The 57,671-nt window shown below is 67.5% G+C and carries 40 protein-coding genes (1 of these 40 running past the window's edge); 20 read left to right on the top strand and 20 right to left on the bottom strand.

Going from position 1 to position 57,671, the window contains the following annotated elements:
- Window positions 1-932: 932 nt before the first annotated feature.
- From AVAK2825_RS07895 to AVAK2825_RS07905, 3 genes are all read left to right on the top strand, one after another.
- A complete protein-coding gene (locus AVAK2825_RS07895; protein ID WP_284396322.1) occupies window positions 933-8,288 on the top strand; it encodes a non-ribosomal peptide synthetase in 7,356 nt (2,451 codons plus the stop codon).
- A gap of 65 nt (window positions 8,289-8,353) precedes the next feature.
- Window positions 8,354-9,625, top strand: coding sequence for a nucleotide disphospho-sugar-binding domain-containing protein (locus AVAK2825_RS07900; RefSeq protein ID WP_349817164.1), 1,272 nt, complete (start codon window positions 8,354-8,356; stop codon window positions 9,623-9,625).
- A 15-nt stretch (window positions 9,626-9,640) separates the two neighbouring features.
- Window positions 9,641-9,850, top strand: a complete 210-nt coding sequence (locus AVAK2825_RS07905; protein ID WP_284396325.1) for an MbtH family protein — start codon at window positions 9,641-9,643, stop codon at window positions 9,848-9,850.
- 75 nt (window positions 9,851-9,925) lie between these two features.
- On the opposite strand, the gene AVAK2825_RS07910 is transcribed toward AVAK2825_RS07905, so the two are convergent.
- A complete protein-coding gene (locus tag AVAK2825_RS07910; RefSeq protein WP_284396327.1) occupies window positions 9,926-10,606 on the bottom strand; it encodes an MOSC domain-containing protein in 681 nt (226 codons plus the stop codon).
- Window positions 10,607-10,904: 298 nt separating this feature from the next.
- Between AVAK2825_RS07910 and AVAK2825_RS07915 the strand changes: the two genes are divergently transcribed.
- Genes AVAK2825_RS07915 through AVAK2825_RS07925 form a run of 3 tightly spaced genes read left to right on the top strand, consistent with a single transcriptional unit; the run spans window position 10,905 to window position 14,946 of the window.
- Window positions 10,905-11,507 carry a (2Fe-2S)-binding protein gene (locus tag AVAK2825_RS07915; protein ID WP_284396329.1) on the top strand — a complete coding sequence of 201 codons (603 nt, stop codon included), beginning with the start codon at window positions 10,905-10,907 and terminating at the stop codon, window positions 11,505-11,507.
- A complete protein-coding gene (locus AVAK2825_RS07920) occupies window positions 11,504-12,586 on the top strand; it encodes an FAD binding domain-containing protein (protein ID WP_502870366.1) in 1,083 nt (360 codons plus the stop codon). The genes AVAK2825_RS07915 and AVAK2825_RS07920 overlap by 4 nt, the downstream gene beginning before the upstream one ends.
- A complete protein-coding gene (locus AVAK2825_RS07925) occupies window positions 12,583-14,946 on the top strand; it encodes a xanthine dehydrogenase family protein molybdopterin-binding subunit (RefSeq protein ID WP_284396332.1) in 2,364 nt (787 codons plus the stop codon). Before AVAK2825_RS07920 ends, AVAK2825_RS07925 begins: the two co-directional genes overlap by 4 nt.
- Window positions 14,947-15,001: 55 nt before the next feature.
- Here the strand turns inward: AVAK2825_RS07925 and AVAK2825_RS07930 are convergent, their stop codons facing one another.
- Window positions 15,002-17,815 (bottom strand): hybrid sensor histidine kinase/response regulator, encoded by a 2,814-nt coding sequence (locus tag AVAK2825_RS07930; RefSeq protein WP_284396334.1) that lies wholly within the window; start codon window positions 17,813-17,815, stop codon window positions 15,002-15,004.
- A gap of 245 nt (window positions 17,816-18,060) precedes the next feature.
- On the opposite strand from AVAK2825_RS07930, the gene AVAK2825_RS07935 reads away from it, so the two are divergent.
- On the top strand, window positions 18,061-18,939 hold the full coding sequence (locus AVAK2825_RS07935; protein ID WP_284396337.1) for a restriction endonuclease: 879 nt from the start codon (window positions 18,061-18,063) through the stop codon (window positions 18,937-18,939).
- A 103-nt stretch (window positions 18,940-19,042) separates the two neighbouring features.
- On the opposite strand, the gene AVAK2825_RS07940 is transcribed toward AVAK2825_RS07935, so the two are convergent.
- From AVAK2825_RS07940 to AVAK2825_RS07955, 4 genes are all read right to left on the bottom strand, one after another.
- Entirely contained in the window at window positions 19,043-20,863 is a 1,821-nt protein-coding gene (locus AVAK2825_RS07940; RefSeq protein ID WP_502870509.1) for a RecQ family ATP-dependent DNA helicase, read from the bottom strand.
- Between the two features lie 101 nt (window positions 20,864-20,964).
- Window positions 20,965-23,109, bottom strand: coding sequence for a TonB-dependent siderophore receptor (locus AVAK2825_RS07945; protein WP_284396343.1), 2,145 nt, complete (start codon window positions 23,107-23,109; stop codon window positions 20,965-20,967).
- 137 nt (window positions 23,110-23,246) lie between these two features.
- On the bottom strand, window positions 23,247-23,612 hold the full coding sequence (locus AVAK2825_RS07950) for a hypothetical protein (RefSeq protein ID WP_284396346.1): 366 nt from the start codon (window positions 23,610-23,612) through the stop codon (window positions 23,247-23,249).
- A gap of 59 nt (window positions 23,613-23,671) precedes the next feature.
- A complete protein-coding gene (locus tag AVAK2825_RS07955; protein ID WP_284396349.1) occupies window positions 23,672-25,372 on the bottom strand; it encodes a sensor domain-containing diguanylate cyclase in 1,701 nt (566 codons plus the stop codon).
- A gap of 73 nt (window positions 25,373-25,445) precedes the next feature.
- On the opposite strand from AVAK2825_RS07955, the gene AVAK2825_RS07960 reads away from it, so the two are divergent.
- From AVAK2825_RS07960 to AVAK2825_RS07980, 5 genes are all read left to right on the top strand, one after another.
- A complete protein-coding gene (locus AVAK2825_RS07960) occupies window positions 25,446-26,288 on the top strand; it encodes a plasmid replication/partition related protein (RefSeq protein WP_284396352.1) in 843 nt (280 codons plus the stop codon).
- Window positions 26,289-26,412: 124 nt separating this feature from the next.
- Window positions 26,413-29,898 carry a response regulator gene (locus AVAK2825_RS07965; protein WP_284396355.1) on the top strand — a complete coding sequence of 1,162 codons (3,486 nt, stop codon included), beginning with the start codon at window positions 26,413-26,415 and terminating at the stop codon, window positions 29,896-29,898.
- Window positions 29,895-30,749 carry a CheR family methyltransferase gene (locus tag AVAK2825_RS07970; protein ID WP_272567401.1) on the top strand — a complete coding sequence of 285 codons (855 nt, stop codon included), beginning with the start codon at window positions 29,895-29,897 and terminating at the stop codon, window positions 30,747-30,749. The genes AVAK2825_RS07965 and AVAK2825_RS07970 overlap by 4 nt, the downstream gene beginning before the upstream one ends.
- Complete coding sequence (locus AVAK2825_RS07975) at window positions 30,746-31,333, top strand: chemotaxis protein CheB (RefSeq protein ID WP_284396363.1); 588 nt, start codon at window positions 30,746-30,748, stop codon at window positions 31,331-31,333. The genes AVAK2825_RS07970 and AVAK2825_RS07975 overlap by 4 nt, the downstream gene beginning before the upstream one ends.
- 26 nt (window positions 31,334-31,359) lie before the next feature.
- Window positions 31,360-32,484 carry a hybrid sensor histidine kinase/response regulator gene (locus AVAK2825_RS07980; protein ID WP_284396366.1) on the top strand — a complete coding sequence of 375 codons (1,125 nt, stop codon included), beginning with the start codon at window positions 31,360-31,362 and terminating at the stop codon, window positions 32,482-32,484.
- Between the two features lie 125 nt (window positions 32,485-32,609).
- Here the strand turns inward: AVAK2825_RS07980 and AVAK2825_RS07985 are convergent, their stop codons facing one another.
- Window positions 32,610-33,002, bottom strand: coding sequence for a response regulator (locus tag AVAK2825_RS07985; RefSeq protein ID WP_502868910.1), 393 nt, complete (start codon window positions 33,000-33,002; stop codon window positions 32,610-32,612).
- A gap of 95 nt (window positions 33,003-33,097) precedes the next feature.
- The gene (locus AVAK2825_RS07990; protein ID WP_284396370.1) at window positions 33,098-35,218 is read right to left on the bottom strand and encodes a catalase; all 2,121 of its coding nucleotides are present in this window, start codon (window positions 35,216-35,218) and stop codon (window positions 33,098-33,100) included.
- A gap of 266 nt (window positions 35,219-35,484) precedes the next feature.
- Here AVAK2825_RS07990 and AVAK2825_RS07995 point away from each other — a divergent pair, with 266 nt between their 5' ends.
- Together AVAK2825_RS07995 and AVAK2825_RS08000 are read left to right on the top strand one after the other, a co-directional pair.
- Window positions 35,485-36,429, top strand: a complete 945-nt coding sequence (locus AVAK2825_RS07995) for a transglutaminase-like domain-containing protein (protein ID WP_272567408.1) — start codon at window positions 35,485-35,487, stop codon at window positions 36,427-36,429.
- Window positions 36,430-36,860: 431 nt separating this feature from the next.
- Entirely contained in the window at window positions 36,861-37,844 is a 984-nt protein-coding gene (locus AVAK2825_RS08000) for a hypothetical protein (protein ID WP_284396373.1), read from the top strand.
- Between the two features lie 17 nt (window positions 37,845-37,861).
- On the opposite strand, the gene alkB is transcribed toward AVAK2825_RS08000, so the two are convergent.
- The 3 genes from alkB to ada are packed head-to-tail and all read right to left on the bottom strand — an operon-like array spanning window position 37,862 to window position 40,374.
- On the bottom strand, window positions 37,862-38,512 hold the full coding sequence (gene alkB / locus AVAK2825_RS08005) for a DNA oxidative demethylase AlkB (protein WP_284396375.1): 651 nt from the start codon (window positions 38,510-38,512) through the stop codon (window positions 37,862-37,864).
- Window positions 38,513-38,563: 51 nt separating this feature from the next.
- Window positions 38,564-39,268: a 2OG-Fe(II) oxygenase gene (locus AVAK2825_RS08010; RefSeq protein ID WP_284396377.1), complete on the bottom strand. Its 705-nt coding sequence runs from the start codon at window positions 39,266-39,268 to the stop codon at window positions 38,564-38,566.
- Complete coding sequence (ada, locus tag AVAK2825_RS08015) at window positions 39,265-40,374, bottom strand: bifunctional DNA-binding transcriptional regulator/O6-methylguanine-DNA methyltransferase Ada (protein WP_284396378.1); 1,110 nt, start codon at window positions 40,372-40,374, stop codon at window positions 39,265-39,267. The genes AVAK2825_RS08010 and ada overlap by 4 nt, the downstream gene beginning before the upstream one ends.
- Window positions 40,375-40,550: 176 nt before the next feature.
- Between ada and AVAK2825_RS08020 the strand changes: the two genes are divergently transcribed.
- Window positions 40,551-41,231, top strand: a complete 681-nt coding sequence (locus AVAK2825_RS08020; protein ID WP_284396380.1) for a DsbA family oxidoreductase — start codon at window positions 40,551-40,553, stop codon at window positions 41,229-41,231.
- A 102-nt stretch (window positions 41,232-41,333) separates the two neighbouring features.
- Here AVAK2825_RS08020 and AVAK2825_RS08025 read toward each other — a convergent pair whose 3' ends face one another.
- The 3 genes from AVAK2825_RS08025 to AVAK2825_RS08035 all read right to left on the bottom strand — a co-directional run bounded on the left by AVAK2825_RS08025 (window position 41,334) and on the right by AVAK2825_RS08035 (window position 46,683).
- A complete protein-coding gene (locus AVAK2825_RS08025; RefSeq protein WP_272567418.1) occupies window positions 41,334-41,837 on the bottom strand; it encodes a CreA family protein in 504 nt (167 codons plus the stop codon).
- Window positions 41,834-44,407, bottom strand: a complete 2,574-nt coding sequence (cphA, locus tag AVAK2825_RS08030; protein ID WP_284396383.1) for a cyanophycin synthetase — start codon at window positions 44,405-44,407, stop codon at window positions 41,834-41,836. The genes AVAK2825_RS08025 and cphA overlap by 4 nt, the downstream gene beginning before the upstream one ends.
- 71 nt (window positions 44,408-44,478) lie before the next feature.
- The gene (locus AVAK2825_RS08035; RefSeq protein WP_284396385.1) at window positions 44,479-46,683 is read right to left on the bottom strand and encodes a cyanophycin synthetase; all 2,205 of its coding nucleotides are present in this window, start codon (window positions 46,681-46,683) and stop codon (window positions 44,479-44,481) included.
- Between the two features lie 222 nt (window positions 46,684-46,905).
- Between AVAK2825_RS08035 and AVAK2825_RS08040 the strand changes: the two genes are divergently transcribed.
- The 3 genes from AVAK2825_RS08040 (at window position 46,906) to AVAK2825_RS08050 (ending at window position 50,432) form a co-directional block, all read left to right on the top strand.
- Window positions 46,906-49,224: a cyanophycin metabolism-associated ABC transporter gene (locus AVAK2825_RS08040; RefSeq protein WP_284396387.1), complete on the top strand. Its 2,319-nt coding sequence runs from the start codon at window positions 46,906-46,908 to the stop codon at window positions 49,222-49,224.
- Window positions 49,225-49,247: 23 nt separating this feature from the next.
- Window positions 49,248-49,787, top strand: a complete 540-nt coding sequence (locus AVAK2825_RS08045) for a cyanophycin metabolism-associated DUF1854 family protein (protein WP_284396389.1) — start codon at window positions 49,248-49,250, stop codon at window positions 49,785-49,787.
- A 213-nt stretch (window positions 49,788-50,000) separates the two neighbouring features.
- Entirely contained in the window at window positions 50,001-50,432 is a 432-nt protein-coding gene (locus AVAK2825_RS08050; protein WP_284396393.1) for a hypothetical protein, read from the top strand.
- Between the two features lie 109 nt (window positions 50,433-50,541).
- On the opposite strand, the gene AVAK2825_RS08055 is transcribed toward AVAK2825_RS08050, so the two are convergent.
- The 4 genes from AVAK2825_RS08055 to AVAK2825_RS08070 form a co-directional block, all read right to left on the bottom strand.
- The gene (locus tag AVAK2825_RS08055; protein ID WP_284396395.1) at window positions 50,542-50,979 is read right to left on the bottom strand and encodes an EF-hand domain-containing protein; all 438 of its coding nucleotides are present in this window, start codon (window positions 50,977-50,979) and stop codon (window positions 50,542-50,544) included.
- Window positions 50,980-51,108: 129 nt separating this feature from the next.
- Entirely contained in the window at window positions 51,109-52,014 is a 906-nt protein-coding gene (locus AVAK2825_RS08060) for a 5'-nucleotidase (protein WP_272551189.1), read from the bottom strand.
- Window positions 52,015-52,052: 38 nt separating this feature from the next.
- Complete coding sequence (gene gspF, locus AVAK2825_RS08065) at window positions 52,053-53,288, bottom strand: type II secretion system inner membrane protein GspF (protein WP_284396404.1); 1,236 nt, start codon at window positions 53,286-53,288, stop codon at window positions 52,053-52,055.
- Between the two features lie 154 nt (window positions 53,289-53,442).
- On the bottom strand, window positions 53,443-54,462 hold the full coding sequence (locus tag AVAK2825_RS08070) for an LLM class flavin-dependent oxidoreductase (protein ID WP_284396407.1): 1,020 nt from the start codon (window positions 54,460-54,462) through the stop codon (window positions 53,443-53,445).
- 185 nt (window positions 54,463-54,647) lie between these two features.
- Between AVAK2825_RS08070 and AVAK2825_RS08075 the strand changes: the two genes are divergently transcribed.
- Both AVAK2825_RS08075 and AVAK2825_RS08080 read left to right on the top strand, forming a co-directional pair.
- Window positions 54,648-55,244 carry a peptidoglycan recognition protein family protein gene (locus AVAK2825_RS08075; protein WP_272567430.1) on the top strand — a complete coding sequence of 199 codons (597 nt, stop codon included), beginning with the start codon at window positions 54,648-54,650 and terminating at the stop codon, window positions 55,242-55,244.
- 9 nt (window positions 55,245-55,253) lie between these two features.
- Window positions 55,254-55,646 (top strand): hypothetical protein, encoded by a 393-nt coding sequence (locus AVAK2825_RS08080; protein WP_284396413.1) that lies wholly within the window; start codon window positions 55,254-55,256, stop codon window positions 55,644-55,646.
- A 9-nt stretch (window positions 55,647-55,655) separates the two neighbouring features.
- On the opposite strand, the gene AVAK2825_RS08085 is transcribed toward AVAK2825_RS08080, so the two are convergent.
- Both AVAK2825_RS08085 and gspD read right to left on the bottom strand, forming a co-directional pair.
- Window positions 55,656-57,017 (bottom strand): GspE/PulE family protein, encoded by a 1,362-nt coding sequence (locus AVAK2825_RS08085; RefSeq protein WP_272567432.1) that lies wholly within the window; start codon window positions 57,015-57,017, stop codon window positions 55,656-55,658.
- A gap of 4 nt (window positions 57,018-57,021) precedes the next feature.
- Window positions 57,022-57,671 carry the end of a type II secretion system secretin GspD gene (gspD, locus tag AVAK2825_RS08090; protein WP_284396417.1) on the bottom strand. Its footprint extends 1,744 nt past the window's final position, so 650 of the gene's 2,394 nt are visible here — the last part of the coding sequence; its start codon lies off the right edge, out of view — the gene reads right to left on this strand; the stop codon is at window positions 57,022-57,024.

The raw sequence follows: 57,671 nt of genomic DNA on the forward strand, positions 1-57,671 counted from the left end.
CCCGCCGCCGCGTTCGCTTCGCCGTCATTCCCAAGCCCAGGCTGTGCTGCTTCATGTGACGTATCGTCTCAGGGCTTCATCTCCATGCCAAGCATGTCGTGGGGCGATTTATGCAGACCTTCCCTAATAGACTTTTTGAAAATAAATGTGTCGGCTCAGAATAAACAGCCGTAATGGTTAGGGAAGAGAGGGATTCATGTCATTGAATCAATGGGGAGGGCGCACGCCGCGCACGGGTGTGATTCGGAAGGCGTGTCATTGCATGCGCCTCCAAGTTGCTGAGGGGCTCGGCCTGCGCCTGCGGGCGTGTGCCGAAGCAAGCGACGCCGAGCACCGAAGGGTATTCCCACCAGCGGGCCCGGGCAGGGCTTGTCCTTGTACCGCCTACCAGCGCCTCCATGCGCGCAAACGCTTTCGTTCCTTCGGTGCATTTGCTGCGCGGATGCCTTCTGCGCCACGCCTCTGCAATGCGCCACTGCTCCGTCATGCGGCAGGGCACAGGCCGGATGGCCTGGGCATTCATCCGGTTTCAGAAGCAACGGTGAAGATCTTTTTCCCCGTGATCTCTACCGTCGACTGAGTGCGCAGGCGCGGCCTCCAAGGCCGTGCGATGCCTGCACTTCCACACCCTGCCATTCCTGGCCGGGCAGATCTGTCCCAGGCTCGTCCGAGCCTGCCAGTACCGATTTCAAGAGCGACATACGTCCGTGCCCGTACAGGTGCGGATGTTGAATTTCGTCCATACGACAGGGAGAATTGCATGAGCACGGTCGATCAATCCGGTGGTTCCATTCAACTCATGGCAGGCCAGATGGCCATGTGGCTGGGGGCTCAGTTCGCTTCGGCAGACACCAACTTCAACTTGGCTGAGGCCATCGACATCGAGGGAGACATCGATCCCGCACTGTTCGCCGAGGCTGTTCGCCGAGGCTGTGCGCCGAGTCACCCACGAAGCCGAGGCCACGCGGCTCCACTTCGTCGATGCGGGGCACGGCCCGACGCAGGTGCTTGCACCGACCTTCACTGGGGACCTTACTTTCCTCGATTTCAGTGGCGAGGCCGACCCGATGGCTGCGGCGCAGGCTTGGATGCAGGCCGATTTCAGCCATCGGGCGGAACTGGCATCAGGGCAGCTGTGGCTCTGTGCGCTCATCCGGCTCGCACCAGGAAAGCATGTTTGCTATCAGCGCAGCCACCATATCTTGCTGGATGGTTTCGGTGGTGGCCTGGTGGCACGGCGCATTGCGGATCTCTATACGGCGCTGGCGCAGGGGAGCGTCGTTCCTGAAGCTTCGCGACTTGCGCCGATGGCACAGTTGGCCGAAGAGGAGCGCGCCTACCGTGAATCCGGTCGGTTTCCGAGAGACCGCCAATACTGGATGGAGCGCTTTGCTGACGTGCCGGAACCTTTGACCCTGGCGTCGCGCCAGTCGGTGAACATCGGCGGCCTCCTGCGCCAGACCGTGCACCTGCCGGCTGCCAGCGTTCAAGCGCTGCAGGCCATCGGTCAGGCCTGGGGAAGCACGCTGCCTCAGATCCTGATCGCCACGACAGCCGCTTACCTCTACCGCGCGACGGGGGTGGAAGACATGGTGATCGGCATCCCGGTCACTGCGCGGCACAACGAGCGCATGCGGCGGGTGCCTGCCATGGTGGCGAATGCATTGCCACTGCGCCTGTCGATGTGCCCTGACCTGTCCTTCCCTGAGCTCGTTCGCGAAGTGGGGCGCCAGATGCGCCAGATTCTGCGACACCAGTGCTACCGATACGAAACCCTGCGCGGTGATTTGAATCTTCTGCTGAATCATCGACAACTCTTCACGACGGTCGTCAATGTGGAGCCTTTCGACTACGACTTCCGTTTTGCGGGGCACGTGGCCAAACCACGCAATCTTTCCAACGGAACGGCAGAGGATCTGGGCATCTTTCTATACGAGCGCGGCAACGGCCAAGATCTGCAGATCGATTTCGATGCGAATCCTGCGCTGTACACCGCACAGACGTTGGCCGAGCACCAGCGGCGGCTGCTGACGCTCATGGCGGCAGTGATCGAGCGGCCGGATCAGGCCATTGGTTGCATCGAACTGCTGGGCGTCCAGGAGCGCCAACAGGTGCTGGTGGGCTGGAACGATACAGAGCACGCGGTGCCCGACACTCACCTTTCCACCTGCATCGAAGCCGGCTTGCTGGCCGATCCCCAATCCATTGCCTTGCGGTTCGAGGACCAGGCGCTGAGCCGTGGTGAACTGAATCAAAGGGCAAATCGGCTGGCGCATCTGCTGCGTGCGCGTGGTGCGGGGCCGGAGCGCGTTGTGGCGATCGCCGTGCCGCGGTCGCTGGATCTCATGGTGGCTTTGCTGGCCATTCTGAAAACCGGGGCGGCCTATTTGCCGGTCGATCCGGATTTTCCAGCAGATCGCATTGCCTACATGCTCGGCGATGCCCGGCCGGTATGCCTCGTCACCACGCAGGCGCTGGCGCAGACCTTGCCCGCGTCGGTGTCGTTCGTGCTGCTCGATGGCCCGGAAACCATCCATGAACTGGGCAGCCATCCCGAAACCCGCCCCGAGCCGCTGAGAACGCTCGATACCGCGCAGCCGGCCTATGTGATCTACACGTCTGGATCGACCGGAAATCCGAAAGGGGTCGCCGTCTCGCACCGCGCTATTGTCAACCGGCTCCGGTGGATGCAGGACCAGTATGGCCTGCAAGCCGATGACCGCGTGTTGCAGAAGACCCCCTCCAGCTTCGATGTTTCGGTGTGGGAGTTCTTCTGGCCCCTGATCGACGGCGCCACGCTGGTGCTTGCCAAGCCGGGTGGGCATAAGGATGCAGCGTACCTGGCGGAGCTCATCGTTCGCGAAGACATCACCACCTTGCATTTCGTGCCCTCGATGCTGGAGGTCTTCTTGCTGGAGCCGGCCGCCTCCGCCTGCTCCAGCCTTCGGCGAGTGATTTGCAGCGGCGAGGCTTTGTCGTCTGCGCTGGCGCGAAAATTTCACCAGCAGTTGGGGTGCGAACTGCACAACTTGTACGGCCCTACGGAGGCGGCCGTCGATGTGACTGCATGGGCCTGCCCAAGCACGCCGCTGATGGAACCGAGGTCGGAAGGCGTGCCCATTGGCCGCCCCATCTGGAACACACAAATGGTGGTGCTGGACAGTGGCCTGCAGCCCTTGCCCGTGGGGATGACGGGCGAGTTGTACATCGCGGGAACGGGCCTGGCGCGAGGCTACCTGGGTCGCCCTGTGCTGAGCGCAGAGCGCTTCGTGGCCAATCCTCATGGCGGGCCGGGAAGCCGCATGTACCGCACGGGTGATCTGGCGCGCTGGCGTGCCGATGGCAGCCTGGACTTTCTGGGCCGAGCTGACCATCAGGTGAAGATCCGCGGCCTGCGCATCGAGCCGGGAGAGATCGAGTCGGCATTGCTGCAGCACCCTTGGGTCGCGCGGGCGGCGGTGATTGCTCGCGAGGATGTGGCAGGCGAAAAGCGCCTGGTGGCCTATGTAGTGTCCGCCGGTGAAGGCGAGCTTGCGCCCGGTGAGCTGCGCAGCCATCTGGCGCTGTCTTTGCCTGAGTACATGTTGCCTTCGGCCTTCGTTCAATTGGCGGCCTTGCCGCTCGGTCCGAGTGGCAAGCTCGACCGAAAGGCCCTGCCTGCACCCGAAGTGCAGAGCGCCGTTGCCTATGCGGCACCGCGCACACCGACGGAAAAGGCACTTGCGGACCTGTGGGCCGAGACACTGCATTTGCCCCGCGTCGGCATTCACGACAACTTCTTCGAGTTGGGTGGGCATTCTCTGATGATCGTGCAGTTGATCTCGATGATCCGGCAGCAGTTCATGATCGATCTTCCCTTGGACACCCTGTTCCAGGTCTCCACCATTGCGGGGCTTGCGGAGCGGCTGGACCAGGAGGCGGTATCGCGGCCGCGCCTGGCACCGATGCCCCGCCCGGTGCGGATTCCGCTGTCGTCCGCACAACGTCGCCTATGGCTCATGAACCAGCTGGACGGCGCCAATCCGGCCTACAACATGCCCCTGGCGTTGCGCCTGTCCGGCCTGCTTGATCGCGTGGCGCTGCACGTCGCCCTGGGCGATCTGGTGCAGCGCCATGAGAGTTTGCGCACGATCTACCCGCATGAGGCGGGACTGCCATACCAGCAGATCCTCGATGGTGCCGACGCCAACCCACCCGTGATCGAGGCGGAGGCCTGCGAAGACGATTTGACTGCGCAGTTGCACGCGGCGGCCCGCCACGCCTTCGACCTGTGCCATTCGATGCCTTTGCGGGTCTCGCTGTTCCGGCTGGCCGAGGACGAGCATGTGCTGTTGCTGCTCACCCACCACATCGCAGGCGATGGTGCTTCGCTGCTGCCATTGGCGCGGGACCTGAGCGTGGCCTACGCCGCGCGTTGCAGCGGCCAGACTCCGGATTGGGAGCCGCTGCCGCTCCAGTACGCCGACTATGCGCTGTGGCAGCAGGCAATGCTGGGCAGCGAAGACGATCCCGACAGCCTGGCCGGCCGGCAGCGCGGGTTCTGGCATGACGCGCTGCGCGACCTGCCCGAGCAAATGGCATTGCCTGTGGACCGTCCGCGCCCCCTGGTGCCCAGCCACCGTGGCGACGTGGTTCCGCTGCACATACCGGCTGCGGTCCATGAACGCATGCTGCATTTGGCCCGAGACGGGCAAGCCAGCCTATTCATGGTGCTGCAGGCTGCCCTGGCCGCGTTGCTGAGTCGCCTGGGGGCGGGCGAAGACATCGTGATCGGCAGCCCGGTCGCGGGGCGCAGCGATCATGCCCTCGATGGGCTGATCGGCTGTTTCGTGAACACGCTCGTTTTGCGTACCGATACGTCGGGCCAGCCCGGGTTTCGCGAACTGATTGAGCGCGTGCGTGCCACCAATCTGGCGGCCTACGCGAACCAGGATTTTCCTTACGACCGCTTGGTGGAACTGCTGCGGCCGGGGCGCTCGCGGTCCAATCTGCCGCTGTTTCAGGTCATGCTGGGATTTCAGAACAGCAGCCGGCTGTCATTCAGCCTTCCGGGGCTGTCGATCACGCCGCAGCCTGTGGCCGTCGACACCGCGAAATTCGACCTGTCTTTCATCCTGACAGAGCAACGCCATCACGATGGCCTGCCCGGCGGGATCTCCGGCGGCATTCAATACAGCACCGATCTGTTCGACAGGACCACGGTGGAGTCTCTGGCGGCCCGGCTGGCGCACTGGCTGGAGCAGGCGTGCGACACACCGGACGAGGCGCTGGGCCGCATCGACATCCTGCATCCCGAGGAGCGCCGCCGATTGCTGCGGAAGTGGAGCGACTCCGAACGAGCTTTGGCCACCAAGACCATTGCCTCCATGGTGGAGGGCCACGTCAGCCGGCGTCCGCACGCACCTGCGGTGGTTCTGGATGACACCACGGTCAGCTATGGCGAGCTCGACACACGGGCCAACCGCCTGGCCCACCTGCTGCAGGCACGGGGCGTGGCTGCGGGGGCCATCGTCGCGACGGTGCTGCCGCGCTCGCTCGATCTGGTCGTGGCGCACTTGGCCATCGTCAAGGCCGGGGCGGCTTACCTGCCCCTCGATCCGAACCATCTGGCAGGACGCAGTGCGTTGGTGTTCCAAGAGGCCGCTCCCACCGCCGTCCTTACGCATGAAGCGCTGCTGCCGAGGCTGAGCGAGGTGGCCCATTGCATGGCGCTTGACAGCGACCTGACGGTTGCGGCCCTGGCGATCCAGTCGGACAACCGTCCAGGTGGTTCGGGCGGAGCGCGACCTCAGGATGGCCCCCACGCGCAGGAGGCGGCATACCTCATCTATACGTCGGGCTCCACCGGGACACCGAAGGGCGTCGTGGTGCCGCATGCAGGCCTTCACAGCCTGGCCGCTTCCATGGCGGAGCGGATGGAGATCGGCCCGGATTCCCGCGTGCTGCAGTTTTCCTCCAGTGGTTTCGATGCTTCGGTGATGGACCTGCTGATGGCCTTTCACGTCGGTGCGGCGCTGGTGGTGCCCGGGCCTGCGCCATGGCTGGGGCAGGATCTGGCGAAGGGGCTGGTTCGCCAATCGATCAGCCATGCCCTGATTCCACCTGCCGCGCTGGCCTCGGTGCCGCTCGGCGAATTCCCAGCGCTTCGAACGCTGGTGGTCGGCGGCGATGTGTGTCCTCCCGCGCTCGCAGCGCAGTGGGCGCCGGGTCGCCGCATGATCAATGCCTACGGCCCGACGGAGACCACGATCTGCGCGAGCCTGAGCGAGCCCATGAAGGCCGGGACCGTGCCATCGATCGGACAACCGATCTGCAACACGCATATGTACGTGCTGGACGGAAACCTCCAGCCGGTGCCCGCGGGCGTGGCCGGCGAGTTGTACGTCGCAGGGGCAGGCCTGGCGCGGGGCTACCTGGGGCGCCCAGTGCTGAGCGCAGAGCGCTTCGTGGCCAATCCGCATGGCGGGCCGGGCAGCCGCATGTACCGCACGGGCGATCTGGCGCGCTGGCGTGCCGATGGCAGCCTGGACTTCCTGGGCCGTGCCGACCAGCAGGTGAAGATCCGCGGCCTGCGCATCGAGCCGGGAGAGATCGAGTCTGCATTGCTCCAGCATCCTTGGGTCGCGCAGGCAGCGGTGGTTGCCCGCGAAGACGTGGCAGGCGAAAAGCGATTGGTGGCCTATTTGGTGGCCGCTGGTGAGGGCGAGCTTTCCCCCGGCGACCTGCGCAGCCATCTGGCGCTGTCGCTGCCCGAGTACATGGTGCCTGCGGCCTTCGTTCAACTGGCGGTATTGCCGCTCAACTCGAGTGGCAAGCTCGACCGGAAGGCACTGCCTGTGCCGCAGGCGCCAGGCGACCAGCCCTACGCCGCGCCACGCACCGACACGGAAGTCGCTTTGGCCGCGCTGTGGGCTGAGATCCTGCATTTGCCGCGGGTGGGTATTCATGACAACTTCTTCGAAATCGGTGGTCATTCGCTGATGGCGATCCAACTGGGTATGCGGATCCGGGACCAGATCCACCCCGATTTCCCGCATGCCGAGGTTTACAACTGCCCGTCGATCGCGCAATTGGCCCAGTGGATCGACCAGGCCGGCGATGACGGCGCAGCCCTGGATCTGGCGCGCGAGATCCATTTGCCGGAGCACATCCAGGGCCAGGCCGTCGCGCCCACCCTGGTGCCGGCGCGCGTCTTTCTCACCGGGGCCAGCGGATTCGTCGGAAGCCATCTGCTGGCAGCGCTGTTGCGTGACACCTCGGCTTGCGTGGTCTGCCATGTGCGGGCTGCCGACGAGGCGCAGGGGCGGCAGCGCTTGCAGCGCACCATGGCCGAGCGGCAACTGGGCACCCTCTGGGACGATGCGCGAATCCAGGTGGTCACCGGCGATCTGGGTGCACCGCGGCTGGGGTTGGATGACGCCGCCGTGCAACAGGTCCGCGATGGCTGCGACGTCATTTACCACTGTGCCGCACAAGTGGACTTTCTGCATCCTTATGCCAGCCTGAAGGGCCCCAATGTGGACAGCGTGGTCACGTTGCTCGAATGGACTTCGCAAGGGCGACCCAAGACCCTGCATTACGTCTCGACGCTGGCCGTGATTGGCCAGAACGAAGACGGTGGCACGGTCACGGAGCGTTCGGCGCTGCCTTCCTGGAACGGCCTGGTGGACGGCTACAGCCAGAGCAAGTGGGTCGCCGACGCGTTGGCCCGGGAAGCGCAGGCGCGGGGAATGCCGGTGGCCATCTACCGGCTCGGTGCCGTGACCGGTGACCACGATCACGCGATTTGCAATGCCGCTGACCTGATCTGGCGGGTGGCACACCTGTATGCGGACCTGCAATCCATCCCCGACATGGACTTGCCTCTGAACATGACCCCGGTGGACGATGTGGCGCGGGCCATCCTGGGTCTGGCTGCCCGGGCGTCTTCCTGGGGGCAGGTGTATCACCTGATGAGTCCGGCGCCGCTGCGGGTGCGGGACATTCCTCCGGTGTTCGAGCGTCTCGGCCTGCACCTGGAACCGTTGGCGCTGGAGTCCTGGCTGCGGCGTGCCCATGTGCGGCTGGCCGAGGGCCAGGACCGCGATTTGGCTGCCGTGCTGGCGATCCTGGACCGCTACGACGCATCGGCCACGCCACCGAAGGTGTGCGGCGCGGCGACGCACGCGCAGCTCGAATCCATCGGCGCGGCGATCCGCCCGGTGAATCGCGATCTGCTGCACCGCTATTTCGTCGATCTGGGTATCGATGCCAAGGCGCACCGTGCCCTGGAAACCAGCATTTCATGAACGAAGGGGAAACCATGGCACGTTATCTCATAGCAGCGACCGCCTTGCCGGGACATGTGTTGCCCATGCTGGCCATCGCCCAGCATCTGGTGCGCCAGGGACACGAGGTGCAGGTGCACACTGCCAGCCACTTCAGGGAACAAGCCTTGGCCACGGGTGCGTCTTTCACCGCATTCGATCCGTCGATTGATTTCGAGCACCAGGAGCTGGACCGGCGGTTTCCGCAACGTTTGCAACAGCCCTCTGCCCATGCGCAGCTGTGCTTTGGACTGAAGCACTTCTTTGCCGACGCGATGGCACCGCAGCTGGCGGGGTTGCGGCGCATCCTGGCGCATTTCGATGCCGATGCCATTTTGGTGGACACGATGTTTTGCGGCACGTTTCCGCTGCTGCTGGGACCGAGGGAGGAGCGGCCCGCCATCGTCGCCATCGGCATTTCGGCGCTGGCGCTGTCCAGCCGGGACACTGCCTTTTTTGGCACGGCGCTACCGCCTTCGTCCACGGCCGAAGGTCGCATTCGCAACCAAGCCATGAACCGCAATCTTCAGCAGGCCATGTTCGGCGACGTGCAACGCCATTTCAATGGCGAACTGGCACGCTTGGGGGCGCCGGCACTGCCCCGCTTTTTCATCGATGCGATGGTGACGCTGCCGGATCTGTACCTCCAACTGACGTCGGCATCTTTCGAGTATCCGCGCAGCGACCTGCCTGGCTCCGTCCGGTTCGTGGGGCCGCTGCTGGCACCGTCACGTGCCGACTTCAACCCACCCGACTGGTGGCCCGAACTGGATGACGGCCGGTCCGTCGTGTTGGTCACGCAGGGCACGCTGGCCAATCAGAACCCTGCGCAGTTGATCGGGCCCACCGTGCAGGCGCTGGCCAGGTTCGATGACATCCAGGTGATTGCCACCACGGGCGGACCGGTGCCCCCGGGCCTCAGCGCAGCGATGCTTCCCGCCAACGCCCGTGTGGTGCCATTTCTGCCCTATGACCGTCTGTTGCCCAAGGTGCATGCCATGGTCACCAATGGTGGATATGGATCGGTCAACCACGCGCTCAGCCTGGGCGTGCCGCTGGCCGTGGCGGGTGCGACCGAAGAGAAGCCGGAAATTGCCGCGCGCGTCGCCTGGTCAGGCGCCGGCATCAACCTGGCCACCGGGCAGCCCAGCGCGCGACAGATCGGCGATGCAGTGCGCAAGCTGCTGGACAACCCTTCCTACCGGCAGCGCGCCCGAGCGCTGCGACTGGATTTCGCGCGCCACCACGCGCTGACCGAGATCGCATCGGCCCTGGCGGCACTGCGTGAAACATCCTCCGCCATCGCGGAATTTGCATGACCAAGGAGATCTGACATGAGCAACCCATTCGACGACGAAAACGGCCACTTTCTGGTGCTGACCAATCCTGAAGGCCAACACTCGCTATGGCCCGCGTTTCTCGATGTGCCCGCTGGCTGGGAGGTGGCCTTGCCTGCGTCCGAAAGAACCGCTTGCCGTGCGTACATCGAGGCCCACTGGATGGATATGCGGCCCCGTTCACTGGTTGCCGCCATGGGCGGCTGATCGCCAGGGAAGGGTGGATCGTCCCCTCGGCGTCAGGCGCATGCCGGCACGCCGCAGTACGGTCTGTACGGGGATTCAACGAATTTTTTCTGCAAGCTTTGAAACGGCCCATGTAACGGGCTGCCCACCCGTCGCATGGTGCGTGGCCTGCGCAGCCAAGTATGCGTGTACATCGAAGAGTTCAGTGCCCTCCCAGCGCTGCTCTGCATGCATCGCCACGCTGCCTGCTTGAGCACGCTCTGCCACATCAGGACACAACTGGCCCAGCACCCGCGGGAATGCTCGGCAGTATCCCTTGGCGACGCCAGCGAGTTCAGCCAACTGCCGATACCCGATGCGCTTTCCAGCCGGTATGCGTCGCACGATGTGGACGATGCGGTCCTTCCAATCGTTGCTCATGGGGGGAATCGGTGCAGGTCCCTGGCAGATCGCATCGCCTACCCGCAGCACGCCGCCTTGCAACACCCGCGCCAACGCGCCGCGGCGGCCCTTCAAGGCCTTGACGACGCCTGGCTTGCGCTGCTCCAGGCGGGCGCAGGGCTCGCACTCAAAGGTGATCCACAGCACCACTTCCGGGCCGATCTTCAACAGGGAGCCGGAGGGAAGGCCTGCCGTAGGCCAATCGATGAGCAGGTTTTCGCGCAGTGTGAACGATGGCATTTGGAGATCGCGATACACGTCGGTCCCAGCCAGCAGGACTTGGCGTGGCGAAAGCCGTTGGGCATGCCGGTCGCCAAGCAATCCCTGATCGGCCATGGCAGTGGCTTCAGCGACGGACTGGGGTTCCAAAGCGGCTGGACTGTGCAGATACAGTCTTTGCAAGGTGCCCACGGTCCGCCAGGGCAGGAATGGGGGAAACAGCACGGGGAGAGCACCCGTGGGATCAGGGACTGGCATCTGGGACGAATGGCAATGGGATGGAGCGATGTTCGGGGAGGTTTTCCCGGAGCTTGGCAGAAATTTCACGCCGGGGTGGATGCAGGCGCAATTCCTACAACCTGGCTGCAGCCCGCCCAGCAAACTGGCCCGCCCACCCGGCCGTGAAAGAAGCGCCATGCACTCCAGCCCACCCCCGTCAGAAGCTCGTACAGAGAGCCCCGGCGACGGCCTCGCCTCTGTCCATTACGTGCGTCTGCGCGTGAACGGGCAAGACCATGAAGTCGAAATTCCCAGTCGGGTCACGCTGTTGGACCTGCTGCGCGAGCGGTTGGGACTCATGGGAACCAAGAAAGGCTGCGACCACGGCCAGTACGGCGCTTGTACCGTGCTGGCCGATGGGCAGCGCATCAACGCTTGCCTCACGCTCGCGGTCATGCAGGAGGGGGCCGACATCACCACGGTGGAGGGCCTGCCTGCACTGGCCGGAGAGGGCCGCACGAGTGCCGGACTGCATCCTTTGCAGCAGGCTTTCATCGACCATGACGCATTCCAGTGCGGCTATTGCACGCCAGGGCAGCTGTGCTCCGCCGTGGGTCTGATGAACGAAGGCGGTGCGAAGACGGCGGACGATGTCCGCGAACGCATGAGCGGTAACCTCTGCCGTTGCGGCGCCTATCCGCAGATCGTGCAGGCGGTCGCTCAGGTGGCTGGCATTCGGGTCGATGCCATGCGTTTGTCGTCGCCTGCCCCCTTCGCAGTGCAAGAGAGCCAGGCATGAGGGCATTCGTGTACGAAGCCGTCGCCACTGCCGACGCTGCGCTGGCGGCGATGCCCGGCCAAGCGCCCGACATTGGCGAGACCGCACCGCAGGCCAAGTTTCTTGCGGGGGGAACCAACCTGATCGACCTGATGAAGGAAAACGTCATGCGCCCACGGCGGCTGATCGATGTCAGCCGCCTGCCGCTGGCCGCCATCGAGGCCCGGCCCGAGGGCGGCTTGCGCCTCGGAGCCATGGCACGGAATGCTGCCACCGCGCGCCATCCCCTGGTGCGGGAGCGCTATCCCTTGCTGTCGGCTGCCATCCTGGCGGGCGCATCGCCGCAGATTCGCAACGTGGCGACCAATGGGGGCAATCTGTTGCAGCGCACACGGTGCCACTACTTCTACGACACAGGAACTCCCTGCAACAAGCGTGAACCGGGCACAGGTTGTCCCGCGCGGGCAGGGCTGGCCCGGCAGCTAGCCATCCTCGGGACCAGCGACCATTGCGTGGCCACGCATCCGTCGGACATGTGCGTGGCGCTTGCCGCGCTCGATGCGGTGGTACATGTGCAATCGCCGAGCGGGCAGCGGACCATCGCGTTCGCCGATTTCCATCGTTTGCCAGGCAACGCGCCGCAGCGCGACAACACGCTGGCAGGCGATGAACTCATCGTGCACATCGAGTTGCCGGCCAACGGGCTGCAGCGGCACAGCACCTATCTGAAGCTGCGTGACAGGGCCTCCTATGCCTTCGCCCTGGTGTCGGTGGCTGCGGCGTTCGAGCTGGACGCTTCCGGGCTGATGCGAAACGCCCGCATTGCGTTGGGTGGCGTGGCCCACAAACCCTGGCGCGACGCCGAGGCAGAACAGCTTCTGGAGGGACAGCGTCCGGAGGCCGCGGCTTTCCACGCGGCTGCGCATTTGCTTCTGCGGGACGCCCGTGGCCATGGTGCCCCGGGTGGACCCGGCGACAACCGTTTCAAGATCGTTCTGGCCCGGCGTGCCATCGTGCGTGCGCTCGAGATGGCGCGCGATGGCGAACTGACCAACACCGGAGAGCTGGGTACCGAACCTGTGCAGGAATTTCAGCCATGAGCACCCACGATGATTTCCGGACAGACACCGGCGCCGGGCAGGCCCTCTCCCAGCAGCCGATGGCGGAGCCCGGCACCGGGCTGGTGAAGACGGGCGCGCCCGTCTCCCGCATCGATGGCCGCCTCAAGGTCATGGGCCAGGCGCGCTACGCAGCGGAGCATGCCAGCGATGACCTGGTGTATGGAGTGGTCGTCAACAGCACCGTGGCAAAAGGGCGGATCCTGAATCTGCGGACAGACCGAGCGCTTGCAGTGCAGGGCGTGCTCGATGTCATCACACACACGAACCGCCCCGCGGTTCGGTCGCTCGATCTTTTCTACAAGGACATGACCGCCCCTGGGGGCTCGCCGTTCAAGCCGCTGCACGACGCGCGCATCCACTACAGCGGCCAGCCGGTCGCGCTGGTGGTGGCCACGTCCTTCGAGGCGGCGCGCTGTGCGGCCGCCTTGGTGGAACTGGACTACGAGGTCGAAAAACACGAGACCCACCTGCTGCACAACTTGCGCCGCGCGCGGGAGCCGAGCAGGCTCAAGGCGGGCTATTCACCGCCACCCAAGCCCCGGGGTGACGCACCGCGAGCGTTCGGCGCGGCGCCTGTCAAGATCGACGCCCAGTACTACAGCGGTGTAGAGCACCACAATCCCATGGAGATGCATGCCTCCACCGTATTGCGCGGTGCCGATGGCCATCTCACCATCTACGACAAGACCCAGAGCCCGCAGAACAGCCGATGGGTGGTGTCGCGCGTGTTCGGTCTTTCGCAGGAAGAGGTGACCGTTCGCAACCCCTTCGTTGGCGGGGCATTCGGGTCGGGCCTGCGGCCGCAGTACCCGCTCATCCTGGCGGTGATGGCCGCATTGCACCTGCAGCGTTCGGTGCGGGTGGTGCTCACGCGGCAGCAGATGTTCACGTTCGGGCACCGGCCAGAGACATGGCAGCGCGTCAGGCTCGCCGCTGATCGCGACGGTACCCTGAAGGCCGTCATGCACGAGGCAGTGGCTGAGACCTCGCGCCTGGAAGACTATGTGGAAGTGGTGGTGAACTGGTCCGGTCAGCTATACCAGTGCGACAACGTCAGCCTCGGGTACCGACTGGTGCCGCTCGACCAGTACAGCCCCTTGGACATGCGCGCACCGGGGGCGGCCCATGGTGTGCACGCGCTGGAAGTGGCCATGGACGAATTGGCCTATCAGCTGCGCATGGATCCGCTGATCTTGCGGCTCAAGAACTATGCGGAGCGCGATGCCTCGAAGGGTTTGCCTTTCTCTACCAAGGAGCTGCATGCGTGCTACCAGCAAGGTGCGGAGCGTTTCGGTTGGGCGCAGCGCCCCCTGGAGCCGCGTTCCATGCAGCAGGGGCGAGAGCTGATTGGTTGGGGCATGGCCACGGGTACCTGGGATGCCATGCAGATGTTCGCGCGTGTCCGCGCGGTGATGCATGCGGATGGGCGGTTGGTCGTGAGCAGTGCGGCCTCCGACATCGGTACCGGCACGTACACGGTCATGGCCATGATCGCCGCCGAAGCGATGGGCTTGCCACTGGAACAGGTGACCTTCGCCCTGGGCGACTCCAACCTGCCGTTGGCCCCTGTGGAAGGCGGATCGTCGCATGTAGCGACGGTCGGTGCCGCGGTGGAGGGCGCATGCGAGAAGTTGCAGCGGTTGCTCTGGGCGCTGGCAAGGCGCAGCCGAAGCATGGGCTTCGGCAAGGTGCTGCTCAAGGAGGTGGAATTCAGGGCGGGTCGCATGCGTCGCCGGGACGCCCCACCGCAGGACCTGGGCGTCGCATTCGCCGACATCCTGGCGTCGCAAGGGCGCTCGTTGATCGAGGTGCGTCACCTCATGCTTCCGAACCTGCTCCGGCAAAAAAAGTTCGTGCGGGCCACGCATTCCGCCGTGTTCTGCGAGGTGCGGGTAGACGAGACCCTGGGGACGGTTCGTGTCACGCGGGTGGTCAGTGCCATCGCCGCAGGGCGCATTCTGAATGCCAAAACGGCCCACAGCCAGATCACCGGAGGCGTGGTCTGGGGCATCAGCCAGGCATTGCATGAAGAGACGCAGACCGACCATGCCCTGGGCCGGTTCATGAATCACAACTATGCGGAATACCACGTTGCCACCAACGCCGACATTCCGCCGATCGATGTGATTTTTGTGCAGGAGGATGACTGCATCGTCAGCCGCCTGGGCGCCAAAGGGGTGGGCGAGATCGGCATCGTGGGTGTGGCGGCGGCCGTGTGCAATGCCATCTTCCATGCCACTGGCCGGCGCGTGCGCTCCACCCCCATGACGCCTGACAAGGTGATGCTCCCTGCACCACCCGCCGTGCCGTCTTCCACAGAGGACGCTTTGTCCCTGTAAGCGGCCAGGGCTGCTGCGGCGCGCGACCGGAGCGTGACGGGCCGTCAGTCCGGGTTCATGGGCGGGGATGCAGTGCTGCATCCTTTTCGTGGCGGTCGGCCAGCAGCGTTTTCAAGCGCTCCAGCAGCCGGCCCATGTCCACCGGCTTGGAAAAATGGTCGTCGAAACCCGCCTCCAGCGCGAGCAGCCGGTCGGCATCGCTTCCATAGCCTGTCAATGCAATCAAAGGAAGGTGCCGGGTATCTGGCTGCGAGCGGACGCGGCGCGCCAGTTCGTACCCGCTGATCTCGGGCAGACCGATGTCGAAGATGGCCGCGTCGAACCGTGCTTCGGCCAATTGGGCCAGGCCCTCGGCGGCACTGTAGGTCGCCTGTACCCGATGGCCTTCCATTCGCATCCATTCCGCCAGCAGGTCGGCGGCATCGTTGTTGTCATCGACCAAAAGCAATCGCAGTGCGGGCAACGCCTCCGATCCCGCATCTCCTTGCGGGTCATCGGTGGCTTGTCGTTGGCCGAGCAAGGGCAAGCGCAGCGTGAAAGTGCTTCCTCTGCCCGGTCCGTCGCTGTGCGCCTCGATGGTGCCGGAGTGCAGGCCCGTCAAGCTGCGGGCGATGGCCAGTCCCAGGCCGAGCCCTCCGGACGCGCGCTCCAAGGCTTGCTCGCCCTGCACGAACCGCTCGAATACGTGGTGGAGCAGGTGGGCCGGAATGCCCACGCCCTCATCGCTGACGCGGAGCACGGCCCAGCCCGTCTCGCTGGCGAGTTCGATTCGGATGGGCGTTTCCGGCGGGCTGAATTTCGCGGCGTTGTTGAGCAGATTGCAGACGATCTGAACGAGCCGGAGCAATTCGCCCTGCACGAGGACAGGCCCGTTCGGTAGGGTCAGCTGGGGCATGGAGCTGCGTGCCTGCAAGGCGGGCATCGTCAGCTCCAGCGCACGCTCCACCACCTCTTGAAGATCCACCTGTTCCAGCGCCAGGGTGATCTTCCCCGACACGATTCTCGAGATGTCGAGCAGATCGTCCACCAGGCGCGACAGGTGCTTGACTTGGCGGCCGATGATTTCGCGTTCCCGGGAAAACGCCGTGGGATCCCGGCGGGCGATCAACTGAAGGGCCAGCACGATGGGCGCCAGAGGGTTGCGGAGTTCATGGCCCAGCATGGCCAGGAATTCATCTTTCGCGCGGTTGGCCGATTCGGCTTCGCGCTGCGCCTTTCGCGCCTCCGACAAGAGCAGTGCATTGTCCAGCGCCAAGGCTGCGCGTTGCGCGAGCTCGCCGATCAGTGCGCTGTCTTCCGCTCCAAAGATGCGGCTAGGGCCGGCCTGCAGCACCGCCATGGTGCCGATCGTGCGCCCACGCGCAATGAGCGGCACGACGCAGGCCGCGACGGCTTCGAATTCCGGCACAAGCGCTGAAATGTCTTTGCTGCGGCCGTCGTCTTCGCCAGTCTGGCCGGATGGATGCAGGCTGGGCTTGCCGGTCTTCAGGGCGGTGATCAGCACTTGCGGTGTTTCCGCGGAATGGACCGGCATGCTGTCTTGTTCGGCAAGCCTGCCGCTGTGCTCCGACCCTTTGGAATGGCTCAGCCTTGGCAGCAACGCCCCTTGCTCATCCAGCAGATCGATCCGGCAGGCATCGCCGATGGCGGGCACCACCAGGCGGGCAATCGCGTCGAGCGTGTCCGACTCCTCCAGTGATCCGGAAAGCACGGCACTGGCATTGACCAGCAACCCCAGCCGCTGTTCGGCCGCCTGGGCCGCGGACCGTGCATGGCTTTCGAGCTGCAGCAACTCTTCCCGCTCTGCCTCGCTGCCGGCGCGTTGCACGGCGGCCGATTCGAGCGCCCGGGCCACGGCGTCGATTTCCATGATGCGCGACATGCCGGATGGCCGCAATTCGCCCCGGCCCAGGGCATCGGCGTCGTCACGCAGGCTGCGCATGGGCATCGTGATGGACTTCGACATCCACCAGGCACCCGTGCCCCCGAGAATCAGCGATGCCAGAAGACCCAGCACATAGGCCCCGGCGGTGCGCCACCAGGAGCTTTCTGCCTTCGACAGCGATGTGCCCAGGACGAGCGTCCAGCCCCCTTCGTCGAGCCGCGCGAGCACGGTCTTCGCAAGCACGCCATCGACATTGGTACTGGTGCCCAGGAGTTCTTGCTTGTCGTGGCCCAGTGCCTGGAAAAAGGGCTTGAGCGATTCACTGGGGCCGGAGCCCCGCCATTTTTCGTCATCCACCGTGCGGGCGATGCGAGCCAGATTGGCATCGAAGACGGACACGTACCAACCTTCGGGAACGCGTTGCGCACGCAGCACGGCGGCAATGGCCTCCGGTCGAATGATGGCTGTCAGCACATATTTCACCACCCCGTCCCGTACCACCGGAACGCGGACCGGAAAGGCCAGATTGCCCCCGGCACCACGCGCCATGGACCCGGCGACGGGCCGTCGGGTCAGGACTGTTGCGTCAAAGCTGGATCGCTCCACCACGTTCGCGCTGGTGGGGCGGTCGGTCTCGGTGGAGAACACCACGCGCCCGGAAGGGTCCGCCAGCAGCAAGCCCCGCCACTCCGGATGGGAGGCGCGCACCGCCCGGCTGAGTGCGAGCGCCTGCGCTTTGCCCTCGCCATCCGCCGTGCCCAGCGGATCGGCCAGGGCCAGCGTTTGCAAGGCGGACATCGTCAGTCGCAACTCTCCCTCCACTGCCGTGGCCAGCGCGCGTGCGACACCGAGGCTCGACGCCTCGTTTTGCGCACGCTGGCTTTCGAAAAGGGCGGACAGGGAGATGCCGCACACGACCGCCAGCGGCAGGATCGCCGCCGCAGCCACCAGCAGCAGTTGGGTTTTCAAGGGAACGGTGCGCACGGGTTTCGGAAGGCGTTGTGTCCACTGAGACGGGCGGGCGTGGCGCAATCGGCAGGCGGAGGCATGACCGTTTTGCAGCGTGGCCTGGGCGAAGGGCAGGCGTGAAAGGCGACAGCATGTTATCTCCGCCCGGGCAGATTCCTTCCCTCCTATCTTCCGCAAATTTCCCGGCCCCCTGGCCTCCGACCGGCGATTTGTTGCAAAATGTTCGATTGATCCGCTTGACGGAATGCAGGAGGGGAGAAATGGCAAGAAGACGTCAAAAACAAAGTGCCGCAGACGATTTCATGGATTGGGTGGCACGGCTTCCATGGTGGGTCGGGCTGGGCCTGGCGGCGATGATTTATTGGGCGCTGCACGCGGTGGCATCCCAGCCCATGCCGGCGATGAGAACGCCGCACGAGATGGGGCTGGTGGTCACCGGTGCGCTCTGGCGCAGTCTGGCTTATGCCGGGCAATTCGTGCTGCCGCTTCTGTGCCTGATGGGGGCCGTGCTTTCCGCCCTGAGGCGTCGGGAGCGGCGCCATCTGTTGGACGACTGCGGGACCGCCAGCTCCAGCGCACAGGCCTTGCAAGGAATGTCCTGGCAGGCTTTCGAAAAGCTCGTGGGCGAGGGATTCCGGCGGCGCGGCTATGCAGTGCAGGAGCGGGCGCAAGAGGGCGCGGATGGTGGGGTGGATCTGGTCCTCACCAAAGCGGGGGAAATGTCCCTCGTTCAGTGCAAGCATTGGAAAGCCTTCCAGGTCGGCGTCCCGGTGGTCCGCGAGTTGTATGGCGTGATGGCCGCCCACGGCGCGTCCGCCGGCTTCGTGGTGACGTCCGGGCGCTTCACGCAAGACGCCACGGCGTTCGCCAGCGGGCGCAACATCCGCCTGATCGATGGCGCCGCACTGCTGCAACTCATTCGCGAAACCACTGCGGATCGCAGCCCGTCCCTGCAAACTGCGTCCAAGGTGTCGGTCCCTTCCTCACCGCAGGAGACCCCGGCAGTGCGGTCCGAAGTGTCCTGTCCTCAATGCGGCAGCCGGATGGTGCGGCGCACCGCCAAACGGGGCGTGCTGGCCGGTCAATCGTTCTGGGGATGCTCTGACTACCCCTCCTGCCGGGAAACGCGCAACGGCTGAAGGGGCTTTGCACGGTGCGCAGAACTGGCAGGGTTTGGACGCCCAGCGACGGCGTAAGCGGCAGGCCCCGTTCAGCCAACCCACTCCGGTTTGTGGGCCCGGCTCAAGACAGCGGTTTGGCCCGGGTGCCCCGGGGAACAAACCGCCGCACGAAGTCCGGCTGAAAGCAGCGTTGGGTCCCATCGGCAAAATCCACCGTGACGGAAATCGCGTCGATGGCCGCCACGGTGCCCTGGCCATACCGTTTGACGCGAACGGTTGCCCCCGGTTCGAGCGCCTGGGCATCACGACGGGCTTGCGCTGCCGACGCGATGGCCGGTTCTCCCATTTCGCCCAGGTCGGTCGCCCCCAGGTTCCGCACCGTGTCGGCAGCCCGCTCGGCCAAAGCCTGTTGGGCCAGCTGGGCCATGCGAATGCAGTTGTCGCAGTTACCGCAACGCTGCGGTTCGTCCGATGGGTCGAAATACTCGAGCAGCACCTGCCAACGGCAGCGACCCGTCTGCGCATAGAACACCATGCGCTCCAGCGCCTGCTGGTCTTGCTCCCGCTTGTCGGCATAGGCCTGCAGGAGCGCACGCACCGACGCGGGCTCCAGTTCAGTCTTGCGCAGGGAGAGTGCGCCGCTGCGTGCTTTCGAGACAATCTTGTGCCGCTGCAGCAGGCCCAGTCCCACCTGCAGCTTGCTGCGAGGCCGGTCCAGGCGGGCCTGCAGGCTGTCGAGCGTCCATACGCCCGGGTCTTGCGGCGCGGGATCGCGCAATGCCTGGTAGAGCGCGTCGATGTCGTCCGCGCTCGGGTAGCGGCCTGCCAGAAAGAATTGCTGCACTGCTTTGTCCTTGCGGAGAAACAGCAGCGTGCAATCTGCTGGATCGCCATCGCGTCCCGCACGCCCTGATTCCTGGTAGTACGCATCGAGGCCGCCCGGCATCTGGTAGTGCACGACAAAGCGGACATCCTGCTTGTCGATGCCCAGTCCGAACGCATTGGTGGCGACCATCACGCGGACCTCTCCCCGCATGAACGCATCCTGGGCTTCACTGCGCTCCGCGGCTGGCATGCGCCCGTGGTAGAGGCCCGCCGCGACATCCGCAGCGCGCAGCGCCGCATGAACCTCCTGCGCCGCTTTCACCGTGGCGGCATAGACCAGCCCGGAACCCTCGGCCGCTTTCACGATGTCGATGAGGCGCGCCCGTTTGTCCGCTTCGTTGGCCAGCGCTTCGGCGCGGTAGCGGAGGTTCGGCCGGTAAGTCCCCGTGTCGACGACGCCCGCGGCAGGAATGCCCAGTTGCTTGCGAATGTCCGCCGCCACCGGTCCGGCCGCTGTAGCGGTCAGCGCCAGCACGGTCGGGCGGCCCAGCCGTGCCACCGCTCCGGCGATTTCGAGAAAGGCCGGCCGAAAGTCATGGCCCCATTGGGAGATGCAGTGGGCTTCGTCCACCGCGAGCAGGCCGATCGGGCCGCTGGAGGCAACCAAGGCCAGAAATTCTGCGTCGGCGAGCCGCTCCGGGGTGGTCAGCACGATGCGTGCGCTGCCATCGGCAATGGCCTGCTCTGCCTCGCGCGTTTCCTGCGGTGTGAGTGCGCTGTGCAGTTGCACGGCAGGAACACCCCGCTCGCGCAGCGAGTCGCATTGGTCCCGCATGAGCGCGATGAGCGGTGACACCACCACCGTCCTGCCTTCGATCATCAGGGCAGGCAATTGGTAGCAAAGCGACTTGCCCGCCCCGGTCGGCATCACCGCCAACGTGTTTTCGGACTGCAGCACGCGGTCGATCACCTCGCGCTGGCCCGCCCGCAGCTCGCGCAAACCGAACGTCCTCTTCAGCACCGACTGGATGCGTGCCGCTGACGGCTTGCAAGGTGCTCTCGGCGGGCGGGCACGTTTGGGGGAGGCGGGTATGGGCTGGGGCGGGATGACAGGCATAGGCTGCCATGCTGGCGGGGGCCGCATCTCCCCCACGTCAGACGTTGCTCACGCCGGATGTCATCCGCTGTCTCTGCCCCCTCCACCCCCTGCGCGATGTGTCAGAAACGTGCCTGCACGCCCAGCGTCACCGCGCGCGCCGTGCCCGGTGCAACCCAGAGGCGGCTGTACGAACTGGTGTAGTACGTGGTGTCGAAAACATTGTCCACGTCCAGGGTCAGCCGCACGGCCGGGGTGATGCGCCAGTAGGCGACCAGCTTGGCTGTGCGGTAGCTGGGCAGATCGAAGGCCGCCGATCCCGCATTGGCCTCGGCCTGGGTGCGGGCCTGGCCCAGGCGGCGGCCGACGTGCGTGACGCCGCCCCCGATGCCATAGCGTTGCCCGTTGTCGAAGGCGTTCTCGTACACCGCCAGCACGCTGCCATTGACCTTGGGCACGTTGAGCAGCCGGCCGCCGACCTCCAGGGTGTTGTCCCGGGTGATTTCCACGTCGTTCAGAACCAGGCTGGCGTTGACCCGCCAGCGGGCCGTCACCTGGCCTGCGAAATCCAGCTCCAGGCCCCGGCTGCGCACTTCGCCAGCGGCCACGGAATAGCTCGAATTGAGCGGGTCGGAGGTCAGTACATTGCGTTTGCGGATGTCGAACAGGGCGGCCGTGGCACCCATGCGCTGGTCCGCGCTCTCCCACTTTGCGCCGACTTCCAGGGAACGCCCGGTTTCCGGATCGAAAGGCTGCGAAGCACTGTCGGACCCCACGTTCGGGCGGAACGAACGCCCCGCGTTCGCGTACACCGTCCATTGCGAGGACGGCAGCCAGCTCAGGCCGACGCGCGGCGAGGTGGATGACGGCTCCTGGCGGACCGTGGTGCCATTGCGCCGGTTTTCCAGCGACTGCCGGTACTGGTCCACGCGCACCCCGCCCACCAGGCGCCACGTCGGCGACAGCTTGATGGCATCCTGAAAATAAAGCGCGGTGTTGCGCTGGCGCTCCAGGGTGTCGGTGTTGGGCAATGGCGTGGGCTGGGACTGTCCGTAGACAGGGGCCTGGATGTCGATCGCATAAGGCGAGGTCGCCGTGGGGTTGGCACGCAGCATCAGCGTGTCCAGATGGAACTTGAAGCTCTCCACGCCGAACAGCAGTTCGTGTTCCATGCCGCCGGCCCTGACGTTGCCCTGCAGTTCGGCCTGCAATGCGATGTCGTCCGAGGCGAAGTCCCGAAAGCGGCGCTGGCGGGTGAGCAGGCCATTGGACTGCAGTGCGCTGGCTTCGGTGGAGAAGCCCTGGATGGAGGTCTCGCGGTACGACAAGCCCACGCGGCTGCGCCATTGAGGGTTCCATTCGTGCGACAGGATGAACTGATGGGTCTGGTTCTCCACCGTCACATCGCCATCGCCCGGCTCGCCCAGGAATCGGCTGCGCGGGATGGTGCCCAACCGATTGCCCACGGCCACGACGCCCCGGTCCAAAGGCGTGGCATGGCGCAGAAACTCCCCGGCGTATTCCAGCGACGTGTCGCGGCCCAGCTTCCAGGTGAATGCCGGGGCGACCACGCGCCGTTCGGAGCTCACATGGTCGCGGAAGCTGTCGCTGTCTTCCGCTGCCACGTTGAGGCGATAGGCGAAGTTCTCGCCGATGGGGCCGGTGCTGTCGAATGCGCCCCGCTTGAGGCCCTGGCTACCCACGGAGCCCTCGACGGCGTTGGCTGCCTTCCACAAGGGACGTTTGCTGACGATGTTCAGGGTGCCGCCGGGCTCGCTGCTGCCATAGAGCGCTGCAGCGGGGCCTTTGAGAAATTCGATGCGCTCCACGCCGGCCAGATCGCGCGGCGCGTTGAAGCCCCGGTTGGAGGAAAAGCCGTTCATCAACGTGGCCATGCCGGTGTTTTCATTGCCAGGCAGGCCGCGGATGGCCACGTTGTCCCACAGCCCGCCGAAATTGTTCTGGCGGGACACACCGCCCACATAGTCGAGCACATCATCGAGCCGCGTGGCGCCCAGGTCGTCGATGGCCTGGCGGGTGACGACCCGCACCGATTGCGGCAGCTCCCGCAGCGGCAGGTCGGTCTTGGCACCCGCGGCTTCTTCGGCATGGTAGGCCCCGGACTCGGTGCGTCCGACGATCTCGACGGTGGACAGTTGGGGCGCATTGTCGGCGGTCTGCGCCATGGCAGAGCCGCACGACAGGGCCGCCATGGCGAGCGTGAGTGGAAAGGGGGCGCGAGCGCCCCGGCAGGAAATGAGGAACATGGACGTACTGAAGAAAAATCGCCGGCCGCGATGCAGGGCGGCCGGATGGCATGCACGGACCCGCCCGCGGCGGCAGCGCCGCCACGGCGAGAGAGAAGATCCAACTGGGATGCGACCGCCTTGCGGGGCGGCATGCATCAGGCGATGGGAAGAGGGGGATCGCGCGATGCAAAAGGCCAGCGGCCAGGTGCCGGCACGAAGGCAAATGCCGCTGTGGGCTGCGGGCAGTTGGGGCCGGCGCCTGCCTGCGGCACCGGTAATCCGATGCCACCGGGCAGGGCGGCGGGCTGCGCGAATGCCATGCACCCGGCGCAGGGGCCGTGCTCCAACGCGTGCGCCGGCTTCACCGGATGCGGCGCGTCGTCTTGCACCACGCTGACGGCCTCCGGGCCTGTGCCGATGGCGACCCGCAGGTGCTCCGCCTCGTGCAAGGGCAGCCCGATGCACGTGTGCAGGAACACGGCAAGCAGGAGCAGGCGAAGGAGGGCGCGGCGATGGTTCATGGCGAGGTCGCCGAATCATAGCGGCGTCTCTGCCTCTTTCCCGCCGGGGTAAAAAGGTGTCAGGCGCTTTCGGTCGCCACCACCAACTGGTTGCGCCCTTGCTGCTTGGCCTGGTACAGGGCCTGATCGGCACGCTGGACGATGTCGGTTTCGCTGGTGTCCTTCAGGCTGCAAAAGCTCATGCCCAGGCTCACGGTCAGCTGGCCGACGGCCGGGAAGTGGCTCTGGCTCACCGCGACGCGGATCTTTTCGGCCACCACGCGGCCCTCTTGCCGGTCCTGCGGCTCCGGCAGCAGCACCACGAATTCCTCGCCGCCGTAGCGCGCCACGAAATCGGTGATTCGCACGCTGCCGGAGATCACCTGGGCCAGTTGCTGGAGCACCGCGTCGCCGGCCTGGTGGCCGTGGTGGTCGTTGACATGCTTGAAATGGTCGGCGTCGATGACCAGCAGCGCGAACGTCCGGCCCGTGCGCTGAAAGAGCTGCACGTACTCGCGCAGCTTTTCGTCGAACCTGCGGCGGTTGTAGAGGCCGGTGAGCGCATCGTGAATCGCCAGGTTCTCCAGTTCCTGGTTGGCCCGGTGCAGCGCCTGCGTGCGCTCCGCCACCTGGGCTTCCAGGGACGTGTTCAACTGGGACAGCTCGCGCTCGCGTTCGAGCAGGGAGGCCGTCATCGACTGGAATGAGTGGTTGAGCTGCGTGATCTCCGACGCGTGTTCGTCGCCCGGATACACCGGCGTTCCAGCGCGGTTTTCGATCATGCGGGCGGCGCGGGCCAGCTGCTCGATGGGTCGGCTGATGCGCGCTGCCAGCCGGTAGGCCACCAAGGCGCAGGCCAGGGCCGTGAGCAGGCCGAGCAGAATCAGTTGCTGGCGCAGCGCCTTCACCGGAGCCAGTGCCTTGTCCAGCGGCTGGCGCAGCACGATGCGCCAGCCCAGATCGGTGTGCGCCACGGTCGGTATCTCCACCATGCTGGTGAGGTACTCCGCGCCATCGCTCCATTGCAGGCGCTCCGACTGTGCCTGCGGCGAGGCACCAGCAGGAAGATTCAGCAGTCCGGCATGCTGGAACGGGTAAAGAATGTGCCCGGCCTTGTCCGCGATCAGCACCTCTGCGCCGTGCTGACCGACCCGGTTCACCACGATGGACTCCACCGTCTCGGTCACCCAGGACCAGTGGGCATGGGCACCCAGCACCCCCCGCAACTGGCCCTGTTCGTCCAGGATGGGGGCTGCGAAGTCGATGAAGCGCAGCGGCTGGTCCGGGTTGCGGTTGGGCAACTGCTTGGCCAGCAGCACGGCCTCGTGCACGTCGCCCACGAACAGTCCGGAACGGGCGGACTGGAACCACGGCCGGTGCTCGACCTGGGCTCCGACCAGCACGCCATCGGTGGCTTGCGTGACCCGTCCGCTCGCGTCGGTGACGCCGATCCAGGCGTATTCGTTGTGGGTGGTCTTGCGCAGATCCAGCGCCTGCCGCATCTCCTGGGCGGAAAGGTCGCCACGGGTGAAGAGTGCCAACTGGCGCAGGAGGTCGATTTCCTGGGCCCGCTCGCGCAGGTTCGTCGCCAGCAGGTCGGCGGCCGACCGGGCACTGGTGTGCAGCAGTTCGCCGCCGAACCGGGCCAGTTCCCCCGTGGCGATGTGGCCCACGTAAACCCCCACGCCCAGCAGGCTGGCGAGCGACAGCCCGCCGAACAGCAGGGTCAGCTGTCCTCTGAAGCTCTGGCGTGAGCCGTTGGCCTTGTCGGTGGTTTTCATACGCCTGGCGATTTTCTCCGGATCAGGATCGGCTCTCTACAATGCCGGCCCTTTGGTCCTGGAAACCCCGCCCATGCATATCGTCGTCAACGAAGAACTCAAGGCCTACATCGACCCCCTGAGCCCCGAAGAGCACGCGGCCCTGGAGCGCAGCCTGCTGGCGGAAGGGTGCCGCGATGCGCTGGTGCTGTGGGGCGAGGTGCTGGTCGATGGCCATAACCGGTACGGTATCTGCCAAAAGCATGGGTTGCCGTTCCAGACGGTTCAAAATCAAAATTTCCGCTCCATGGAAGACGTGCACCTGTGGATGATCGACCAGCACCTGGGTCGGCGTAGCGTATCGGACTTCCAGCGCGGCGTGCTGGCCCTGCGCAAGCGGGAGATTCTGGCCGATCGCAACGTGCGCGCCGCCAATGGCGAAGCCCTTCGGGAAGCGACCCTCGGCGAACCAGGGGATGGCGTGGACACCGCCGATGCCGCCGCGCCGGGCCCGGTCGCAGCCGATGCCCCGGCGCAGGCACCATCGCCAGAGCCGCAGCCGCTGTCCAGCCGTGAGGCCATCGCCAAGGCCGCGAGGCTGAGCAGCAGCCAGGTGGTGATGATCGAAAAAATACGCAAGCAGGCCGCGCCCGAGGTGGTGGCCGCGGTCAAGGCGGGCGCCCTCTCGCTCAACGCGGCGGCGGCCGTGGCCACGTTGCCGCAGGACGAACAGCGTGCGGCGGCCATGGCCGGGGGCGACGAACTCAAGCAGGCGGCCAAGCGGGTGCGCGAAGCCAAGCGCAAGCCGCGGGACGAAGCCGACGCCCCATCTCCCGATACGCTGCAGTCGTTGCGCGACCGCGTGGCCGAACTCACGGCTGAGAACGAGGAACTGCGCCGCCAGCTGGCGGCCTGGCAGGCGCAGCCAGGCACCTAGGGACAGAGCGCAAGGGCATTTGCGCCACCGCGCCCCACCTGTTCCGCGGGTATCCGCACCTTGTGTGCGGGTGTTACCGCCATGCCATTGGGCTCTATGATTTGGGCCCACTCCGATCCGCGCCATGACATCTAACGCCCCTTCCTCCCAGATCCAGCGAGGCATGCCGATCCGGCTGTTCGCTGGCTTCATGTTGGCCGCGTTGGCCACCACCATCATTGCCCTGTTCACCTACCAGTCGCAACAGGAGCGGGCCGAAGCGGTGACTCGCATCAATGCGGCCGTGGAGTCGCTTACGCAGATGCAGACCGTCCTGTCCATCACGAAGGATGCGGAAACGGGGCAGCGTGGCTATTTGCTCACCGGCGAGACCCGCTACCTGCAGCCCTACACGGCAGCGCAGGCCGCGCTCAAGCCCGAGATGGGACGGCTGCGCACCCTGGTTCAGGCGTCGCCCGAACAGGTGCAGCGCTTCGAGCATCTGCAGGCCCTGGTGGCACAGAAGATGGCGGAGCTCGACGAAACCGTGAACATGCGGCGCGCAGGCAATGTGGAGGGCGCGGCGGATGTGGTCCGCACGGACAAGGGCCGTGCAACCATGGATGCAATCCGCAACATCCTGCGGGAAATGCTGAACGCCGAGCGCCAGGAGCTGGACACCCGGCGCGGCGAATGGGACGCCGCGGCCACCTTCGGCGCGTATTTCACCTGGGTCAGTTCGTTCGTACTGCTGCTGCTGATCCTGATGTCCGCCGTGCTGGCCCGAAGCGATCACCGCGCCAAGGCCCAGGAGGACTGGATCAAGGGCGGCCTGGTGGGGCTGGGCAACCGGCTGCAGGGCGATCACCGCTTGAGCGATCTGGGCCCGATCGTGATGGACTACCTGGCGGACTGGCTGGGCGCGCGGGTGGGCGCGGCGTATGTGGCCGAAGGCGGTGGCGTGTTCCAGCGGTTCGGCAGCTATGCGCTGGCCGATCCGCAGGCCGGGGCCCGGGTGTTGAGCGGCCAGGGCCTGCTGGGGCAGGCGGCCGATTCCCGCCAGCTGATGCATGTGACGGAAGTGCCGACGAACTACCTGCCGATCTCCTCGGGCGTGGGGCACGCCACGCCGGCCGAGATCGTGCTGGTGCCGGCCGTGCACAACGGCGTCGTGCATGCGGTGATCGAGTTCGGGTTCTTCCGCACGCTGCGCGATGCCGATCTGCAATTGCTCACCCGCGCGTCGGAATTGCTCGCCACCTCCATCCGCTCGGCCATCGACCGGACCCGGCTCGAAGCCCTGCTGGAAGAAACCCAGCGCCAGGCCGAGGAACTGCAGGCCCAGCAGGAAGAGCTGCGCGTGAGCAACGAAGAGCTCGAGCAGCAAAGCCGGGTGCTGCAGGAGTCCCAGGCCCAGATGGAAGCGCAGCAAACCGAGCTGGAGCAGAGCAACGCCCAGCTGGAAGAGCAGACGCAGCAGCTGGAGTACCAGAAGCAGCAGTTGCTGCGCGCGCAGGATGCCCTGTCGCAAAAGGCCAATGACCTGGAACAGGCCAGCCAGTACAAGAGTGAGTTCCTGGCCAACATGAGCCATGAGCTGCGCACCCCGCTGAACTCCAGCCTCATCCTGGCCAAGCTGCTGGCCGACAACAAGTCCGGCAACCTGACGGGCGAGCAGGTCAAATATGCCCAGACCATCCATGGCGCGGGCAACGATCTGCTGTCCCTCATCAACGACATCCTCGACCTGTCCAAGATCGAAGCGGGGCAGGCCACCATCTCCATCGAGCCGATGGATGTGGCCCGCGCGGTGAACGCGTTGGTGGACCCGTTGCGGCCCATCGCGCACGACAAGGGCCTGGCCCTGCACTGCACGGTGGAGCCGGGCGCCCCGGCTTCGTTGCAGACCGACGTGCAGCGCTTCGGCCAGGTGCTGAAGAACCTGCTGTCCAACGCCCTGAAGTTCACCGAGCAGGGTGAGGTCTCGCTGCGCGTCTTCGGCAACGCCGACGGCACGGTGTCGTTCGCAGTCGGCGACACGGGCATCGGCATTCCCGAGCACCAGCAGGAACTGATCTTCGAGGCGTTCCGGCAGGCCGATGGCAGCACCCACCGCCGGTACGGCGGGACGGGCCTGGGACTGTCGATTTCCCGGGACCTGGCGCAATTGCTCGGCGGCAGCATCACCGTGAGAAGCACGCCGGGGCAAGGCAGCATCTTCACGCTGGTGCTGCCTCTGGTGGCACCCTTGAATGCCCCGCAGGACGCGGCGCGGCCCACCGCGCAGGCCTCGCCGGCCCCCGCGGCTCCGGCGCCCGCCGGCCGTCCTTCCGGCCTGTCCGCGCCGCCGGCAGACGGTGCGCCGGTCGTACCGCCATCCGCCGGCGCGGTGCGGCGCCCGGCGAATGCCGTGGCGGACGACCGGGACCAGTTGGCGCCCGGCCGCCGCACCATCCTGGTGGTCGAGGACGACGTGCGTTTCGCACGCATCCTGCTGGACCTGTCGCGGGAGATGGGCTTTCAGTCCGTGATCACGCATACCGGTGGCGAAGGCCTGGCCGCGGCCCTCGAATACATGCCCAGTGCGGTCGTGCTGGACATGAACCTGCCGGACATTTCCGGCCTGGCGGTGCTCGACCAGCTCAAGCGCAACCCGGTGACACGGCACATTCCGGTGCATGTCGTCTCCGTGGCTGACTACGCCCAGGAGGCCATGGGCCGGGGGGCCATCGGCTATGCGCTCAAGCCCGTCAAGCGCGACGAACTCGTGCAGGCGCTGCAGCGCATGGAAGCCAAGTTCACCCAGGCCATGCGCCGCGTGCTGGTGGTGGAGGACGACGAGCGACAGCGCGAGAGCATGCACCACCTGCTGGCCAATGGCGATGTCGAGATCGTCGGTGCCGAGACGGCGCAGCGCGCGCTCGAACTGCTGCGCACCAGCACGTTCGACTGCATGGTGATGGACCTGAACCTGCCCGACCTGAGCGGCTACGAGCTGCTGGAGAAGATGGCCGGCCAGGAAGAGGTGGCGTTCCCGCCCGTCATCGTCTACACCGGCCGCTCGCTGTCGCGCGACGAAGAGCAGCGGCTGCGGCGCTACTCCAAGTCCATCATCATCAAGGACGCCCGCTCGCCCGAGCGGCTGCTGGACGAAGTCACGCTGTTCCTGCACCAGGTGGAGTCCAAGCTGCCCGCGGACCGCCAGCAGATGCTGCAGATGGCCCGGGACCGCGAGTCCACCTTCGAGGGGCGCAACATCCTGGTGGTCGAAGACGACGTGCGCAACATCTTCGCGCTGTCCAGCGTGCTCGAGCCCACCGGTGCCAAGGTGCAGATCGCGCGCAACGGCCGCGAGGCGCTGGAGGCCCTGCAGCGTGCGCAGTCCGGCGACGCGGCCACGGTCGATCTCGTCCTGATGGACATCATGATGCCGGAGATGGACGGTTTCACCGCCATGAGCGAGATCCGCAAGCGCCCCGAATGGCGTCGCCTGCCCATCATCGCGCTCACCGCCAAGGCCATGAAGGACGACCAGGAGAAGTGCTTGGCCGCCGGCGCCAACGACTACATCGCCAAGCCGCTGGATGTCGAGAAACTGCTGTCGCTCGTTCGCGTGTGGATGCCCAAATGAGCGAAGACCCGGCGGCGCAGCAGCAGCGAAAGAAGACGTTCGACATCGAGCAGCACCTGCTGGTCGAGGCCATCTACCGGCGCTACCACTACGACTTTCGCGGGTATGCGCAGGCCTCGCTCAAGCGCCGCCTGCAGACGGCGCTCACACGGTTCCATTGCCGCACGGTCTCGCAATTGCAGCATCTGATCCTGCACGACCCGGAGGTGTTTCCCGCCATGCTGGAATACCTCACGGTCCAGGTGAGCGAGATGTTCCGCGACCCGACGTACTTTCGCGCACTGCGCGAGACCGTGGTGCCGGTGCTGCGCACCTACCCGTCGCTCAAGATCTGGGTGGCGGGCTGCAGCACGGGCGAGGAGGTGTATTCGCTGGCCATCCTGCTGCGGGAGGAGGGGCTGCTGGAGCGCACCCTGATCTATGCCACCGACATCAACGCCAATGCCCTGCAGAAGGCCGAGGCGGGCATCTACGCCATCGAGCGCGTGCCGGCCTTCACCGAAAACCACGCCAGGTCGGGCGGGCGCACCTCCCTGTCGGAGCACTACACCGCCGCCTACGGGCGCGTGGTGCTCGACAAGAGCCTGCGCAAGCACATCGTGTTCTCGGACCACAGCCTCGCCACCGACAGCGTGTTCGCCGAAGTGCAGCTGGTGTCCTGCCGCAACGTGCTGATCTATTTCGACCGCGACCTGCAGGACCGCGCGCTGGGCCTGTTCCGCGATGCGCTGTGCCGCAAGGGCTTTCTCGGGCTGGGGTCGAAGGAGTCGCTGCGCTTTTCTTCGCATGCCGGCGAGTTCGAAGAGCTCGTGCCGCAGGACCGCCTGTACCAGAAGAAGGGTGGGGCATGAGCGACAGCATCCGCCCGCAGGCGGTGGTGATCGGCGGCTCCGCGGGGAGCATCGAAGCGCTCTCGGTCCTGTTGCCGGCGCTGCCGTCCGGTCTGCGGGCCGCGGTCTTCGTGGTGCTGCACCTGCCGCGCGAGCGGCCCAGCCTGCTGTGCGAAATCTTCCAGCCGAGCTGTGCCGTGCCTTTGCGCGAAGCCCAGGACAAGGAGCCGGTCGAGCCCGGGACCGTGTACTTCGCGCCGCCGGACTACCATCTGCTGATCGATGGCGGGCCTTCACTGGCGCTGTCCGTGGATGATCCGGTGCATTTTTCGCGTCCGTCCATCGATGTGCTGTTCGAATCCGCAGCGGACGCGTATGGTGAGCGCTTGCTCGGCATCCTGCTGTCGGGTGCCAACAGCGACGGGGCGCAAGGATTGGCGGCCGTGCAGGCCGCGGGGGGCACCACGGTCGTGCAGGACCCGGACAGCGCCCCCGTGCCCTTCATGCCCGAAGCCGCGATGAGCGCCTGCACGCCCGGCCATGTTCTTTCCCCGCAGCGCATCGCTTCGCTGCTCGAGACCCTGTTCCATCGGAGAGCTTCTTGATACCCGCCCCCATCCCGCCGTCCCCCGTGCGCACTGCCCCGGTGAAGTGCCTGATCGTCGACGACGTGGAGGAAAACCTGATCGCCCTGGAGGCCTTGCTGCAGCGCGACGACGTGCAGATCCTCAAGGCCGCTTCGGGCTCCGAGGCCCTGGAGCTGCTCCTCGTGCACACCGACGTGGCCCTGGCGCTGCTGGACGTGCAGATGCCCGAGATGAACGGCTTCGAGCTGGCCGAGTTGATCCGCGGCAGCGAACGCACCCGCCATGTGCCGCTCATCTTCATGACGGCGGGCTCGCGCGACCAGAACTGGCAGTTCAAGGGCTACGAGACCGGTGCCGTCGACTTTCTCTACAAGCCCATCGATCCGCACGTGCTGGTGAACAAGGCCAACGTGTTCTTCGACCTGCAAAAGCAGAAGGTGGCGCTCGCGCGCGAACTGCAGGAACGCACCGAAGCCCTTCGGGTGAACGAAATGTTCATGGCCGTGCTGAGCCATGACCTGCGGGGACCGCTGAGCGCCCTCCTGGCGAGCGCGCTGGTGCTGCAGCGGCCGCAGGAGCCCGACAAGGTGCAGACCATCGCCGGCAAGATGCAGTCGAGCGCGCAGCGCATGGGCCGAATGATCGAGGACCTGCTGGATGTGACGCGGGCGCGCCAGTCCGGCGGGCTGCCCGTGAAGACCGGGCCTGCCGACCTGGGCGAGCTGGTGCAGCGTCCGGTGAACGAACTGCACGTCAGCCACCCCGACCGGACCATCGAGGTCATGCAAAAGGGCAACCTGACGGGCCAGTGGGATGCCGAGCGCCTGTGCCAGGTGGCGGCCAACCTCCTGGGCAATGCCATTCACCATGGCGATGCGGCCGAGCCGGTGCAGGTGACGCTGGACGGCACGGCGGCCGACCGGGTGGAACTCACCGTGCGCAATGCCGGGACGATCCCCCCGGCACTGGTGCCCCACCTGTTCGATCCGTTCCGGGGGCGGGAGCGCGAGCCGGGGCAGCACCAGGGGCTGGGGCTGGGCCTCTACATCGTGCACCAGATCGTGCAGCGCCATGGCGGCCGCATCGACGTCTGCTCGCGCGAGGGCCACACGGCCTTTCATGTGCAGTTGCCCCGCCAACCGGCCGCGGCCCGTCCGGCAGCGCGCTGATCTTGCAGCCTGGGCCGGCTTCAGGGAGCGTTGGGATCTATCGGCGTGGCTGCGGCGGCTGCGCTGCCAGAAGAACGAAAAAAGGGGGCACGAAGCCCCCCGTTCACTGTGGCGGTGCTCTGCGGTCAGGCAGGGTGATTGGAGCTGGATCCGCGCAATTGGTCGCGGATCGAATCCATGAGCTCTTCCAGCTCTTCCAGCTCGAACGGCTTGAGCAGCGCACGCACATTGGGGCCCAGGGCATTCAGGCCGTGGCCGAACTGGTAGCCCGAGCACAGCACGATCCAGCGCTGCGGATTTTCCGCCACCAGCTGGCGACACAGGTCGGTGCCCGACATGCCGGGCAGGCTGACGTCGGTGACGACGAGGTCGTAGGCGCCCTGCGCATCCAGCGTCAGCGCCTCTTCGGCGGTGGCGCACAGCGACACCTCCCGGTCGTCCCCCTCCAGCAGCATGCCGATGGTCTCGCGGAGTTCCGCGTTGTCCTCAACGTAAAGGATGCGCAAGGGAGGGGTCATGCTGTGGTCGGTCCGGTCGAGCGGTCTGTGAAGGTCTCCGGCTGGCGGTCGCGCGTCAGTGGAAAACGGGGTGGAAGGGTGGGCCAGCGCTTGCATCATGCCAGCGTGCGCACGGAAGGTTCGCGCGCCCATTGTCGCGTGGTGGCCGCTTGAATGAAAGCAGCGGTCTCAGCGGGGTCCACCACGCCGGCGTCCGGCTGGATGCCCGCGGCCTTCAGGATCGGTTGCGAACCCTTGCACGCGGCGATGGCCTTGAGGTGACCGAAGGCGTCGCGGAACCAGTCCACGGCGGCGGCTTCGCGCGACAGTTGCTCGCCCGCTTCGGGCGACAGGACCGAGGCCACCGCATCGAACACCGTGGAGGGCGTGCCGGCCAGTTGGCCATCGGCCGGCAGGCGCGAGCCATCCGCCAGCACGGCGCCGCCCACCTTCGGGGCCACGATCTTCACCGTGGCACCGGCCTTTTCCGCCGCCTTGCGCAGCGCGGCGATGGGTGCGGCGGCCGAGCCGTCGGCCACCAGGATGCCCACGCAGCGACCCTCCAGCGTGGGCTTCATGCGGTCGATGATGCGCAGCGCGGGCGACAGCGGCAGGTCCTGCACGGCCGCAGCGGCAGGGAACGGCTCGGGGAGCTCCGGCATGCCCAAGCCATCGGCCACGCGGCCGGCCAGGCTGTCGTCCACATTGCGCAGCTGCGCCACCACGGCCGTCCGTACGGCGGGCGTCTCGACCTTGGACAGCTCGAACACCAGCGCCGATGCCATGTGGGCCTGCTCCAGCGGGCTCTGGCTGCGAAAGAACATGCGCGCCTGGCTGTAGTGATCGGCAAAGCTCTCGGGCCGCACGCGGCCCTTGGAACCGCCATCGGCCACTTCGGCGAAATGCCGCGTGCCCTGCGCCAGCGAGGCGCGCGGGCTGTCTCCGAGCAGGCTGCTCGGCTCATAGGCCACGCGGCCCTTGGGCACCTGCATCTGCATGTGACCATCGCGCTGCATGTTGTGGAAGGGGCACTTGGGCGCGTTGATCGGGATCTGCACGAAGTTCGGGCTGCCCAGGCGCGACAGCTGAGTGTCCAGGTACGAGAACAGGCGGCCCTGCAGCAGCGGGTCGTTGGAGAAGTCGATGCCCGGCGGCACGTTGGCAGGGCAGAACGCCACCTGCTCGGTCTCGGCGAAGAAGTTGTCGGGCCAGCGGTTGAGCACCATGCGGCCGATCATCTTGAGCGGCACCAGCTCTTCGGGGATGAGCTTGGTGGGGTCCAGATGGTCGAAAGGAAACGCCTCGGCCTCTTCCTCGGTGAACAGCTGCACGCCCAGTTCCCACTCGGGGAAGCTGCCGGCCTGGATGGACTCGAACAGGTCGCGGCGATGGAAATCGTTGTCCGCCGCCTGCAGCTTCAAAGCCTCGTCCCACACGGTGGACTGGATGCCCAGCTTGGGGCGCCAGTGGAACTTCACGAACGTGCTCTGGCCTTCTGCGTCGAGCAGCCGGAAGGAGTGCACGCCGAAGCCTTCCATGGTGCGCAGGCTGCGCGGGATGGTGCGGTCGCTCATGGCCCACATGATCATGTGCATGGCCTCGGGCATCAGCGAGATGAAATCCCAGAACGTGTCGTGCGCGCTGGCCGCCTGCGGAAAGCCGCGGTCGGGCTCCATCTTCACGGCATGCACCAGGTCGGGAAACTTCATCGCATCCTGAATGAAGAACACGGGGATGTTGTTTCCCACCAGGTCCCAGTTGCCTTCTTCGGTGTAGAACTTGACGGCGAAGCCGCGCACGTCGCGCGGGGTGTCCACCGAGCCGGCGCCGCCGGCCACGGTCGAGAAACGGCAAAACAGCGGCGTCTGCTTGCCCACCTCGGTGAGGATGCGGGCGGTGGTGTATTTCGACAGCGATTCGGTCAGCTCGAAGAAGCCGTGCGCGGCCGTGCCACGGGCATGCACGATGCGTTCAGGAATGCGCTCGTGGTCGAAATGCGTGATCTTTTCGCGGAGGATGAAGTCCTCCAGCAGCGTGGGGCCACGGGGCGTGGACCGCAGCGAATTCTGGTTGTCCCCGACCGGAATGCCCTGCTGGGTGGTGAGCACGGGGTGCGCGCCTCCAGCCTGCTGCTGCAACTCGCCCCCGGTGCCGCGCAGTTCTTCGCCTTCGTGGGCCTTGGACGGGGGGGCGGAGGCCTTTTTCACGGGACGTTGAACTGCGGGTGCTTTTGCCATGGGGGCCTTTTGGTTGATTACCGTGGGACCGCCGATCTTTTGCCGTGCAGGGGGACACCGGTGTAGGACAAGCCCGCGTCGGCCGAACTGCCCGCAGGGCGGATCGCCGCGGTACCTGCCGTGGGGGCTGGCACTTCGATGCGCTCTCCACTGACAAGGCGCGCTCGCGATGGGACACATACTCCAGCAGCGTCTGATGCGGCATCGATCAGGTTCCTGACCCACCAGACGCAGGCTCTTTCCCCTCTACCACCACGGCAGGCCCCATGATCCGAATGAAACTCCAGTTGGAGTTGGAGTACGCGGTAGGCGATCCCGGCGCTGACTTCGTCTTCAACATCCACGCAGCGCAAACGCATTGCCAGACCGTTCAGGACGAGAACCTGGTCATCAGCCAGGACATTCCGACGCACTTGCACACCGATCCCGCCACGGGCACCCGCTGCCTGCGGCTGCACGCCGAACCCGGGCCGCTCACGCTGGCCTACACCGCGACGGTGGACCTGAACCACCACACCGCCGATCCGGCGCTCATTCCCGAGGTCGGCGTCCGCCACCTGCCCGACGATGTCGTGGGCTACATCTTCCCCAGCCGCTACTGCCAGTCGGACCGGCTGGCCACGCTGGCCTTCCGCGAATTCGGGCACCTGTGGCAGGGCTACAGCCGCGTGCAGGCCATTTGCGACTGGGTGCGCAACCACGTGGCCTTCCGCTCCAACACCTCCAATTCGACCACCTCGGCCGTGGACACGTTCGTCGAACGCGTCGGCGTCTGCCGCGACTTCGCCCACCTGATGATCGCGCTGTGCCGGGCGGTGAACATTCCCGCGCGCATCGCCACCGGCACCGACTACGGCGCCGACCCGGCGCTGGGCCCGCCGGACTTTCACGCCTACGTCGAGGCCTATCTCGGCGACCGCTGGTACCTGTTCGATCCGTCGGGCACGGCCATTCCCATGGGCATGCTGCGCCTGGCCACCGGCCGGGATGCCGCGGACGTGGCTTTCGCCACCATCTTCGGCAGCGTGCAGTCGCAGCCGCCCAAGATCCGAGCCTGGGCCGTGCAGGACCCGTCGCGGGGCTTTCAGTTGCCGCAGCACTCGTCCCTGGCTCTGTCCACCGACGCGCCGCAGAACTCGGGCGCATCGCCCGTGATGTCCGGTGGGCGCAGCGATTCGGCCCCTGGCGGCCGCTCGGTGATGGCCGGCTGAAGCCTTCGGTTTGGGAGCGCAGCGGCGCCCGCCGGCCCGCGTGCGCGCCATGCCTGCGGGGCATCGCTCGCCTGCCGCGGGCATGCGGCACCCCATGGTGACCATGAAAGTGGCACGACGCCCTAGTACCGATTGCCCTGTTTGCTATATATTTTGTAGCAATCATGCATCTCGGCGTTGATGCGCTGACGGCTTCCCCGTGTCCGGCGCACAGGCCCGGAGCTGCTTCGCCAGGCGGCATGCCACTTCGGGTGAATCCCCCCTTTCCGTTCCCCGCGAGGTTGGAATGCAGCCTCACGGAGAGGTGGCCCGGACCCTGCTGCACAGGGCCCGGGAACAGGCACAGGGCGCACAGGGGCGGGATACCGGCCTCGGTCGGCGTGCGCGTGCGAAACCTTTCTTTCGCCACCCTGCCACGCCGAGTGCCTGTCATGCCATCTGCCGCTCTTCCTCCATCGCTCCCCTCCCGCCGCGTGCCGGTGGACGGTGGTTCGCACGAAGGGGCTGCGTCCGGCAGCCCCCGGCCCGATCCACACACCCGTGCCCCCGGTTCTCCCCGCACTTCGGCGCAGCGGCAGGAGCCCACCGCGATCCTGCCGCGCGCGCCCATCCCGCCCGGTGACGCCGCCGCCGCCGCGGGCACGGCGAGCTTGTCGCCCCGTTCCTCGCGCCAGGCGTCGTCCCCAGCGCCGCGCTCCGGCCCCGCCTGGGGGGCGCTGGCCTCGCGTGGCATGCACCTGCTTCAGCCCCATCCCGCCTTGGTGCGGATCGGTGCGCGGTACCTGGCGCCTCCCGCCCTGTGGCTGGGCGAGCAGATGCGAACGCATTCCGAATGGACCCTGTTGGCCGTGCACACGCTGCAGGACCCAGCCTCCGCCACCGCATTGGCGCAGCGCGTGGCGGTGGCGGCCGGGCTGTTGGCCACCGGCACCGCCGCGCTGTCGCGGCAACTGCAGGAACGCGACGACCCGCAAGCCGTGGCCCGCATCGCGCAAGCGCTGGTGGATCTGGATGCCGCGCGGCTGGCGGGCGAGCTGCTGGGCGAGGCGATCCAGGGCCTGCTCCAGCGGCTGCCCGACCGTGACGTGGCAGGACTTCAACTGTTCGTGGGGATCGGCGCGGTGATGGCCCACTGGCACCTGAAGCACCGCGCCCCGGCGACTGCGCCGATTTCACCCTCGGAGGTGCCGCGTACCACCGCGACCCCTGGCACCACCACGGCGCGTGGTGAACCTCCCCGCCCGCGAAGCGCAGGGCTGGACCGCGTGGTCCTGGCCAACGCGGTGGTGGCCCTCCACCATGCGGGGCAGGGCATGCTGGGCGAGGGGTATGCCCGTGGCGTGGCCGAATCGCTGTCCGAGGGCGTGCGGGAGTCCGTGGGCCAGTGGCTCGCGCGGGCACGGGAGCGGCGGTAGCGCCAAGCGACTGCCGATCACCCCGCCCGGCGGAAGGTCAGGTTCACGCGGACCGCTCCCCACTCCGCGTGGTGGCCTTGCGGCACCGGCAGCACGCCGTGAAAGCGCAGGCGGTCCTCCCCGCCCCACACCACCACGTCGGCATGGCGCAGCGGCACGCGCAGGGCGCGGTCGCCGCGTGCCAGGCCGCCCCAGAGGAACGTGGCCGGGAGCCCGAGCGAGACCGAGACGATGGGCGCCCGCAGGTCGCGCTCGTCGCGGTCCTGGTGCAGCGACAGGCGCGTGCCCGGGGCATAGCGATTGACCAGGCAGGCGTCCGGGACGAAATCCGCAAAGCCGGCCGCTGCCGCCGCCTCGCCCGCCAGCGTGGACAGCACGGCAGGCAGGGCGGGCCACGGCCGGCCGCTGTCCGGGTCCACGGCGACGTAGCGGTAGCCGCGCGCATCGCTCACCCAGCCCAGGGCGCCGCAGTTCGTGGTGGCCACCGACATGCGGCGCCCGCCCGGCGTGGCCATGTGGCGCCACGGCGCCTGCCGCGCGATGGCGGCCACCTGCGCGTGCAACGCCGCGGCCACGGGGCGGGCGAAGCCGCGCAGCAGCACTGCGCCGGGCCCGAGGACGAGCCGGCCGCCCGGCGCTTCATCGGTGTCGAACAGGTCGTCGGTCATGGAACGAGCGAAGAAGGGCCGAGGCCAGGGCCACCACCGGGGGCCTTGCCGTCAGGCCGCGTCATGAAAAATGAGGCCCATGGTATGCCGCTGCCCCGAGCGCACCCGCGACACGCCGTGCCGCATCTGCACGCGGTAGGGCCCGCGCGTGCCCTGCACTGGCCGGTGGTGCACCGCGAACACCACCGCATCGCCCTGGCGCAGCGGCACCACTTCGGGCCGCGACTGCATGCGCGGGCGCTGCTCGGTCAGCACGAACTCCCCACCCGTGAAATCGGTCCCCGGCGCGGAGAGCAGCACGGCCACCTGCAGTGGAAACACGTGTGCGCCATACAGGTCCTGGTGCAGGCAGTTGTAGTCACCCGGGCCGTACTGCAGCAGCAGCGGGGTGGGGCGCGTCTGGCCGGTCGCCTGGCACCGCGCGATGAAGGCCGTGTGGTCCGCCGGAAAGCGGTCTTCCAGGCCCAAGGCCGCCTGCCATCGGTTGGCCACCGGCACGAGGTGCGGATAGAGCCCGGTGCGCAGCGCCGCGATGGCCTCGGGCAGCGGGTACTGGAAGTACTGGTATTCGCCACGCCCGAAGCCGTGGCGCTCCATCACCAGGCGGCTGCGAAAGCGCGCGGGCTGCGCGTAGAGGCCGGCGAGGGCGCGGCAGTCGGCCGCGGGCAGCAGCGCGTCGATCACGGCGCAGCCCTGGCCGTCCAGCGCCTGGGCCACGGCGTCACAGTCGATGGCGCACAGGTCGCGCGCGCTCACGCCTGGGCCTCCTTGTCCAGCAGCGCCCGCTTGCGCTCCACGCCCCAGCGGTAGCCGGAGAGCGCGCCGTCGGTGCGCACCACGCGGTGGCACGGAATGGCCACGGCCAAGGCATTGGCCCCGCAGGCCTGGGCCACGGCCCGCACCGCGCGCGGCGCGCCGATGCGCTCGGCGATCTGCGCGTAGCTGGCGGTCTCGCCGGGGGCGATGGTCTGCAGCGCGGTCCACACCCGCTGCTGGAACACCGTGCCCTGCACGTCCAGCGGAAGGGCCAGCCCGCGCCGGGGCGCATCGACGAAGCCGATCACCTGCGCCATCCACTGCTCGAACGCGGCATCGGCCCCGAGCAATTCAGCGCGCGGAAAGCGGTCCTGCAGATCGCGCACCAGCGCGTCGGGGTCGTCGCCCAGCAGCAGGGCGCACAGGCCCCGCTCGCTGGCCGCCGCCAGCACCGCGCCCAGGCTGCACTGGCCCACCGCGAAGCGGATGCGCACCTGCGCGCCCCCGGTGCGGTAGCGGCCGGGCGCCATGCCGAGCACGCGGTCAGCCTCTTCGTAAAAGCGCCCCTGCGATCCATAGCCCGCGGCATAGAGGGCCTCGGTCACCGTGCCGGCGTGGGGCAGGCCGTCGCGCAGCTTTCCCGCGCGGTGCGCCGCGGCATAGGCGCGCGGCGTGAGGCCGGTGGCCGCCTTGAACACGCGGTGCAGGTGGTGCGGGCTGAGCCCGGCGGCTTGCGCCAGCGCGTCCAGCGAGGGCGGAGGCTCGCTGGCTTCGATCAGGCGGCACAGCCGCGCCACCGTGTCGGCATGCGGATCGAAGCCGGCGGGCCGGTCCGGATGGCAGCGCCGGCAGGGCCGGAAGCCGGCGCGCTCTGCCGCCTCGGCCGTGGCATGGAAGTCCACGTTCTCCGGCCGGGCAGGTCGTGCGGCGCACGAGGGCCGGCAATACACGCCGGTGGTGCGGACCGAATAGACGAAGCGGCCATCGGCCTGGGCGTCCCGCGCCGCGACGGCCGCCCACCGCGGGTCGGCCAGCGTGGCGGCGGCGCGCTGCGCCGCCGGGGAAATGGTGCGGGGGGTGGGGCAGGAGTGGGGGCGGGAAGCCATGGCGTCGATTCCTCGTTCAATGGTAAGGGCCTGCCCTGGAATCTACGCACGGCGCGGCGGGCCCGCACCCCGGTTCTTGCGATCGCATTCGCAAGCTGCCGGACAGTGCCCACAGGCGTGCACGGTCATGGGAGGCGGCCTAGCATCACGCGTTCGCCCTTTGCAATGGAGTTGCCATGACCACCCCCCCGGCCCCTGCCACCCCCGTCCCCCTCAAGATCGATTTCGTCTCCGACGTGTCCTGCCCCTGGTGCGCCATCGGCCTGCACGCGCTGGAGCAGGCCCTGGACCGGCTGGACGGCACGGTGGCGGCGCAGCTGCACTTCCAGCCGTTCGAGCTCAATCCCCAGATGGCGCCGGAAGGCCAGGACATCGCCGAGCACCTGGCCGAAAAATACGGTGCCACGCCCGAGCAGTCGCAGCGCAACCGCGAAGCCATCGCCGAACGCGGCGCCGCGCTGGGCTTCACGTTCGACATGGGGCAGCGCAGCCGCATCTACAACACGTTCGACGCGCACCGCCTGTTGCACTGGGCAAGCGAGGTGGGCGGCGAGGCCGCGCAGACGGCCCTGAAGCACGCGCTGTTCAAGGCCTACTTCACCGATGGGCAGAGCCCGGCCGACCATGGCGTGCTGGTGCGCGCGGCGGCCGGCGCCGGCCTGGATGCGGACCGGGCGCAGGCCGTGCTGGCCTCGGGCGAATACGCCGACGCGGTGCGCGAACGCGAGGCGTTCTACCAGCAGCACGGCATCCATTCGGTGCCGGCGGTCATCATCAACGACCGCCACCTCATCCAGGGCGGCCAGCCGCCCGAGGTGTTCGAGCAGGCGCTGCGCCAGATCGCCGCCGGCCAGTGATCCGGATCAGCTGTTTGCTATATAAATAATAGCAATAGGGGCAATGAGTACTAGGGCATGGGGGCGATTCGGCCACGAATCGCTTGGCCCAGGCCCCGTTGGTCACTTCTTGAGCGGAATCGGCGTGGCGCGGTCCACCGGCACGGCGGTCACCGCGTTCTGCGGCGAGCCTTCGATGAGGCGGTCGGAGTACGTCAGGTACACCAGCGTGTTGCGGGCCGGGTCCACCATCCGCACGATGCGCAGGCGCTTGAACAAAATGGAGATGCGTTCGCTGAACACCTCGTCCTGCTGCTTGAGCGGCGGCTTGGGGAACGCGATGGGCCCGGTCTGACGGCAGGCGATGGAGGCCTCGGCCTTGTCCTCGGCCAGCCCGAGCGAGCCCTTGATGCCGCCGGTGCGGGCGCGCGACACGTAGCAGGTCACGCCCTGCACGGCCGGGTCGTCGTAGGCCTCCACGATGATGTCGTGGTCGCGGCCCAGGAGCTTGAACGCGGTGTCCACGGTGCCGATGGTCTCGGCCTGGGCGCACAGCGCGGCGGCGGCCAGCCCGAGTGCCAGCGCGGCACGGGGCAGGGCATTGGAGAGGCGGCGGGCGGCGGTCATGCGGCCACCTCCGCGCAGCGCTTGGCCAGGTGCGCCAGGGCTTCTTCCACCTGGTCCACCAGCACGAGGCACAGGTCGCCCGGCTGCAGCCGGTCCAGCGCCGAATCGATGGCGATGAACTCGCCGCGGATCTCCTCGATGTGCTTGGTGCGCGAGGCGCCCGCCAGGCCCTCGCGCAGCAGCGCCATCACCTCGCCGTCGGCACGGCCGCGCTGGGCCGCGTCCTGGTAGAGGATCACGTCGTCGAACGCCGCGCCCAGGATCACCGTCTGGTCGCGGATGTCCTCGTCGCGCCGGTCGCCCGCGCCGCTGATCACCACGCTGCGGCGGTTGCCCGGCAGCGCATCGACGGCGGCCACCAGGGCGCGCATCGCGTCCGGGTTGTGTCCGTAGTCGGCGATCACCGTGGCGCCCTTGAAATCCATCACGTTGAAGCGGCCGGGGGCGTTGTCGCTGTCGTTCACGAAGCCCGATAGCCCGCGGCGGATGGTCTGCCATGGCAGGCCCGCGCCCCAGGCGGCGGCCACCGATGCCATGACGTTCTCGACCTGGAAACCGATCTTGCCGTTGCGCGTGATGGGCACGTCGCGCAGGTGGATGGTCTCGCGCCACGAGCCCTCGGCCGCGACGATGGACTCGCCGTCCATGTACACCGACCGGTGGCCCTGCGCGCGGTGCGTGGCCATCACCGGGTGGTGGCGGTCGCTGGCGAAGTAGATCACCTTGCCCGGCGTGGACGAGGCCATGGCCGCGACGATGGGGTCGGCCGCGTTGAGCACGGCGTAGCCGTCCGGCGCCACGTTCTGCACGATCACGCGCTTGAGCACGGCCAGGTCGTCCACCGTGGTGATGTAGTTCAGGCCCAGGTGGTCGCCTGCGCCGATGTTGGTCACCACGGCCACCTGGCAGCGGTCGAAGCCCAGGCCCTCGCGCAGGATGCCGCCGCGCGCGGTCTCGAACACGGCGGCATCCACCTCGGGATGCAGCAGCACGTTGCGCGCGCTCTTGGGGCCGGAGCAGTCGCCGCTGTCGATCTGGCGGCCGTTCACGTACACGCCGTCGGTGTTGGTCATGCCCACGCGCAGGCCCTGGGCCGAGAACAGGTGCGCGATCAGGCGCGCGGTGGTGGTCTTGCCGTTGGTGCCGGTCACGGCCACCACGGGAATGCGCCCGTCCTGCCCGTTGGCGAAGAGCTTGTCCACCATGGCCTGGCCCACGTTGCGGGGCTTGCCGTAGCTGGGTGCCAGGTGCATGCGCAGGCCGGGCGCGGCGTTCACCTCGACGAAGCCGCCGCCTTGCACTTCCAGCGGCTGCAGCACGTTCTCGGCCACCATGTCCACGCCGCAGATGTGCAGGCCCACCATCTGGGCCGCGGCGATGGCGCGGGCCGCCACCTCGGGGTGCACGTCGTCCGTCACGTCGGTGGCGGTGCCGCCGGTGGACAGGTTGGCGTTGTTGCGCAGGATCACGCGCTGGCCCTTGGCCGGCACGGCGTCGGGCGTGAGGCCCTGCATGGCCAGCCGCGCCACGGCGATGTCGTCCAGGCGGATCTTGGTGAGCGAGGTGGCATGGCCCTCGCCGCGGCGCGGATCGAGGTTGACCAGGTGCACCAGCTCGCGCACGGTGCGCTCGCCGTCGCCCAGCACCTGCGGCGGCTCGCGGCGCGCGGCGGCCACCAGCTGGTCGCCCACCACCAGCAGGCGGAAATCATGGCCCGGCAGGAAGCGCTCGACCATCACCGTGCCGTATTCGGCGGCGGTGCGGAAGGCCTCGTCGAGCTGCGAGCGCTCGGTGATGTTCACCGTCACGCCCTTGCCCTGGTTGCCGTCCTGGGGCTTGACCACCACGGGCAGGCCGACTTGCTGCGCGGCCTTCCAGGCATCGTCCACCGACTCGACCGGGCGGCCCAGCGGCACGGGCACGCCGGCGGCGTGCAGCAGGCGCTTGGTGAGGTCCTTGTCCTGCGCGATGGATTCGGCCACGGCGCTGGTCGAATCGACCTCGGCGGCCTGGATGCGGCGCTGCTTGGAGCCCCAGCCGAACTGCACCAGGCTGCCCGACGTGAGCCGGCGCCACGGAATGCCGCGTGCCGCGGCGGCCTCGACGATGGAGCCGGTGCTGGGGCCCAGCCGTTCGTCCTCGTCCAGCTCGCGCAGGCGGGCCACGGCGGCCTCGGCGTCGAAGTGGCCGCCTTGCAGCGCGGCCTGGATCAGCGCCTGGGCATCCTCGAAGGCCTGCCGGCCCACGGCCTCTTCGCTGTACTCGACGACAACCTGGTACACGCCCCGGTCCACGGTGGCCGAGATGCGGCTGAAGCTCACGGGGCAGCCGGCCTGCGCCTGCAGGGCCAGGGCCGCGCCGCCCAGGACATGGGCCAGGGAGACATCGGCATCGCTGCCCTCGGGGTGCAGCACGCCCACGGCGGGAAACAGCGCGCGCAGCCGGGATTCGAAGCCATCGATCTGGCGCATGGCGAGTTCGGATTCGGCGCAGGTCACCACGGCCTCGATGGCGGTGTGGCGGCTCCAGAGGTTGGGGCCGCGCAGGGCCCGGGTGCGGGATACGTCCATGGAAAAGCGTCTCTTTCTTGGGGTTGCCGGCGTGGGTGCCGGCTCGAGTCCATGCGGTCGTTGAAAGGGGTCTAGCGGGCCGGGGCGGCGCAGGGAAGCTCGGGCTCGAACGTCTTGATGCCCGCGCCGATCAGGTCCGGCGCGATGTCCAGCGCCCAGGCCGTCGCCACGATGGCCAGCAAGGTGTCGGGCTCGGTCTGCACGGCGTTGCGGCCGAACGTCAGGTCGGCCAGTGCGCCCAGCACATGCTCGGCCGAGCCGGTGGCCAGCACCACCCGGCCTGCCTTCACGAAGACGGCGCGGCCGTTGTCCTGCGCGCGGTGCTCCGCGATCGCGGGCAGCGTGCCGTCCTGGGCGTACAGCACCACGGCGCCGTCCGACAGCGGGGCCAACTCCAGCACCTGGGGCTCGGCGGCGTTCAGTACGGCGGCGCCGCCGGGCAGCACCACGTCGATCTGCGTGCGCAGCACCTTGAACATCTGGTCCTGTTCGAATACGTCGAACTCGGCCAGCGTGTCCTTGCCGTCCATGTCGGTCACCACGCCCACCTGGCAGCGGTCGTAGGCCAGGCCGTCGCGCAGGATGGTGCGGGCGTCGTTCTCGATCACGGCGGCCTGCACCATCTGGTTCATCAGCAGGCGGTGAGCGGCTTCCCAGTGGGCGCTGTCGGCGGTGTCCACGCAGCGGCGGTCCAGGAACAGGCCCTCGCGGCAGGCCAGGCCCGTGTGGCGCCCGCCCAGGTGCATGAGCCAGCCCACCACGCGGGCGATGGTGCTGGTGCCGCGCGTGCCGGCCACGCCGACCAGCGGAATGCGGCCGATCGTGCCGTCGGCGTTTTCTTCGGCCGGGAACAGGTGCTCGGCAATCGCCTGGCCCACCGGGCGCGGCGCGCCGATGGCGGGCTTCAGGTGCATGAGCAGGCCGGGGCCGGCGTTCACCTCGACGATCGCGCCGCTCTGCTCCTGCAGCGGGCGGCCGATGTCGCGCGCCACGAGATCGATGCCGGCGATGTCCAGGCCCACGACCTTGGCCGCCAGTGCGGCGATGTAGGCCACCTCGGGATGCACTTCGTCGGTGCAGTCCACGGCCACGTTGCCGTTGCGCTGGACCACGACCTCGCGGCCGGCCTCGGGCACGGCGGTGGCGCTGAGGTCCTGGCGCTTGAGTTCGAGCTGCACGGCCACGTTGGCGTCCACCTGGATCAGCTCGAGCGGGTATTCCTCTTCGTAGCCGCGGCGCGGGTCGGAGTTGAGCTGCGTGTCGATCAGCTCCTGCACGGTGGAGCGGCCGTTGCCGGTGATGCTCACGACCTCGCCGCGCGCGGCGGCCACGACCTTGCCGCCCACCACGAGCACCCGGTGCTCGTCGCCGGGAATGAAGCGCTCGACCATCACGTCGCTGCCCTCGGGATAGGCCACGTGGTAGGCCGCCTCGATGTCGGCCTGCTTGCGCAGGTCCAGCGTCACGCCGCGGCCATGGTTGCCGTCCGAGGGCTTGACGACCACCGGCAGGCCGATGTCCTGCGCGGCTTCCCAGGCCTCTTCGGGGCTGTTGACGACCTGGCCCTCGGGCACGGGCACGCCGCACGATTTGAGCAGGCTCTTGGTCAGGTCCTTGTCGCTGGCGATGCCTTCGGCGATGGCGCTGGTGAACTCGCTCTCGGCCGTCCAGATGCGGCGCTGCGATGCGCCGTAGCCCAGTTGCACCAGGTTGCCGTCGTTCAGCCGGATGTGCGGAATGCCGCGGTCGGTCGCGGCGGTGACGATGCACGCGGTGCTGGGGCCGAGGTACTGGTCGTCCACCTCGGTGCGCACGCGCGCCACGGCGGCCTGCACATCGAAAGGGGTGTCGTTGATGGCCGCCATGATGAGCTGGTGGCCCTGCTCGAGAGCCACGCGCGCCACGCGCTCGTCGCGCGCCCGGAACACCATGCGGTACACGCCGCGCTGCGAGGTGCTGCGCGTCTGCCCGAAGCCCGTGGGCATGCCCGACAGGTTGAGCAGCTCGATCACGATGTGCTCCAGCACGTGGCCGCACCAGGTGCCGCCCTCCAGCCGCTGCAGGAAGCCGCCGCGCTCGCCCACGCCGCAGTGGTGCTCGATGAGCGCCGGCAGCCAGGTGGTCAGGCGCTCGTTGAATCCCGGCAGGGCGTTGGACGGGTGGTCTTCGAGCGCGCCGAGATCCAGCCAGACTTCGAGCACTGGACGGTAAGTCCAGATGTTGGGACCGCGCAGGTAGTTGATGCGCAGCAGTTGGATGTCATTGAATGTCGCCATGGAGTGCAGCGTAAAGGAAACTGCGGCCCGAAGCGGACCGATTTGCGGAAGGAGTGTCGGTCAATTGTGCGCCCACTCGGGTGTGGCCTAGAGGATGTCAGCGTGGCCAGTGGGGAAGGCGTTACATGCAGATGCGAAAGCGGCCTGTGGAGCATCGGGGAGAATGGGGACCAGAGCACGGGCTGGCTTCTCGGGCCGTCCAGGGCGGAAAAACCAACCAAAATGCAACATCAACATCCTGTGGACGCCTCGAGTGTCTTGAATGGCCCCGACGGGGCCGAATGGCGAGCCAGGCTCGCCCCCCACGAAAACGTGCTGGCCGCGCTGCAGGTTGACCTGAGCCCGGCCCTGCGCTTCGCGCCCGGCCTGCTGGTGCTGACCTCCCAGCGCCTGCTGTCGCGCACCGATGGCGGTGCCGTGCAGGAGTGGCCGCTGGTCGCCGGCATGGCCTTGCGCCTGTCCGACCATGGCGGCGTGGGCGCCCTGGAACTGCACGACACCGAGCGCCGCCTGGCGCTGTGGCGCTTCACCCTCGGCGCGCATCCGCAGGCCCTGCGCATGCTGCAGAAGTTCGACCAGCGCCTGGCCGCGCTGGGCATGCCGCACGATGCCACGCTCGAGTCCGAGCCCGCGGACGAGGCCCGCTGCGAGGTCTGCCACACCGCGCTGCCGCCCGACACCGAGGAGTGCCCCGCCTGTGCCCGCGCGCCGGCCCCGCAGACCTCCACCTGGGTGCTGCTGCGCCTGTGGCGCTTCGCCCGGCCTTACCGCAAGCAGCTGGCGACGGGCTTCGGGCTCACGCTGGCCTCCACCGCTGCCACCCTGGTGCCGCCGTACCTCACGATTCCGCTGATGGATGACATCCTCATCCCCTATCAGAACGGCCAGCAGATTCCGGTGCACCTCGTGGGGCTGTACCTGGGCGGCCTGCTGCTGTCGGCGCTGCTGGCCTGGGGGCTGGGCTGGGCGCGCACCTACATCCTGGCGCTGGTGTCCGAGCGCATCGGCGCGGACCTGCGCACCACCACCTACGAGCACCTGCTGCGCCTGTCGCTCGACTATTTCGGCGGCAAGCGCACCGGCGACCTGATGGCGCGCATCGGTTCGGAGACGGACCGCATCAACGTCTTCCTGTCGCTGCACGCCCTCGACTTCATGACCGATGTGCTCATGATCCTGATGACGGCGGCCATCCTGTTTTCGATCAACCCCTGGCTGGCGCTGGTCACGCTGGTGCCGCTGCCGTTCATCGCCTGGCTGATCCACAACGTGCGCGACCGTCTGCGCACCGGTTTCGAGAAGATCGACCGCGTGTGGTCCGAGGTCACCAACGTGCTGGCCGACACCATTCCCGGCATCCGCGTGGTGAAGGCCTTCGCGCAGGAAAAGCGCGAGGCGCAGCGCTTTCGCGATGCCAACCAGCACAACCTGGAGGTGAACGACCGGCTCAACAAGACCTGGTCGCTGTTCACGCCCACGGTCTCGCTGATGACCGAGATCGGCCTGCTCATCGTCTGGGGCTTCGGCATCTGGCTGGTGGCGCACAACCAGATCACCGTCGGGGTGCTGGCGGCGTTCATCGCCTACATCGGGCGCTTCTATACCCGGCTCGACTCCATGAGCCGCATCGTCTCGGTCACGCAGAAGGCCGCGGCCGGCGCCAAGCGCATCTTCGACATCCTGGACCACGTGAGCAACGTGCCCGATCCGGTGCAGCCGGTGACCATGGAGCGCGTCGAGGGCGCCATCGCGATGCGCAACGTGGGCTTTCGCTATGGCAGCCGCTCGGTCATCAAGGGGCTGAACCTGGATATCCGGCCGGGCGAGATGATCGGCCTGGTGGGCCACAGCGGTTCGGGCAAGAGCACGCTGGTCAACCTGATCAGCCGCTTCTACGACGTGACCGAGGGCTCGATCCAGGTCGACGGCGTGGATGTGCGCCGGTTGCGCGTGGCCGACTACCGCCGGCATATCGGGCTGGTGCTGCAGGAGCCGTTCCTGTTCTTCGGCACCATCGCCGAGAACATCGCCTACGGCAAGCCCGAGGCCACGCGCGCCGAGATCGTGGCGGCCGCGCGCGCCGCCCACGCGCACGAATTCATCCTGCGCCTGCCCCAGGGCTACGACTCGCTGGTGGGCGAGCGCGGCCAGGGCCTGTCGGGTGGGGAGCGCCAGCGCATCAGCATCGCCCGCGCGCTGCTGATCGACCCGCGCATCCTGATCCTGGACGAGGCCACCTCCGCCGTGGACACCGAGACCGAAAAGGAAATCCAGAAGGCGCTCGACAACCTGGTGCAGGGCCGAACCACCATCGCCATCGCCCACCGCCTGTCCACGCTGCGCAAGGCCGACCGCCTGGTGGTGATGGACCGGGGCGAGGTGGTCGAGGTCGGCCCGCACGACGCCCTGATGGAAAAGCAGGGCGCCTACTGGCGCCTCTACGAAGCCCAGGCCCGCCGGGCCGAGGAGGACGCCGAGGCGTCGGGCCTCGTCATCGACAGCGCGTTGCTGCACCCCGCCCATCCCGCGGGCAACTCCTGATCCTGGAAAGAGAGCGCACGCCCATGACTGCTTCGACTTCTCCCTTGTCCGCAGCCGCGTCCCCTGCGGCCGCCGTCCCTGCCAACGCTTCGGCCGTGGCCGGCATCCGCCTGCAGCGCAACGCCCACGGCCGCCTGGTGCTCACCCAGCCCGGCGGCGCCGAGCACGCCGAAGTGGTGCCGGTGCGGGCCTTTCCCATCGCCGCTCCCGCCGAGGGCATCTCCCTGGTCGGGGCGGACGGCCATGAACTGCAGTGGATCGAGCACCTGGACCACCTGCCTGCTGCCGCCCGGGCGCTGGTCGAGGAAGACCTTCATGCGCGCGAATTCGTGCCGATCCTGGAGAGGCTGGTCAGCGTCTCGGGGTTTTCCACCCCCAGCACCTGGGTGGTGGAGACGGACCGCGGCCCTGCGCAGTTGGTGCTCAAGGCCGAGGAGGACATCCGCCGGCTGGGCGGGCGCACCACCTTGCTGATCGCTTCGGCCGACGGCGTGCAGTTCCGCGTGCCCGACGTGGCGGCGCTGGACAAACCCTCGCGCCGGCTGCTGGAGCGTTTTCTATAGCACCCTGGCCGCGCCGGGCATGAGCCGGCGGCGGTTGCTACCGCCCTGCATTGCGGCGTGGCGGGGCGCAGGCGTGGCCAAGGGATAGGGGTAAACCCTGATTTTTGCCTTGATCCGTTAAAAAGGACTTAATTTCCCTTTCTTTTTGCCGTTATGAAATACGACGAGGGATGAATTCCCCTTGCCGCTCCACTTTCACGAACGGACCCCGCCATGCAAATGCCACCTGTTGACCGATCGCCGAGCTGGCGTCCCCAGGGCGCCGATTTGTATTCCACGGGGGCCTCCGGCGCGGTTCCTGTCCGGCCCATCCATGCGGCCAACCCCGTCGAGTCGATGGACCGGCTGGGCGAGGGCGCCATCGTGCGGGAGCCGGACAAGCCGTCCGACCCGGACACGCGCAACCGCGACTGGACCGAGGTCAAGAAGAAGGACACGGTCGAAGAGAAACAGGAGCCGCCGCCGGAGCCCATCTACAAGCAGCTGCTCGAGTTCATCCAGTCGATGTGGCGCGCCAGCGGCAGCGCCGTCGAGATGGCGCAGGAACTCAACAAGACCCCGCTGCAGGAGCGCCTGGCCCAGGAGGCCAAGGACGAGCCCCTCACCTATGCCGACCCCAAGGTCAAGCGAACGGGCGGGCTGTAAGGTGATTTGCTCTTAAATCAATAGCAGGATGCCCTAGTACTGATTGTGCTGGAGGCCGTTTTGGCTATAAAACGACGAGTCCGGTGGCGGTTGCGGTAGCGAGCGGCGGCTAGGGCTTGGCCGCGCTGGCCGGGGTTTTCGCTTCTTCGGCCCGGGCGCGGTCGCGTTCGGCCCGGTACTTGGCGGCGAACGCCCGCACTTCCTCGTACGACACGAAACCGTCGTGGTTGGTATCGGCGTCGTCGAAGGCGTTGGCCAGGCGCGGGAACAGCGCCACTTCCGAGCGGCTCAGCTTGCCGTCGCCGTTGAAGTCCAGCATCTTGAATTCTTTTTGCGCCTTGATTTCGCCCTTGCTCAGCGGCTCGCTCGCCTTGGCCTGGGGTGCGGCGGCCGGGGGCGTGGCGGCCACGGCGCTGAAGGCCAGGCCGATGGCGAGCAGGGAAAACAGCGCGATGGCACGCAGGGCGGCCGCACCGGGCTGGATCGGCGCCGCAGCGGCGCGGGCGGCATGGACACGGGACGGCAGGGGTGCGGCAGGGGTGTTCATTCGGGGCATGGTGTCACAGATGGTGGGGCCGGCGGGTTTTTGCAATCGGGGGCGGCAGGGTTTCACCGGCGGTTGCAAAGGTTTGCGCTTCTTTGCCTTTCGGTGGCTGGGCCGCTGGGCCGATGGCCTTCAACCGGGGTTGGAGATGCCGCTGTTCACGTGGCCCGAGGGCACGTGCCGCGCCGCCGAAGTGACATGGCCGGTCTGGTCGTCGAAGAAGAAATCGGGCTCGAACTCGCGCAGGAACCCGCCCTTGTCCAGCCCACCCAGGAACATGGCCTCGTCCACGGCGATGTTCCAGTTCATGAGCGTCTGGATGGCGCGCTCGTGCGCCGGCGCGCTGCGGGCGGTGACCAGGGCCGTGCGCAGGCGCATGCCCGACGAACTGCCCGCCGCCTGCTGAAGGCGGTGCAGCGCGGCCAGCAGCGGCTTGAAGGGGCCGTCGGGCAGCGGCTGCGCGGCCTTGTCGGTCTCGTGGCGCTGAAAGGCGGCCAGCCCCTGCGCCTGGTACACGCGCTCGGCCTCGTCGGAGAACAGCACGGCGTCGCCGTCGAAGGCGATGCGCACCTCGTGCGGATTGGCGTGGCTGGCCTGCACCGATTCGGTCAGCACGCGCGCGGCCGGGTAGCCCAGTTGCAGGGCCTGGCGCACGTCGGCCTCGTTGGCGGACAGGAACAGGTGCGCGCCCAGCGGCCGCAAGTAGCGGAACGGGTCGCGCCCCTGCGTGAACACGCCGCGCTCCAGCGGCACGTGCGCGGCGCTGGCCGAACGGAAGATGCGCATGCCGCTCACCGGGTCGTTGCGCGACAGCACCACCACCTCCACGCGCTGGTGGCCGGGCTCGTTGAAGGCCAGCAGCTTCTTGACCAGCGAGAACGCCACGCCGGGGCGCGCGGGCGTGTCCAGCCGGTCGAGCTGCAGCTGCATGTAGGTCTGCGGCTGCAGCGGATCGAACAGGCGGTTTTCCTCCTCGAAATCGAACAGCGCGCGCGAGGAGATGGCGACGACGAGCTTGTCGTCCAGGGTCATGGCCATGGGGGGCTCCGGCGGCGGAGGGAAGGCAGGCCGGTCATTTATTTGACGAACTGGTTGAGCTGGATGATGGGCATGAGCACGGCCAGCACGATCAGCATGACGATGAGCCCCATGGCGACGATGAGCAGGGGCTCCAGGATGGTGGCCAGCTGCAGCGCCCGGCGCTGCACCTCGGTGGACAGCTGCGTGGCCGCGCGCTGCAGCATCACGGGCAACTGGCCGGTCTGCTCGCCCAGGCGCGCGAACATGGCGACCAGGCCGGGAAAGCGTTTTTTCTGCGCCATGGCCGAGGCCAGCGGTGCGCCCTCGCGCACCAGCACCAGCGCGTCGAGCGCGTCGGCGCGCATGGCGCGGTTGTTCAGCGTCTCGGCGGCGGCCTGCAGCGCCCGCAGGATGGGCACGCCGGCGCCCGCCAGCATGGCCAGCGTGCCGGCGAAGCGCGCCGCGTTGTAGCCGCGCGCGAGCTTGCCTACCAGTGGCAGGGTCAGCCACACGGCATCGAATTTTTCGCGAAAACGCGGCTGCGCCAGGGCATATCTTGCTCCGAATGCTATGAAAATAATAGCAATCAGCGCCGCCCAGCCGTAGTGGCGCACCGCGTCGCTGATGGCGAGCATGGCCACGGTGAGAAAGGGCAGGGCGCGCTTGGTGCCAGCGAACACGGCCGCCACCTGGGGCACAACGTAGCCCACCAGGAACAGCACGATGACGATGGCCACCACGGTGACGATGGCGGGGTACAGCGCCGCGCCGATCAGTTTGGCCTTGAGCGCCTGCCGGTCCTCCAGATCGTCCGCCAGGCGCTCCAGCACCAGGCCGAGGTTGCCGCTGTGCTCGCCGGCGCCGATCACGGCGCAGTAGATGGCCGAGAACTCGCGCGGGTGGGCGCCCAGGGCGCGGGCGAAGGTGGAGCCGGCGTTCACCTCGGCGCGCAGGGTGGCCACGAGGTGGCGCTGGCGCTCGTCGTCGGCCTCGTCGGCCAGGGCGGTGAGGGCCCGCTCCAGCGGCAGGCCCGAGGCGACGAGCCCGGCGAGCTGGCGGGTCCAGATGGAGAGCGCCGTGGCGCCGAACACGGGCCGCGTGAAGAGCCGCTGGCTGAAGGTGGCCGCGCCCCCGCCGGTGGGGCCCTGGCCCGCCGCGAGCGCCTCCACGGCCATGGGCACGAGCGCCTGGGCGCGCAGCAGGCTGCGGGCGGCCTTGGCGGTGTCGGCTTCGATGGTGCCTTTGCGGGTCTGGCCCTGCGCGTCGAGGGCTTCAAAGGAAAAGGCGGGCATGCGGTTCAGTCGGGGGCGGCGAGGGGGATGGGCAACGGGGCGGTGCGTGATGGTAGCCGCTGCCGGTGGCAGGCCGGTGTCGCGCGGCGATGGCGGGCCGGCGGGCGCCTGCCGCCCCGGCGCCGTCCGTCGCGCGCGGCACCGGGCCGGCCGCTCACTCCGCCCGGTTGGCGGCGGCCACGATGTCCAGCGACCGCAGGCGCAGCGCCGGGTCGTACACGTCGCTCACCAGCATGAACTCGTCGGCGCTGGTTTCCTCGGCGAGTTCGCGCAGGCCGGCGCGCACCGTGTCCGGCCCGCCGATCACGCCCGCGGCCAGGAAGTCGCCGATGGCGGCGCGCTCCTGGGGCGACAGCCGCGCGGCGAAGTCCTCCACCGGCGGCTGCAACTGCAGGCGGTTGCCCGTCAGGATGCCCAGCACCCGCTGGTAGGTGCTGCTGGCGAGGTATTCGGCCTCGGCGTCGGTCGGGGCGGCGATCACCGGCACGCCGACCACCACGTAGGGCGCGGCCAAGGTGGGCGAGGGGCGGAACAGGCGCCGGTACAGATCGATCGCCTGGTGCAGCATGCGCGGCGCGAAATGCGAGGCGAAGGCGTAGGGCAGGCCGCGTTCTGCCGCGAGCTGGGCCGAGAACAGGCTGGAGCCCAGCAGCCAGATGGGCACTTCGGTGCCGGCGCCGGGCGTGGCCACGAGGCGCTGGCCGGCCTGCACGGGGCCCAGCAGGCGCTGCAGCTCGGCCACGTCGCGCGGAAAGTCCTGCTCGGTCTCCACGCGGTCGCGGCGCAGGGCGCGCATGGTGGGGCCGTCGGTGCCGGGCGCGCGGCCCAGGCCCAGGTCGATGCGGCCGGGGTACAGCTCGGCCAGCGTGCCGAAGGCCTCGGCCACCACCAGCGGCGCGTGGTTGGGCAGCATGATGCCGCCCGAGCCGACGCGGATGCGCTGCGTGGCGCCGGCGATGTGGCCGACCAGCACGGCCGTGGCCGAGCTGGCGATGCCGGGCATGTTGTGGTGTTCGGCCAGCCAGTAGCGCGAAAAGCCCAGCGATTCGGCACGCTGGGCGGTGCGCACGGCGATCTGCAGGGCCTCGGCCACCGTGCCGCCTTCGCGAACGGCCACCAGATCGAGCATGGAGAGAGCGGGGAATCGTTGCGTGGGGCGTTGCGTAGAGGTCATGCGGACGATTGTGGGGCGCCGGCCAAACCTGTGCTCGCCCATGGACATCCACTCATACCGCCGATGGACAAGGCCGTCTCGCGCAGGGTCGGCACCTTGTAATATTCGGCCCCCAAGGGAGGGGTGATCGCCTCAAGGGTAAATCACACGATCAACACAACGCGGCTCCGACCGCAACGACTTCTATGAAAATTGTCGATGGAATGATTCATGGCTCACGGATATTGCACAACCGTTATTCGAATCTTGAGCATGGCGAATTGTCGAGCGTCAACGGCATCATCCTGCACCAGACCAACAGCACCACCGCCTTTCCGACGCTGCTGGCCTATTACTGGCGCAGCGTGGGCGCGCACTTTCTCATCGCGCCTGGCGGATTGATTTACCAGACGGCGCGAATGGATCGGGTTTGCTTCCATGTCGGTGCAATCAAGTCCAAGTGCAGGGTGACCCATACCTGCACCCCAGACCAGACCAAGGCACTGAAAAGCATCCTGGCTTCGTCTTTGCCGCAGAAGGACAAGGACTTTGCGATACACCAACTGGAAATGAAAAAACCGGCCCATCTCAGGTACCCGAGCAATCTGGATTCCCTGGGCATCGAAGTCGTGGGCGCCTCGAAAGATGATCAATACGCATCGCCGACTGCCGCACAAAACGCTGCCAGCGTGTGGCTCATCGACGCCTTGATGCAGCACCTCAACCTCAAACGCACGGCGGTTTACCGCCATCCCGAGGTTTCCAGAAAACTGGAATCGGAAGCCTCTCAGGTCGCGTATTGAGGTCTTGAGATGAAGAAAAAAGCATTCTTTCTCTTTGTGTTGCCGGTTCCGCTGGCCGCTTGCATCGCCTATCTGTGGATCACCCATACGCCCCATGTGCATGCTGTGCGAATAGAGAAGGTGGCCAAGGTGGATATGGATCCCGACACCGCTTTGATGTGTGCCGGCTTTGAGATGAACGTCGAGCAGTTCAATGAAAAGTTCAACCAGGCCAAGCACTTCTGGCAGTTGTTCCTCGATGATTACTCATGGCTGCCTTGCTACTACAAAACCACCATCGAAGGCAAAGAGTACCGGCTGCGCGCCGGTGGATTGGCAGAGGTCGTCACCGCAGATGGCGATATCACCTACTTTGATTGGGGCGACGGACCAGTTGATCACCAAAAGTACTCCGCTCCGTGAAGCGCCGCTTCAATCCCGCGTGACGCGCAGCACTTCCTCGGGGCTGGTGATGCCGGCGCGCACCAGGCGCTCACCGTCGTCGCGCATCAGCGTCATGCCGCCGGCCAGGGCCGTGGCGCGCAGGTCGGCCTCGGAGGACTGGTTGTGGATCTGCGCGCGCAGCGTGTCGTCCACCACCAGCATCTCGAACACGCCCGTGCGGCCGCGGTAGCCGCTGGGGTCGGACGGATCGAGCTTGCGCACCAAGCGCTGGGCCAGCACGCCGAGCAGCGAGCTGGACAGCAGGAAGGGCTCCACGCCCATGTCGGTCAGCCGCGTGACGGCGCTGGCGGCGTCGTTGGTGTGCAGCGTGGCCAGCACCAGGTGGCCGGTGAGCGAGGCCTGGATGGCGATCTGCGCGGTCTCGAAATCGCGGATTTCGCCGATCATGATCACGTCCGGGTCCTGGCGCAGGATGGCGCGCAGGGCCTTGGCGAAGGTGAGGTCGATCTTGGCGTTCACCTGCGTCTGGCCCACGCCCGGCAGCTCGTACTCGATGGGGTCTTCCACCGTCATGATGTTGCTGCTGGCCGCGTCCAGGCGGCCGAGCGCGGCATACAGCGTGGTGGTCTTGCCCGAGCCCGTGGGCCCGGTCACCAGGATGATGCCGTGCGGCTGGTGGATCAGGCTGTCGAAGCGGCGCAGGGTGTTGCCCTGCATGCCCACGGCCTCCAGGCTCAGCTTGCTCTCGCTCTTGTCCAGGAGGCGCAGCACGGCGCGTTCGCCATGGGCGCTGGGCAGGGTGGACACGCGCACGTCGATGGCGCGGGTGCCCAGGCGCAGGCTGATGCGGCCGTCCTGCGGCAGGCGCTTTTCCGAGATGTCCAGGTCGGCCATGATCTTCAGGCGCGAGATCAGCGCGGCGTGCAGCGCGCGGTTGGGCTGCACCACCTCGCGCAGGGTGCCGTCCACGCGAAAGCGCACGCTGGAGTGGCGCTCGTAGGGTTCGATGTGGATGTCGCTCGCGCCGTCGCGCGCGGCCTGCGTGAGCAGCGCGTTCAGCATGCGGATGATGGGCGCGTCGCCGGCCGATTCCAGCAGGTCTTCGACCGCCGGCAGCTCCTGCATCATGCGCGAGAGGTCGGCATCGGATTCGACCTCGCTCACCACCGTTGCCGCGCTCGACTCGCCCTGCGAATAGGCCGCGCTGATGCGCTGCGCCAGCCCGTGGGCGTCCAGCGGCATGAGTTCGCGCACGGCGTATTTGCGCAGCACCTCCGACAGGGCGCCGGCATCGGGCGCGGGGCCGTGCCACAGCACGGTGGTCTGGCCGTCGTCCTCGAGCAGCAGCTGGGCGGTGCGCGCGAAGGCGTAGGGAAGCGGGTGGCGCATGGGCTTACTGGGGGCTGAGCTTTTCCGGGGGCGCGGTGTACTCGGACGGCGTGGGCACCGGCCGCGGGATGGCGCGCTGCTCGGGCAGGAGCGGTGCGAGCGGCGCGGTGCGGGTCGGGGCCTGCGGCACCACCGGGGCGACGGGTGCCGTGTCGCCGCGCAGGGGCGGCAGCACGGGGGCGTCCGAGACGCTGCGCATCACGGTGCTGGGCGCGGGCTGGGTGGTCTGCTGCAGCGCGCGGATGGCTTCGTAGCGGTCGGTCATCACCGCGTCGCTGGTGGCCGCGTCGCGGATCACGAGCGGGCGCAGGAACACCATCAGGTTGGTCTTCTTGCGCGAGCGGTTCTCGTTGCGGAACAGGCCGCCCACCAGGGGCAGGTCGCCCATCACCGGCACCTTGTCCTGGCCGAGCGCGTAGCGGTCTTCCAGCAGGCCGCCCAGCACGATCACGCTGCCGTCGTTCACCAGCACGGTGGATTCGATCGACCGCTTGCTGGTCGTGGGGCCGTTGGCGGAGGTGAGCGTGGCCGAGTCCACCTGCGAGACTTCCTGGTACAGCGTGAGCTTGACCTGGCCGTTCTCGTTGATCTGCGGGCGCACGCGCAGCATCAGGCCCACGTCCTTGCGCTCGACGGTGGTGAACGGGTTGACGG

Origin of the sequence: Acidovorax sp. SUPP2825, from assembly GCF_030158995.1 — a bacterium.
In the GTDB taxonomy this organism is placed as follows: Bacteria; Pseudomonadota; Gammaproteobacteria; order Burkholderiales; family Burkholderiaceae_C; genus Paracidovorax.

Bases quoted from the DNA above. Each gene is read 5' to 3' on its own strand.
- AVAK2825_RS08035 (WP_284396385.1), bottom strand. From the start codon at position 46,683: ATGGCGACATTCAATGACATCCAACTGCTGCGCATCAACTACCTGCGC.
- AVAK2825_RS07905 (WP_284396325.1), top strand. From the start codon at position 9,641: ATGAGCAACCCATTCGACGACGAAAACGGCCACTTTCTGGTGCTGACC.
- AVAK2825_RS08055 (WP_284396395.1), bottom strand. From the start codon at position 50,979: ATGAACACCCCTGCCGCACCCCTGCCGTCCCGTGTCCATGCCGCCCGC.
- cphA (WP_284396383.1), bottom strand. From the start codon at position 44,407: ATGGACGTATCCCGCACCCGGGCCCTGCGCGGCCCCAACCTCTGGAGC.
- AVAK2825_RS07920 (WP_502870366.1), top strand. From the start codon at position 11,504: ATGAGGGCATTCGTGTACGAAGCCGTCGCCACTGCCGACGCTGCGCTG.
- AVAK2825_RS07950 (WP_284396346.1), bottom strand. From the start codon at position 23,612: ATGAACCATCGCCGCGCCCTCCTTCGCCTGCTCCTGCTTGCCGTGTTC.
- AVAK2825_RS07900 (WP_349817164.1), top strand. From the start codon at position 8,354: ATGCTGGCCATCGCCCAGCATCTGGTGCGCCAGGGACACGAGGTGCAG.
- AVAK2825_RS07985 (WP_502868910.1), bottom strand. From the start codon at position 33,002: ATGACCCCTCCCTTGCGCATCCTTTACGTTGAGGACAACGCGGAACTC.
- gspF (WP_284396404.1), bottom strand. From the start codon at position 53,288: ATGCCCGCCTTTTCCTTTGAAGCCCTCGACGCGCAGGGCCAGACCCGC.
- AVAK2825_RS07960 (WP_284396352.1), top strand. From the start codon at position 25,446: ATGCATATCGTCGTCAACGAAGAACTCAAGGCCTACATCGACCCCCTG.
- AVAK2825_RS07975 (WP_284396363.1), top strand. From the start codon at position 30,746: ATGAGCGACAGCATCCGCCCGCAGGCGGTGGTGATCGGCGGCTCCGCG.
- AVAK2825_RS08075 (WP_272567430.1), top strand. From the start codon at position 54,648: ATGAAAATTGTCGATGGAATGATTCATGGCTCACGGATATTGCACAAC.
- AVAK2825_RS07945 (WP_284396343.1), bottom strand. From the start codon at position 23,109: ATGTTCCTCATTTCCTGCCGGGGCGCTCGCGCCCCCTTTCCACTCACG.
- ada (WP_284396378.1), bottom strand. From the start codon at position 40,374: ATGGCTTCCCGCCCCCACTCCTGCCCCACCCCCCGCACCATTTCCCCG.
- AVAK2825_RS08060 (WP_272551189.1), bottom strand. From the start codon at position 52,014: ATGGCCATGACCCTGGACGACAAGCTCGTCGTCGCCATCTCCTCGCGC.
- AVAK2825_RS07965 (WP_284396355.1), top strand. From the start codon at position 26,413: ATGACATCTAACGCCCCTTCCTCCCAGATCCAGCGAGGCATGCCGATC.
- AVAK2825_RS08025 (WP_272567418.1), bottom strand. From the start codon at position 41,837: ATGACCGCCGCCCGCCGCCTCTCCAATGCCCTGCCCCGTGCCGCGCTG.
- AVAK2825_RS08045 (WP_284396389.1), top strand. From the start codon at position 49,248: ATGACTGCTTCGACTTCTCCCTTGTCCGCAGCCGCGTCCCCTGCGGCC.
- AVAK2825_RS08020 (WP_284396380.1), top strand. From the start codon at position 40,551: ATGACCACCCCCCCGGCCCCTGCCACCCCCGTCCCCCTCAAGATCGAT.
- AVAK2825_RS07970 (WP_272567401.1), top strand. From the start codon at position 29,895: ATGAGCGAAGACCCGGCGGCGCAGCAGCAGCGAAAGAAGACGTTCGAC.
- AVAK2825_RS08070 (WP_284396407.1), bottom strand. From the start codon at position 54,462: ATGACCTCTACGCAACGCCCCACGCAACGATTCCCCGCTCTCTCCATG.
- AVAK2825_RS07995 (WP_272567408.1), top strand. From the start codon at position 35,485: ATGATCCGAATGAAACTCCAGTTGGAGTTGGAGTACGCGGTAGGCGAT.
- AVAK2825_RS07990 (WP_284396370.1), bottom strand. From the start codon at position 35,218: ATGGCAAAAGCACCCGCAGTTCAACGTCCCGTGAAAAAGGCCTCCGCC.
- AVAK2825_RS07935 (WP_284396337.1), top strand. From the start codon at position 18,061: ATGGCAAGAAGACGTCAAAAACAAAGTGCCGCAGACGATTTCATGGAT.
- AVAK2825_RS07925 (WP_284396332.1), top strand. From the start codon at position 12,583: ATGAGCACCCACGATGATTTCCGGACAGACACCGGCGCCGGGCAGGCC.
- AVAK2825_RS08085 (WP_272567432.1), bottom strand. From the start codon at position 57,017: ATGCGCCACCCGCTTCCCTACGCCTTCGCGCGCACCGCCCAGCTGCTG.
- AVAK2825_RS08040 (WP_284396387.1), top strand. From the start codon at position 46,906: ATGCAACATCAACATCCTGTGGACGCCTCGAGTGTCTTGAATGGCCCC.
- AVAK2825_RS07910 (WP_284396327.1), bottom strand. From the start codon at position 10,606: ATGGCCGATCAGGGATTGCTTGGCGACCGGCATGCCCAACGGCTTTCG.
- alkB (WP_284396375.1), bottom strand. From the start codon at position 38,512: ATGACCGACGACCTGTTCGACACCGATGAAGCGCCGGGCGGCCGGCTC.
- AVAK2825_RS08080 (WP_284396413.1), top strand. From the start codon at position 55,254: ATGAAGAAAAAAGCATTCTTTCTCTTTGTGTTGCCGGTTCCGCTGGCC.
- AVAK2825_RS08000 (WP_284396373.1), top strand. From the start codon at position 36,861: ATGCCATCTGCCGCTCTTCCTCCATCGCTCCCCTCCCGCCGCGTGCCG.
- AVAK2825_RS07955 (WP_284396349.1), bottom strand. From the start codon at position 25,372: ATGAAAACCACCGACAAGGCCAACGGCTCACGCCAGAGCTTCAGAGGA.
- AVAK2825_RS07940 (WP_502870509.1), bottom strand. From the start codon at position 20,863: ATGCCTGTCATCCCGCCCCAGCCCATACCCGCCTCCCCCAAACGTGCC.
- AVAK2825_RS07915 (WP_284396329.1), top strand. From the start codon at position 10,905: ATGCACTCCAGCCCACCCCCGTCAGAAGCTCGTACAGAGAGCCCCGGC.
- AVAK2825_RS08050 (WP_284396393.1), top strand. From the start codon at position 50,001: ATGCAAATGCCACCTGTTGACCGATCGCCGAGCTGGCGTCCCCAGGGC.